Here is a 57671-nt window from a genome sequence, read left to right on the forward strand (position 1 = left end):
GTAGAAGGAGCCTAGAAACAGGTGGCGCTGAAGTCGAATATTCGGGGGCGCTCACGACGCCGGTCGACACCCAAGACAGGTGGCGCTCAAAGACGAGCGCAGTGGCGCCCAAGAAGCCGAATATTCAACCATGTCCAACAACCATGCCGGGCCCGTTCGTTCACTGATGTGGGGGTGGAGGCCGATGATTACGATATCGCGACCAGTCCCATGGCCACCACACCGTCGGCACCAGTCATCAGCGGTGTTGGGGCGATATTCCAGAAGGGCATTGTGCCCGGTGATGTGTTGGCCGGCGCAGCTCAGATCGCGGTGATTGAGTCTGCAGAATCTCGTGAGATCAGCCATCGAGTAAGTGGACTTGGCCACGTCGAGGTCTTTCGGATGGACGGTGAAGGTCGTTCCATCGGCGGAAGGCTTCGAGGCTTATCCGGGCAGCGACTCGCCGTGTCTGACAATCCCTGACCCACACTTTCGACGATAACCTGCCCGTAATCTCCGAGCTCGGAGCGCCACGTGAAAGTCTGTCAATCGTCGAGGACGGGCCCTTAACTACTTTGACGCTCTTCGTGAACGCCAGAGATGGAATACGGATCCGACGATCAATGCAGCAATATAGAAGAGAGACGAATGGATCAGCTGGACGCTGACCACGAGCGTGGTCGGGGAATCGCTTCCGGCTGCCCCGAACGTGAAAGCGTAGAGCGCTGAAAACCCCACAGCGACCGCTCCGATGAGCGCGAGCCAACCGAACGCAAGCAGTTCGCTGACGCTTTGACGAGAGCGAACTGCGACCAAACCCAGAACACACAGCGCAATCGCTGCGGCCATGAGGTAGATCGCTCCGAACCAGCCCATGACTGTCGCATAGGCAGGCATCCCGACTGCCGATACAAGGACCAGCACGGCAAAACTGACCAGCAGTACAACACCTTCGGTTCGAACGTAGTCCCAGTATCTCCCACGAATCAACGGCGAAGACGATGTGCTTCCGCTCTCCACGCTGCTGGTTGACACCTCCATTGCTCCTCCTGACACCTCGCACTTCAGAGTGTATGCGAAGTCCTGCCATATGGTCAGCAGGAGCATCACGCTGCCGGCGAAGCCGACGAGATGTGTGCTTCGTACTCGATCGGTGCCGATCGACTGGCGGGCGAGTGTGAATGAGCCGAGGGGCCCAGCAATGTGAATTGCTGGGCCCCTCGGCTATCGTGAACCTGACCGGTCAGTGGCCGAGCTGGTTGTTGCTCGAACCCTCGACCGAGTCGTGGCTGTGGTGAGAAGCTTCGAGTTCCTGCTTCGTCACCGGTGCCACGCGATCTTCGAAGAAGAATCGCGACAGACGTGCACGCAGCTTCTCCATACCCGTCACCTTGCCCTCGGCATTCGGCTGGGCCGGAATGTACTCCGGCGACTCGAATGCGGTGATCTTCCACAGCTTGTGCGGGGGAAGAGCCTCGTGGCGTTCGAGGAATTCACCGTGGGGGAGACGGATGATGTGTGCGGTCTCGCGACCGTGCAATGCGATCTCGCGGTCCTTGCGCTGGAGTGCGATGCACATGCGCTTCGTGATGATATATCCGATGATCGGTCCGAAGAAGAACAGGAATCGGAAGATATAGATCATATCGTTGAGCGACATCTGGAAGAACACCGCGACGATATCGCCCGAAGCGGCCGCCCACATGTTGCAGTAGAAGATGATTCCTGCAACACCGATTGCGGTACGAGTCGGATTGTTGCGCGGGCGATCGAGGATGTGGTGTTCCCGATGGTCCTTCATCAGCCACGCTTCGAAGAACGGGTAGATGAACATCACCGCGAAGAGACCGCCCATGACGATGACAGCACTGTTGATGTTGAACGAGATCGGCCATCCGAAGATATAGAACTCGAACCAGCCCGGAACGATGCGCAGGAATCCGTCCGCCCAACCGATGTACCAGTCCGGCTGCGTACCGGCAGACACCGGCGACGGGTCGTAAGGACCGTAGTTCCAGATCGGGTTGATCGTGAACAGTGCCGAGATCAGAGAGAGGAGACCGAAGATGAGGAAGAAGAATCCTCCGCCCTTGGCCGCGAACGTCGGGAGCACCGGCTCGCCGACCACGTTCTTCTCGGTGTTGCCGGCACCCGGGTACTGGGTGTGCTTGTGCACGACGACGAACATCAGGTGGATGCCGATGAGCGCGATGAGCAGTGCCGGCACGATCATGATGTGCAGGGTGTACAGGCGCGCCACGATGTCGATTCCCGGGAACTCGCCTCCGAAGAGGAAGAACGAGATGTAGGTGCCGACGAGGGGGAGCGACTTGAGGATGCCGTCGATGATTCGCAGACCGTTGCCCGACAGCAGATCATCGGGCAGCGAGTAGCCGGTGAATCCGGCAGCCATGCCCATGATGACCAGCAGGACACCGACGACCCAGTTGAGTTCACGCGGCCGGCGGAATGCACCGGTGAAGAAGACACGGAGCATGTGCACGCTCAGAGCGGCAACGAACAGCAGCGCGCCCCAGTGGTGCATCTGACGGATGAACAGACCGCCGCGGATCTCCAGGGAGATCGCCAGGGTGGAGTTGTAGGCCTCGGAGATCTCGACGCCGCGCAGCGGCAGCCACGGGCCCTCGTAGTGCATCTCGCCCATGGCGGGCTGGAAGAAGAACGTGAGGAACGTTCCGGACAGAACGACGATGATGAAGCTGTAGAGAGCAACCTCGCCGAGCATGAACGACCAGTGCGAAGGGAAGATCTTGCGACCGAACTCGCGCACGAGGGCCGATGCCCCGACGCGGGTTTCGGCGAAGTTCGCCGCCTTCCCGATGGTGGTGGTTGGCTGTGTAGTACTCATGGGTGGTTGATCTCCCAGAACGTAGGTCCGACAGGCTCAGGGAAGTCCGACTGGGCAACCAGGTAGCCTTCGCTGTCCACGGTGATGGGCAGCTGAGGAAGCGGTCGTTTGGCCGGGCCGAAGATGACCTTGCAGTGCTCAGTCACGTCGAAGGTCGACTGGTGGCAGGGGCACAGCAGGTGGTGGGTCTGGTGCTCGTACAGAGCGACCGGGCAGCCGACGTGGGTGCAGATCTTCGAGTACGCGACGATGCCGTCGTGCGACCAGTCCTTGCGATCCGGATCCTCTTTGAGTTCCTTGGGATCGATGCGCATGAGCAGCACGGCTGCCTTGGCCTTCTCGTTGATCGGGTGATCGCTGGCTTCACGGTCGCCGATGCCCGAGGGCAGGACGTGGTAAGCCGAGCCGATCGTGATTTCGTCAGCCTTGATCGGACGTTCGGAATCCATCGAAGGGATGCCGCCCGGGTCACGGATGAGGCGGGTGCCCTTCTCCCACAGCGTGTTGAAGAGTTTGTTGCCGGGCAGCGGTCCCAGATCGCGGAAGACGAGGACCGCGGGCAGGGGAGCGATCGCCAGCGCCGCGATGAGCGTGTTGCGCAGAAGCGGACGACGGGCGATGCCCGACTCTTCCTTGGCCTGGTGGAGGATCTCGAGCGCAACGGCCTGATCCTCGTCGCTGCCGTTGATGTCGTGACGTTCGTCGATGCCCTCATGATCGCTCATGAGGTTCTTGGCCCAGAGCACGGCGCCGAAGCCGATGGAGAACATCGCAACGGCGGCGCCGAGGCCGACGAACATGTTGTGAAGGCGGATGCTCTGCATCGACTCACCGGGGGTGAACAGGAAGTAGGCGACGATGAACCAGATGGTTCCGATCATCGACAGGACGAACCATCCCGCCACCTGTCGCTCGGCGACCTTCTCAGCACGCGGATCCGCGTCGGTCAGTCGCGGCGTGTGCTCGGGCAGGCCTGGGTTCGTGAACCCGTTCAACTCCTCGAGCTGGCTGCCGCCGCCGGAGTGCTCTTTCGAGGTCATTGAATTCCCCGTCTATTCTCGTAATTGATGGTGAACGACACTGTCGGACTCACTTGGACCTGGATGACAGCCACACTGTCAAACCGATGACTGCTGCCAGTCCGAAGAACCAGATGAACAGACCCTCTGCCACTGGCCCCAGGGATCCGAGTTTGAATCCGCCGGGGGAGGGGTTGTCCGAGACTTCCTTGACGTAGGCGATGACATCGCGCTTGTCGTCGGGAGTCAGGTTCGCGTCGTTGAAGATCGGCATGTTCTGCGGTCCGGTCTGCATCGCTTCGTAGAGGTGCTTCTCCGAGACATCGGCGAGGTTCGGCGCATACTTACCGCGAGTCAGTGCACCACCGGAGCCGACCACGTTGTGGCACATGGCGCAGTTGGTGCGGAAAAGGCCACCGCCGGCTGCGGGGTCGCCCTTCGACGCATCGAGGTACTCGTCTTCGGGAACTGCCGGTCCAGGACCGAGCGAAGCAACGTAGGCAGAGAGCTGAGCGGTCTGCTCTTCATCGAACTGCGGTTCCTTGACACGCGCCTGCGGGCCGTTGGCCTGCAACGGCATACGACCGGTGCCGACCTGGAAGTCGACAGCAGCGGCGCCGACACCGATGAGGCCGGGGCCGGCCTTCGAACCTTCGGCGTTGAGTCCGTGGCAGGTAGCGCAGTTGGCCGCGAAGAGTTTCTTGCCTTCTTCGATGTCAGAGGCGCTGGCTGTGTCTGCCTTGGCGCTCGAAGTCTGCGTGAAGAGTGCATAGGCTCCGCCGGTCAGCAGCAGTCCCACGAGAAGCAGCGCGACCAGCGCCATGGGATGTCTGCGGCGATCTGCTAGAAGCTTCACTTGATCGTCCTTTGCTTGAAGTGTTGTGAGTCCTGGGGGCCGAGCATCTCTGGCCGTTTACTGAAGCAGGTAGATGACGCCGAACAGACCGATCCAGACGACATCGACGAAGTGCCAGTAGTAGGACACGCAGATTGCGAATGTGGCCTCGTGATGACCGAACTTCTTCGCTCCGTAGGCACGTCCGATGACGAGGAGGAAGCAGATAAGCCCGATGGTCACGTGAATGCCGTGGAACCCTGTCGTCAAGTAGAAGACGGAACCGTATCCGTCGGAGTTGATCGCGATTCCCTCGCTGACGAGAGTCGCGTACTCCATGACCTGACCGGAGACGAAGATCGCGCCGAGGAGGAAGGTCAGGTAGAACCACTCGACCATTCCCCATTTGGCGATGTTGAACAGGGAACCGGTCCGCCGGGGGCGGAACCGTTCGGCTGCGAACACACCGATCTGGCAGGTGAACGAAGACGACACCAGGATCAACGTGTTGCCGAGAGCGTAGGGGATGTCGAGGATCTGGGTCCTCGCTTCCCATAGCTCCGGAACAACGGACCGGATGGTGAAGTACATGGCGAAGAGCGCGGCAAAGAACATCAGGTCGCTCGCGAGGAACACGATGAAGCCCACCGTGGTCACATTCGGACGATTGACAACCGGATGCGTTGGCGCTGTTTGAGATGCAGTGGCAGTTGACACAACCCCATTATTACCCGTCTCGGGGTGAGTTTTCATCTTTTACCCAGGTTTCGAGAAAGAAATTTCTACACGATGTAGCGAAAAGCCCGATTTGGTGCCGAAGTCTCGATCCGGAAGCTGCTTCTGTCAGCGTGTCGAACTCAGGATAGGATGCCGCAGGTAAGGTCCGTTCCGTGTTCCGGGACGGCGGCAAAGCCTAGTGAGAGTTCAAACGGATGACCGATTCCAAGCCCCTGACCGCCCCGGCAGCGCACGTGTCCGAGGCCCGCAGCGAGGTCGAGGCAGTCCCGCAGAACTGGCCCGATCTGCTCATGGCGCTCATGCACCAACAGGACCTCGAGGGGGATCAGGCCGCTTGGGCGATGGACCAGATCATGTCCGGCAAGACTCCCGATGTGACAATGGCCGCATTCCTTGCCGCACATCACACTAAAGGTGAAACGGTCGAAGAGATCGCCGGTCTGGTCGCCGCGATGATGGACCATGCGGTGCCCCTGCCCGGTCTCGAGGACTCCGTCGACATCGTCGGCACCGGAGGCGACCGCGCGAAGACCGCGAACATCTCCTCGACGGCGGCCATGATCATCTCGGCCGCCGGCCAGCGCGTGGTCAAGCACGGCAACCGCGCGACATCCTCGGCGTCGGGCTCTGCCGATGTCCTCGAAGCACTCGGCGTCCGATTCGACATCACTCCGGAACAGACCGGGCAGATCGCACACGAGGTCGGTCTGGCCTTCTGCTTCGCCAACGTCTTCCATCCCTCGATGCAGTTCATCGCGGCTGTGCGCCGTCAGATCAGCGTTCCCACGGCGTTCAACATCCTCGGCCCGCTGACCAACCCGGCACGTGCTCGTCACACCGCGATCGGAGTTGCTGACGCCCAGATGGCACCGCTCGTCGTCGGGACGCTGGCCAAACGCGGTCACCAGGCCGTGGTGTTCCGTTCCCGCGACGGGCTCGACGAGCTGAGCAACACCGACGTCAACGATGTCTGGGAAGTCCGCCACGGAGAGATCGAACACACGACCTTCGATGCGCTCGACCTGGGCATCGCACGCGCGACGAAAGACGATCTGCGCGGTGGCGGGCCGGAGGAGAACGCGGGCATCACTCGTGCCGTGCTCGCCGGCGAACGGTCCGCGGTCCGTGACATCGTCGCCATCAACGCCGCCGCCGCGCTGGTCGCGGCCGACGAATCGGCGGTCGGCAGTTTCACCGAACGTCTCGCCGCCAAACTCGACACTGCCATCGCCACGATCGACAACGGCGGCGGGGCCGCGAAGCTCGATCAGCTCATCGAGGTCTCACACCGACTGGCCGAGGCGAACCGCTCCTGAGGATCGTGCGTGGCTGGTCGCTCCGCTTCGGGGCAGCGACCAGCCCGCCCCGCCCCGAACGGACGCGGAGAGCAGCTCTGCGGTCTCCAGCCAGCCTGCAAGCAGGCGTGTCTCCTCCGGCAGAGAATCGGTGTCACGGGGCAGCGGTCCCGGCTCGGGCACCCATTCGGCGGTGGACTGCAGAGCTGCTATGGACTCCGACAATCCCTGCCTGCTCGTGACATGACCGGCGTTGGCGAGTCTGCCGTGGCGGATGACGGCGAGGTCCCATCCCGAGTCGAATCCGGGAGCCGCAGCCACAAGCTCCGGGACTGCGCGCAGAGCCGCCACCTCTTCTGCTCGGGACGCGGTTGCCACAGCTGATCGCATGGCATCACGGACCTCTGCTGCCGTCTCGTACCGGGACTCATCGGCCAATCGCCGCATCCGTGCGGCGGCCAAGCGCTGCAGAGACCCCAGATCTCCGTCGAGGAGGTCGCGGAGTTCAGAGATGCTGTCTCGATAGGCCGCAGCATCGGTGATGCCCGCGCACGGTCCTCCGCATTGGCCGACCTGAGCACTCACACAGGGCCGATGCTCACCGAGGTTGCGCTGCGTGACTTTCGCCGTGCACCGCTTGACGGGGTAGAGGGTGTCGAGGAGCTCTTTGACTGCTTGGGCGCTCTTCCGCGACCGGAACGGCCCCAGCGGCGGGGCGGGTGACCGTTCGATCGCCGAATTCGCGCGCACCACCGACAAGCGCCCGAAGAGCTCGTCGCTGAGTACGATCCACGAGTTCCGTTCGGGGTTCTTCGAGCGCCTGTTGTAGGGCGGGGCCAGCTCACCGATGAGCCTGATCTCTCGGACCTCGGCCTCAAGGGCGTGTGCACAGGGCAGGCAGCTGATCTCCTGCGCTGCCGTGATCATCTCGGCCATCCGACCGCGGTTCTCCGAAGCAGTGAAGTATGCGCGCACGCGGCGAGCCATATTGCCGGACTTGCCGATGTAGAGCACGCGGCGGGTCCCATCGAGGAACATATACACTCCCGGCTCGGCCGGCACGCCCTTGGCCAGATGGGATTTCGCCTGCCGCTTGGCCCACCCCGCCTGCCGGACGGTCGAGAGCTCCTCGAGGGTGGTCACTCCGTAACCGCCGAAACGTTCGAACAGGTGATGGAGCAGCTCACCGGTCGCGCGGGCATCGGAGAGCGCACGGTGGTCGGGGGCCACCTCGGTGCCGAAATGCGCGGCCAGGGTCGCAAGCTTGTGGTTGCGCACCTCATCGCGTCCGACGACGCGGCGGGCCAAGGTGACGGTGTCGAGCACCGTGGGTGCCGGCCAGTGGTAGTCGAGCCTCTCGCAGGCCGAGCGGAGGAATCCGATGTCGAAGGGCGCATTGTGGGCGACGAGCACAGCGCCGAGGGAGAACTCGAGGAAGCTGGGCAGCACCGAGCGGATCGAGGGAGCATCGTCGACCATGGCGTGGGTGATTCCGGTGAGCCGGGCGACGAACGGGCTGATCACGGACTGTTCGGGTTTGACCAGTGACTGGAATTCCCCGATGACCTCACCTCCGCGGGTCTTGACCGCACCGATCTCGGTGATCTCCGACTGGCCGGCGCGCGTTCCCGTGGTCTCGAGGTCGACGATGACGAAGGTGACAGCGGACAGGTCAGTGCCGAGGCTGTCGAAGGACAGCTGAGTGTTCTCCAGGGCGGTCGGAGCCCGATCGAATGGGACGGTCATGGTGCCCAGTGTGTCAGGCACAGGTGACACGGGAGGGTCGGACTGTCCCGTCGGGCGAATGCGGACATCGCCGCTCAGACGGAGGAGCCGTCGCCGTCATCGACGGAACGGTGGGAGGGCAGATGGAAGAACAGGCCCACGGCTCCGCCGACTCCGACGGCGAGGCCGATGAGCAGGTACCAGCCGGGCAGCGGGCGGAAGAAGACGACTCCGATGAGCAGGAGCACCACCGCGCTGAGGGCCGCAGCCCAAGAGAGCACGAGCGTGGGCGAGGCAGTGCGCCAACCGATCGGCTCGGCAGGTTCGGGATGCCAGTGCTCGGTGTCGGCGAGCGCCTCACGGACGTCCTCGACGGGCATATCGCCCATCGTCGCCGCCGGTTCGGAGATCTGCTGGATGAGGTCGTCCCACTCTTCATCGCTGATGCGCGAACGGTCATTGCCGATCCGCTCCGGATCGGGAACGTCCTGCCGCCAATCGTCCCGGCCCTCTTCGCCGGAATTCGAAGCGCTGCCCTCGTCGTCCATATCTGTCACAGCAATTCTGCGGTCACGGCTATTCCCCGGCAGTGTCTGACGGGGCCGACTCGGCGGCACCGCTGCGCGCCTTGGCCAGGACCGCCTCGGCGATGGTTCGGGCATCGAAGTCGAGAGTCGCCACGTGACGCGACTGCCGCAGCGCCACGATCCGGGCCGGGTTCGGCAGATCGGACCGCAGGACACGCAGGGTGCGAGGCCCGACGACGTTGTCCTCACCGGAGATCATCGCGGTCACCGGGGACTCGATCTTCCACAGATCCTCGCGGAGAATCTTCAGCGCTCGGTGGAACGAGGCCAAGGGGGCCAGCGGGGTCCGATGGTAGGCGTATTCATCGCGTTCGGGGTGGGCGATGTCCCCGCCGATCGCTGGAATCGTGCGGACCACGTGGCGGAGCACGGGCAGGAGAGGTGCGAAAGGGGAGTCGACGTAGAGTGCCGGATTGACGGCGACGATCTCATCGGGGGCCGCCCCAGCCGTGCCCAGGGCCAATGCCAGAGATCCGCCCATTGACAGACCGGCGACGACCACGCGTTCGTGGTCGGCCTGCAGCCGACTCAGCTCCAGGCGTGCCGCGCCGAGCCAGTCGGACCAGCCGGTGCGAGCCATGTCCTGCCATGTCGTGCCGTGCCCGGGCAGGCAGGGCACAGCGACATCGATGCCCTCGGCCGCGAGCGCGCGGGCGATCGGCACCCAGACCACGGGAGAACCGGTGAGTCCGTGCAGAAAGAGGACCGCGGTCGATGATCCGGCACTGAGACTGCGGTAGGCAGATCTCGGCTCGGACCGCACAGTGAAATCGATCTCCATGCAACCAGCATGGCACGGATGAGATGATCCCGGCATGGCTTTTCACAGTTGGTGACGATATATGATTGCCGAGGACGACAAAGGGTCGTACATGGAAGGGTGCGCGTGTTCTACTGGTTTCTCAAGCGAGTCCTCGCTGGACCCATCCTGCGGATCCTGTTCCGTCCATGGGTGCGCGGCCTGGACAATCTTCCGGCGGACGGCCCAGCGATCATCGCGGGAAACCACAACCACTTCATGGATTCGATCTTCGTCCCGCTGCTCGCACCGCGGCCCGTCGTCTACCTGGCGAAGAAGGACTACTTCACCGGGCGCGGCATCAAAGGGGCTGTGACCCGATGGTTCTTCAAACTCAACAATCAGCTGCCCATGGACCGCGGCGGCGGCTCAGGGTCCCAGGCCTCACTCGAATCGGGGCTGAAGGTCCTGGGAGAAGGCAACTCCCTGGGCATCTACCCGGAGGGAACGCGCTCACCTGACGGCAAGCTCTACCGGGGCCGGACCGGAATCGCCCGGCTGGTCCTCGAATCGGGAGCACCGGTGATCCCGGTGGCGATCATCGGCACGGACAAACTCCAACCTGCCGGTCGCCTCGTGCCGAAGCTGCGCCGAGTGGGAGTCGTCTTCGGAACTCCCATGGACTTCTCGAAGTACTCGAGCCTGCCCACCGACCGTTTCCTCCTGCGTTCGGTGACCGACGAGATCATGTACGAGATCATGCGGCTGTCGGGCCAGGAATACGTCGACACCTACGCCTCGACCGTCAAGACCAAGCTGCTGACGAGTGCGAAGCCGAAGAAGGCTGAGTCGGCGAAGGACACGGCGAAGAAGTCCGGCTCCGGCAGAAAGGCCGATTCGCCGAAGAAGGCCAAGGACTCCGACCGGACGTCATCCGATCCGGACAGCCAGCCGGAGGGCCGCTCTGACGCGGCCGAATGAGCTGTCGGTTCCGGCCCCATGGCGGCTGGATGACATGTTCGAATACTGCGATAACGGCGACACGCAGAAATTGTTACCTTGGGGTGTTTGTCCAGACCGGCCCGGCAGAATAGCTTGGAGTTGTTGAATCCCACTGTAGGTTCGCTGGGAAGAGGGCTAGAATGACTATGTTCTCGGTCCTTCCAAGCGACCTTCGCTTCCCCCAGGGACTTTAAGGAGGAGTCGGTGTGAACCGCTCAAGTCACGAAAGCGTCGACATGACGCCGATGCCGTCAGCGGCCCAAGGGCTGCTGTTCGATGATGATCTGCCCGTTCTCGACGAAGAGGCCGGCTACCGCGGTCCCACCGTCTGCAAGGTCGTCGGCATCAGCTACCGTCGTCTCGACTACTGGGCGCGCACCGACCTGGTGACCCCGTCGATCCGCAATGCCACCGGGTCCGGCAGCCAGCGGCTCTACAGCTTCCGCGACATCCTCGTCCTCAAGATCGTCAAACGGCTCCTCGACACCGGCGTCGGGCTGCAGTCGATCCGCACCGCGGTCGAGCACCTGCGTTCCCGCGGCGTCGAAGATCTCTCTCAGATCACGCTGATGTCCGACGGCGCCAGCGTCTTCGAATGCACCTCACCCGACGAAGTCGTCGACCTCCTCCAGGGAGGACAGGGCGTGTTCGGAATCGCCGTCGGTCGGGTCTGGAACGAAGTCGAAGGCACGTTGTCAGAGCTGCCGAGCGAGCGCATCCCCGAAGACGATGCGGCCATCGAAGCGATGGACGAGCTCGCGGCCCGTCGCGCCCGTAAGAGCGGCTGACCTCCGCAGCGCTCCACTGCACCTGATTCGCCGAGGCGGTCCATCCGGAAAGGATGGGCCGCCTTAGTCGTTCACCGCCGGCCCGGTGTGTGGCCGCGGCATGTCACCTGAAGTGCTGCGCAGATACAGAAGTGAGTGCTTGGCAGATACAGAAGTGCCGCCCGAACGGAAGCTCGGGCGGCACTTCTGAGATCTCTGATCTGGGGGAGTGGCTACTTCTTCTCCGACGCCGTCCTGGTCGGCTTCGCATCGCCTCCGCGGCGTCCCCGGATGTTCTCCGAACGCAGTGCTCGTTCGAGAAGGGCATCGAAGGAGCCGGCGACCTCTTCTGCGGGCTTGCCGGGCCAGGAGTGGATCGGACGCGCCGAACCCTGGGCCTGCTGCATGACGGCACGTTCGGCCAGCGGCGGGTTGAGAACGAGGGGACCGAACATCTCACGCATCTCTTGGATGCGGTAGTCGTGTTCGGTCGAACCGGCCCGAACGCGGTTGACGACGAGGCCGAGAGGCTGCAGATCGCTGGCGCCGCGCTGGCGCAGCTCGTCCGTGGCGCGCAGGGCTCGATCGGCGGCCGCCACGGAGAACAGGCTCGGCTCGGTGACGACGGCAACCCGGTTGCTCGCCGTCCAGGCCGTCCGGGTCAGCCCGTTGAGGCTCGGCGGGCAGTCGATGAGGACGAGCCGGTAGCCTTTGGCAATCCGTGCCAGGGCATCCTCGAGGCGACGCAGGTAGCGTTCGGACAAGGACGGGCGATCGAACTCCGCGGCCCGAGGCGAACCGGAGATCACATCGAGATGACCGAGCCTGTCACCGACCCACCCCGAGGGGATGATGGCCTCGGACAGGATCTTCTGGGACTTCGGGGCAGCGAGGACGTCGGCGATGTCGACGCGCGTCGAGGTCGGCACATCGAGCCCCGTCGACGAGTCCGCTTGCGGATCCATGTCGACGACCAAGGTCGGAATTCCCCTGTTGTAGGCCGCCGAAGCTAGACCGAGCGTCACGGACGTCTTACCGACTCCGCCTTTGAGGCTGCTGATACTGAGGACAAGCACTCTCCTACGGTAACGTATCGGGGCCTGCGGGGCTGAGCCGACCACGCCGAGACTCACGTCTCAGTCCGAAGTCGACCCCCGCCCGCGAAGGTGTCTCAGGTCACTGAGTAGAGTATGTTCCCGACAGCTTGTCGACCAGTCGCCCAGTGCGGCCGTTACAGAAGTGAGAGACACCTATGTTCTCTAAAGTTCTCGTGGCCAACCGCGGAGAGATCGCCGTTCGTGCGTTCCGTGCCGCTTATGAGCTCGGAGCCTCCACCGTCGCGGTCTTCCCGTATGAGGACCGCAATTCCGAGCACCGAATGAAGGCCGACGAAGCCTACATGATCGGTGAGGAGGGCCATCCCGTCCGCGCCTACCTCAGCATCGAAGAGATGCTGCGGGTGGCCAAGGAGAGCGGTGCCGACGCGATCTACCCCGGTTACGGCTTCCTCTCGGAGAACCCCGACCTGGCGCGCGCCTGCGCCGAGGCGGGAATCACCTTCATCGGCCCGCAGGCCGATGTCCTCGAACTCGCCGGAAACAAGGTCCAGGCCCTGGCCGCAGCCCGCAACGCCGGCATTCCCGTGCTCGACTCGACACGTCCCTCGGCCGATATCGCGCAGCTGCTCGCCGATGCCGAATCGATGGAGTATCCCCTGTTCGTCAAGGCCGTCGCCGGCGGCGGCGGTCGCGGCATGCGCCGTGTCGCCGACCCGACCGACCTCGAAGATGCTCTCAAGGCCGCCATGCGTGAGGCCGAAGGCGCCTTCGGCGACCCGACGGTGTTCATCGAGCAGGCCGTGCAGCGTCCGCGCCACATCGAGGTCCAGGTGCTGGCCGACAACGACTCGAACGCCATCCACCTGTTCGAACGTGACTGCTCGGTCCAGCGTCGTCACCAGAAGGTCGTCGAAATCGCACCGGCACCGAACCTCGATCCCGCGATCGCGGCCGAGCTGCACGCCGATGCCCTGAAGTTCGCGAAGGCACTGGGCTACCAGAACGCGGGAACCGTCGAGTTCCTGCTCGAAACCGACGGCCCGCGCGCCGGCAAACACGTGTTCATCGAAATGAACCCGCGCATCCAGGTCGAGCACACGGTGACCGAAGAGATCACCGACATCGACCTCGTCGCCTCGCAGATGCGCGTCGCCGCCGGTGCCACCCTCGACGAGATCGGCCTGCACCAGGAGGACATGCGCATCAAGGGCGCCGCCCTGCAGTGCCGGATCACCACCGAGGATCCCGCGAACTCCTTCCGGCCCGACACCGGCACGATCACCGCCTACCGGTCCGCCGGCGGTGCGGGTGTCCGCCTCGACGGTGGCACCGTCCACGCCGGGGCCGCCGTCAGCCCCCACTTCGACTCGATGCTCGTCAAACTCTCCTGCCGCGGGCGTGACTTCCCGCAGGCCGTCGGCCGCGCCAAGCGGGCCCTCGCCGAGTTCCGCATCCGCGGTGTGTCATCGAACATCGGGTTCCTCCAGGCCGTCCTCGACGATCCCTCGTTCGTCGCCGGCGACCTGTCCACCTCGTTCATCGAAGAGCGCCCGCAGCTGCTCGACGCTCGTGTCAGCGCCGACCGCGGTTCGAAGCTGCTCGACTACCTCGCCGACGTCACGGTCAATCGCCCGAACGGCGAGCCCGGGCTGCGCATCCGCCCCGGCGACAAGCTTCCCGACATCGACCTGTCGGCGACTCCCGCACCCGGCAGCCGCGACCGCCTCGCCGAGCTCGGCCCCGAGGGATTCGCCCGCGCCCTGCGTGAGCAGACCGCACTGGCAGTGACCGACACGACGTTCCGCGACGCCCACCAGTCCCTGCTCGCCACCCGTGTGCGCACCCGCGACCTGCTGGCCGTGGCCGGACACGTGTCGCGGATGACCCCTGAGCTGCTGAGCATCGAGGCCTGGGGCGGAGCCACTTATGATGTGGCCCTGCGCTTCCTCGGCGAAGACCCCTGGGAGCGTCTCGAATCTCTGCGTGCGGCGGTGCCCAACATCAACCTCCAGATGCTGCTGCGCGGGCGCAACACCGTCGGCTACACCCCGTACCCGACCGAGGTCACCGACGCCTTCGTCGACGAAGCCGCCCGCACCGGCATCGACATCTTCCGCATCTTCGACGCACTCAACGACGTCGAACAGATGCGTCCGGCGATCGAAGCGGTGCGTGCGACGAATTCCTCGCTCGCCGAGGTGGCCCTGTGCTACACCTCGGACATCCTCGATCCGCGTGAGGAGCTCTACACCCTCGACTACTACCTGCGTCTGGCGGGCCAGATCGTCGAGGCCGGTGCCCACGTGCTCGCGATCAAGGATATGGCCGGACTGCTGCGTCCGGCGGCGGCGGTGAAGCTCGTGACCGCACTGCGCGAGAACTTCGACCTGCCCGTCCACGTCCATACACACGACACCGCGGGCGGACAGCTGGCCACTCTGTACGCGGCAGCCGCTGCCGGCGCCGATGCCGTCGACGCCGCCTCGGCGGCCATGGCCGGCACGACCAGCCAGCCGAGCCTCTCGGCCCTCGTCGCCGGTTTCGAGCACACCGAACGCGACACGGGTATCAGCCTCGACGCCGTCAGCGACCTCGAACCCTACTGGGAGTCCGTGCGCAAACTCTACGCACCCTTCGAGTCCGGTCTCGCCGGACCCACCGGTCGCGTCTACCGCCACGAGATCCCCGGCGGACAGCTGTCGAACCTGCGTCAGCAGGCCGTCGCCCTCGGTCTGGGGGAGCGGTTCGAAGACATCGAGCACATGTACGCTGCCGCCGATTCGATCCTCGGCCACCTCGTCAAGGTCACCCCCTCGTCGAAGGTCGTCGGCGACCTCGCGCTCCACCTCGTCGGAGCCGGTGTCTCACCGGAGGAGTTCGCGGAGAACCCGGATAAATTCGACATCCCGGACTCGGTCATCGGCTTCCTGAGCGGCGACCTCGGTGACCCTCCGGGCGGATGGCCCGAGCCGTTCCGGACCAAGGCCCTGGCCGGACGCTCGCCCAAACCGCTGACCGAACACCTCGAACCCGAGGACGCGGCCGCACTGGAGACCCCGGGCCGGGAGCGCAAGGACAAGCTCAACGAGCTTCTGTTCCCCGGACCGACGAAGGAATTCGAGTCGATGCGCTCGAACTACGGAGACCTCTCCGTGGTCGAGACCTCCGAATACCTCTACGGCCTCACCGCCGGAGAGGAACACGCGGTCGAACTGTCCAAGGGCAAGAACCTGCTCATCGGAGTCCAAGCCGTCGGCGGCACCGACGAACGCGGCATGCGTTCGGTGATGTTCACCCTCAACGGACAGCTGCGCCCGCTGCAGGTGCGCGACCGCTCCGTCGAGAGCGAAGTCAAGACCGCAGAGAAGGCCGATCCGAACAACCGCGGCCATGTCGGCAGTCCCTTCGCCGGCGTCGTGACCATGCAGGTCCATGAGGGGGACAGGGTCGCGGCCGGCGACACCGTCGCCACGATCGAAGCGATGAAGATGGAAGCGACGATCACCACGCAGACGGCCGGCACCGTGTCCCGGGTGGCCATCTCCGATGTCCAGCAGCTCGAAGGCGGCGACCTCGTCGTGGTGATCGATGCCTGAGCGCGATATCCGGCTGTGGGGCGATCCCGTCCTCCGCAGCCGCTGCGAAGCGGTGACGGTCTTCGACGACAGCGTCGAAGCTCTCGCGGTCGACCTCGTCGACACGGCACGGCCGGAGGGCCGTGCCGCCGTCGCGGCCCCACAGATCGGTGTGGGGCTGCGCGCCTTCGGCTACGACCTCGACGGACGCACCGGTTATGTCATCAACCCGGAGATCGTCGAAGTCGGGGGAGAGCTGCGCGACATCGAAGAGGGCTGCCTGTCGGTCCCCGGACTGTTCTTCCCCACCCCACGCTACGAATTCGCCAGAGTGCGCGGGGTGGATGCGCAGAACCGTCCGGTCGAGATCGAGGGCCGCGAGGTGTTCGCCCAGATGCTCCAGCACGAAGTCGGCCACCTCGACGGCCAGGTCTACATCCAGACCCTGCCCACCGAGCGCCGCCGCGAGGCGATGAAGGCGATCCGGTCGGCCGATTGGTTCCTCAGCCGCAACGCCTGATCGACGCATCGTCCCGACCGCACCTCGAACGGTCCCCGATCATCAACTATGAACAAAGAAGGAGACGCCAGTGAATATTCAGCGCACAGCAGTCATCGGCAGCGGGCTCATGGGAGCAGGTATCGCCGAGGTGCTCGCGAAGTCCGGGCTCGACGTGATCGTCCGTGAGATCAACGAAGAGGCGTCCGCCGCAGGACGCGCCCGGATCGAGAAGTCGCTCGGCCGTGCCGTGGAGAAGGGCAAGCTCGACGAGAAGGCCCGAGACGAAGCCCTGGGCCGTCTGCGGTTCACCACTGACATCGCCGAACTCGCCGATCGTCAGCTCGTCATCGAAGCCGCCAGCGAGAACGAGGAGATCAAGAAGTCGATCTTCGCCGAACTCGATGGAGTCGTCACCGACCCCGAGGCGATTCTCGCCTCGAACACATCCTCGATGCCGATCGTCCGCTTCGCCCAGTCGACCGCGCGTCCCGAACGCGTGCTCGGTGTGCACTTCTTCAACCCGGCTCCCGTGCAGCCGCTGGTTGAGATCGTGTCCTCCGTGCTCACCGCCGATGATGTCCGTGACACCGTGACCTCGTTCGTCGCCGATGTGCTCGGGAAGAACCCGATCCAGGCCGAGGACCGTCCCGGCTTCATCGTCAACGCGCTGCTCATCCCGTACCTCTTGGGCGCCATCCGGATGCTCGAGTCCGGGTTCGCGACGAAGGAGGACATCGACGCGGGGATGGTCGGCGGCTGCGCCCACCCGATGGGTCCGATCAAGCTCACCGACCTCGTCGGGCTCGATACGTGCCTGTACGCGGCGCAGAGCATCTTCGAAGAGACCGGTGACCCGGCGGCGAAGCCGCCCGTGCTGCTCTCACGCATGGTCGACGCCGGTCTGCTCGGTGTGAAGTCCGGACGCGGCTTCTACGAATACTGAGCCTGCGCGGCCGTGGAGGCGCCTGCACCGAGCTTCTCGGTTCGGGCCTCGCGCACAGAGACTCGCACACAGAGAAGGAGGGCCGCTGCGAACCGATGGGTTCGCAGCGGCCCTCCTCTCTGCTCGTCCGAGCCCGTGGTGTGCGTCGGACTCCGATCGAATGGGCTCAGCCGACCTTGAGCTTCTCGAAACTCGCCAGGCGCACGCAGGCGACGAGACCCTGGGCGGCGAGCTCCACCTCCTCGAGGGTCGGCATCGTCGGGGCGATGCGGATGATGCTGTTGCTCGGATCCAGCCCATAGGGGTGGGTGGCCCCGGCCGGAGTCAGCTTCACTCCGGCCTCGGCGGCGAGCTTGACGACCCGGTCGGCGATGCCGTCCATCGTCGTCAGCGTGATGAAGTACCCGCCCTCGGGGGAGGTCCACCGAGCGAGGTCATCGGGTCCGAGCCCGTCTCCGAGGGCCTTGAGCACGGCGTCGAACTTCGGTGCGATGATCTCAGCGTGTCTGCGCATATGCGCCTCGACACCGGCGGAGTCGGTGAAGAAGCGGACGTGGCGCAGCTGGTTGATCTTGTCCGGGCCGATCGCGACCTTGCCGAGGTTCGCGGTCATCCAGCCGACGGTGGCGGGTCCTCCGCCGAAGAACGAGACACCGGCACCGGCATGGGTGACCTTCGAGGTGGAGGCGAAGATCCACGCACGTTCGGGGTGTCCGGTCTCGGCGCACAGGCTGAGGATGTCGACGTTGTCCGGATGGTCCTCCCGCAGATGGTGCAGCGCATAGGCGTTGTCCCACAGCAGCGCGAAATCCGGGGCAGCGGCCGGCATCTGCGCCAGCTCGCGGGCGCGTTTGTCCGTGATGGTGATTCCGGTGGGGTTCGAATACATCGGCACCACCCACATCCCCTTGACTGCGGGGTCCTCGGCCAGACGCTGTGCCTCGGCGAGGTCAGGACCCTCATCGTCCATGGGAATCGACAGCAGCTCGAATCCGAGTGATTCGGCCAGCGTGAAGTGCCGGTCATAGCCGGGCACGGGACACAGCAGCTTATGCGGTCCCTGACCCCATGGACGATCGTCGACGGCGGTTCCGTGCAGGAGCGCGAACGTCAGGGCCTGGGTCATGAACGTCAGCGAGGCATTGCCGCCGGCCAGCAGCTGAGCGGCCGGGACTTTGAGCAGCGGTGCGAAGATCTCGCGCAGTTCGATGAGCCCCTCCGCGCCGCCGTAGTTGCGGGTGTCGACCCCGCTGGGCGTGAACACATCGTCACCGGAGACCATGGTGAGCAGATCGGCTGCGAGATCGAGCTGTGCGGGAGCGGGCTTGCCGCGGGTGATGTCGAGCTTGAGTCCACGGGAAGCGAATTCCTCGTACGCGGCGGACGCCTCATCGAGGCGTGATTGCAGATCGGACGGTGAGGACATGAGGGCTCCTTCGAGCTGGGATCGGGCCGGTGCCTCCATCCTAACGACCCCGCCCGGCGCGGTGGACTATCGACCCAGTTCTGAGCGGCAAGGATAGAGTTGTGCACAGCGGTGACGTCGAGCGCCGAAACCGATGAGTCGAAAGGCGGACACGATGGTGCGACCACGGGCGCGGGCCTCACACGGGCGCGGTTTCGGTGCCCAGGCCGAGATCTACGAGGAGGTCCGTCCCGGCTATCCCGGGTCCGCTGTCGATCTCGCCCTCACCGGCCGGACACACGGCTGGGCCGGTCTGCGGGTGTGCGATCTCGGCGCGGGAACGGGAATTCTCAGCCGAGAGCTGCTCGAACGCGGAAGCGAGGTCACTGCCGTCGACCCCGACACGGTGGCACTCGAGAGCAATCGAGCACCCAGTCGGGTCGGTACGGCCGAAGCGACGGGACTGGAAGCAGGCAGCGTCGACCTCGTCACCGTCGCGCAGGCCTGGCATTGGTTCGACGAGGCGGCCGCGGCCGCCGAGATCGCTCGGATCCTCGTGCCCGGCGGCAGGCTGCTCATCCTCATCAACCAGCTCGACGTGCGCGTCGACTGGGTGCTTCGTCTGAGCCGGATCATGCATGCCGGTGACGTCTACCGTCCGCAGTATCGTCCGCAGCCGGGTGCTGGGCTCGAACTCATCGCCGATCGGCTCGTCGAGTTCACGACCCCACTCGACGTCGACGGCATCGTCGACCTCGCTCGCACCCGCTCCTATTGGCTGCGATCGAACGAAGCGACCCGCACCCGGGTGGAGACGAATCTGCGCGGATACTTCCGCGACGAACATCCGGTCTCAGGCACCGTGGATGTCCCGTACATGTGTCTGGCCTACCTGCTCGAGCTGTCATGAGCGCGGTGCTGTCTGGAAGGGCAGGAGTGTCCGACAACGACGAACGGCGGGCCGCACCCGAGGTGCGGCCCGCCGTGTCGGATCTGCCGGTCGATCAGTCGGCAGAGCCGCCGGTCGCGGTGTCAGCGGCCGGTCCGCCGTCGGTCGATGTCGATTCGACGACCTCGGCGCTGCCGGACGCGGAGGTGTGGGACACGGTGATCTTCCGGGGGCGGGCCTCCTCGGCGACGGGGATCGTCAGGGTGAGCACGCCGTCGCTGTAGTCGGCGCGGATGCGGTCGAGTGCCACGCGGTTGCCGAGCGTGAGCTGGCGCGCGTAGGTGCCGTTCGTCCGTTCCCGGGTCAGCCACTTCACGTCCTTGTCCGCGACCTCGGATTCGCGGCGTGCGCGAACCGTGAGCGTGCGGTCCTCGACATCGACATCGATGCTGCTCGGGTCGACGCCGGGCATGTCGATGCGGGCGATGAAGACCTCGCCGTCGCGGTAGAGATCCATGGGCAGGGTCGTTGAGTTCGGGGTGCGAGTGACCTCGGAGAAGAAGCGGTCGAGGTCACGGATGGGATCGAATCGTGTAGCCATGTGCGTCCTTTCGTTCGGTTGCTCTATTGAGTCAAACACACTCAACTTTGAAATGATTCCGAACTCATGAAACTCACAGTTCTGCGAGTCCGGTTCGGGTGCTGCGTGACCGGCCCGCCGTCACCGTGCTCATCGCTGAGGCGGTCCTTCGCGGAGTCGTTCCTTCCGGTGCGCTGGCCAGCGAGCCGAGGGCTCTGGTTTCGTCTCCGACGATGACGAAGGGCGGCCGATTCACTGGGAATCGACCGCCCTTCGTCACTGCGGGCGCAGCGGGCTCAACCGTCGTGAGTTCCGATCACTCGCCGTCGGCGGTGATGTCGGGGTGACGCGATCCGAGTTCGGAATCGATGCGCAGCACGCCCGAGCCGTCTTCGCCGACGCGCTCGAGGCGGCCGATGATCTCGGAGATGCTCGACTCCTCCTCGACCTGCTCGTCGATGAACCAGTGCAGCAGCGGCAGGACGTCGAGGTCGGTTTCGGCCTGAGCGGTGCGGTAGAGGTTGCGGATGGATTCGGAGACCTTCTCCTCATGGGCCAGTGCGGCCTTGAAGAAGTCGATCGGCTGCGAGCCGGAGACCTTCGGAGCAGCGATATCGCCGATCTGAGGAGCGAATCCGCGGTCGAGGCAGTGCTGAGTGAACTTGGCGGCGTGAACCTGCTCTTCCTCGGACTGGGCGCGCATCCAGCGAGTCATTCCGGGGAGGTCGAGGTCGTCGAGCTGAATCGACAGCTGCAGGTAGACCAGCGAGGCCTCGAGTTCGAGGGTGACCTGCTCGTTGAGGACCTTCTGCATGGCGGGGCTCAGGTGCATCTGTTACTCCTTTGCGATTCTCAAGCGGATCGATTCCGCCTGTACAAGAATATAGTGACACCTTTTCTAGAACCGTTCCAGTGTGGAAAGGCTCGGCAAACTCCACGCAGGTTTGCCAAACCTCTCCGCACTCGCCCTCAGAGCCGCGGATGTGAAGCGTGGTGCCCGGTGGCGACTTCGAAGGCGTGGGCGATGCGCAGCAGATCGACATCGGCGCCCGGCCTGGCGACGATCTGCACGCCCACCGGCAGTCCCGAAGCGGAGAAGCCCGCAGGGACGGAGATCGCCGGACAGCCCGTGGCCGAGATGAGGCACAGGGACCGCATCCAGTCGAGGTAGTTCTCCAGCTGCACGCCATTGATCTCGGTCGGGTATTCGATGCCCGCGTCGAAGGGCAGCACCTGAGAGGTTGTGAGCACGAGCACGTCATGGTCGGCGAAGTATCGTTCGACTTCGCTGTGCAGACGCGCACGGGCCGCCTCCGCCGAGGCCACCTCGGCGCCGGTGAGATCGAGCCCCATGCGGATGTTCCAGCGGACCGAGGCCTTGACCTGGTCGGTATGGGCCGCAGCCAGCCGCCCCCAGGATCCGACGAAGTCCAGCGCGCGGCGGACACCGAAGACTTCATCGGCGTCGCGCAGGTCGGGAATCGTGTCGTCGACGTCCGCACCGAGATCGGTGAAGACGCCGGCACTGTCAGCAACGATCCGGGCCACCTCCTCGGCGACCGGGAAGAGCCCGCCGAGATCCGGGGAGAACCCGACCCTGACTCCGGTGAGGTCGGGGGAGTGGGAAGCGCCGAGAGCGAACTGAGGAAGGTCGAACACGCTGCCGGGCTCCGGACAGGACCGAGGGCACAGCGGATCGGGGCCGGCGGCCACGGACATGAGCAGAGCGACGTCGGAGACCGTGCGGGCCATGAAGCCGCCCTGAGCCAGCCACGCATACGGATCGGCCGGAGGTATGTGCGGGATGCGACCGTTGCTCGGCCTCATCCCCACGACATTGTTGAACGAGGCCGGGGAGCGCAGCGAACCGCCCATGTCCGAACCGTCGCCGGACGCTTGGATGCCGGCGGCCAGCACCGCTCCCACCCCTCCGGAGGACCCTGACGCCGACTTCGTCGGATCATAGGGATTCACGGTCGTACCGAACACCGGGTTGAACGTGTGCGAACCGGCGGCGAACTCAGGCACATTCGTCTTGCCCGTCGTTGTGATCCCTGCCCGCTTGAGCCGGGCGATGATGAGCGAGTCGGACTCGGGCACACGGGCGGCCATGAGCGGTGAGCCCCAGGTCGTGCGCATCCCGGCCGTGTCATGCGTGTCCTTGTGCGTCATCGGCACCCCGTGAAGGGCCCCGAGACTCTCCCCACGCGCCGCAGCCGCATCCGCCGCCTCCGCCTGGATGAGAGCCGCCTCGTCATCGCGGGTGACGACCGCGTTGAGGATCGGATTGACCGCATCGATGCGCTCAAGGTGGGCCTCCAGCGCCTCGCGAGCCGAGATCTCCTTGGCAGCGATCCGGGCGGCGAGCTCCCGGGTCGACCACCACAGCGATTCCTCACTCATCGGATCACCGTCCGACCTTGCTCAGCACCGCCGACAGCGCGGCGCGGATGCCCGTTTCCAATGTGGTCTCGACGTCGTCGGGGGCGAAGAACGGGGAGTGGTTGCCGGCCGGGGCTTCGGAGCCGGAGAACTTGGCGGGGGAGTAGCCGCCGAAGAACCAATACACGTACGGGACTCCGATGTCGTCGCCGAAGGCACCGACATCCTCGCTGCCGGTGGCCGGCTTCTGGAGGTGGATCTGTTCGGCTCCCAGCTCGGCACCGACATGCTCGAGGAAGCCTGCCGTCTCCTCCGGGTCGTTGAAGCAGCGGGGGAACCCGTACATCTCCTCGATCTCGGGCTCCGGAGCACCGGATGCCAGCGCCTCGGCGAGGATGATGCGTCGGACTCGGTCGAGGACGACCTCACGGACCTCCTCGGTGAAGGTGCGGATATTGAGTTTGAACTCCGCGGAATCCGGAATGATGTTCTCCTTGAGCCCGCCGTGGAACGTGCCGACGGTCACGACCGCCATGTCGTTGCCGGCGATCTCACGGGAGACGACCGACTGCAGACGGGTGATCATGTAGGCGCCGAGCACGATGGGATCGATGGCGCTCTCCGGCTGTGAGCCGTGGGCCTGCTTGCCCTTGACCGTCACGCGCAGACAGTCGGACATCGCCATCGCGGTGCCCTTGCTGACGTAGATGTGTCCGGCAGGAACGGGCCACACGTGCTGACCGTAGATGACCTCGGGGCGCACGATCCGGTCCCAAAGTCCGTCGTCGAGCATGGCGCGGGCCCCCTGACCGGTCTCCTCACCGGGCTGGAAGAGCATGACCACACTGCCGGACCACAGATCCTTGTGCTCAACGAGGTATTTCGCGAGGTAGAGCCCGACGGTGATGTGGGTGTCATGGCCGCAGCCGTGCATGACCTGCGTCGTCGTGCCGTCGGGCAGGGTGCCTTCGGCGGTGGAGGCGTAGTCGAGTCCGGTGTCCTCGGCGATCGGCAGTCCGTCGGTGTCCGCACGGTAGCCGACCACCGGTCCGCTGCCGTTCTCGATGACGGCGACGACTCCTGTGCCGCCGAAGCGGTGCGTGGTCAGTCCCATCGCCGTGAGTCGGGAGTCGATCTCTGCTGCGGTGCGGGTCTCCTGCATCGACAGTTCGGGGGTGCGGTGGAAGTCCTTGTAGTCCGCGACGATCTGGCCGAGGTCGGCCGTGAGTGACTGGCGGAGTACGGGGTTGAGAGACATGGTGTCCTTTCTGAACCGGTCTTCTGCCATCTTGGCAGGTGTCTGCGGTTTCGTCTTCGGTGTTCGGGGTCCGGACCTCAGTTGATGCCCACGGTGTCTCCACCGCTTCTCGTGTCCGTGACCTTCTTGTTGCGTGTGAACCACGTGATGAGGATGGTGAGGAAGACGACGATGGCGACGTCGCCGGGAGCCAGCACCGGCACCAGCGGTATGAGCACGAGGATGACCAGAGCCGCCAATCCGAGGGCGATGAGCGTCGATTTCACCTGCCGGAGGGAGGCGATGAGCTGAACGGTGACGCCGCCGAGGATGGCCGGGAGGATATAGAGCTTGGCCACGAGCGTGATCGGTGCGGGAATGAGGGCGACGAGCCAGGTTCCGAGGATGCCGACGAAGATGACCATCGAGGCCACGTGGATGATCGCGGCACCGCAGATGGCCATGGTGGCCGCGTACTCGCCCTTGCGGGTGCCCGGCTTCGCGCCGATCGTGTCCTGCGCGACGATGGCCGAGGGCAGCAGCTTGTTCGACACGTTGCCGATCATGAAGGCCTGATACATACCGGCCGGGCCGAGGATGGGGAAGTAGGTGAGCGGTTCCACGATGTAGAAGACACCGTAGACGGCGAAGACCGCGAGGAATCCCTTGAGGATGTTTCCGAAGTCGACGTTCGCGTCGGCGACGAAGAGGAGATAGAACGGCACCGAGGTGGCGATGAGGAAGCCGATGAAGAGCGTGATCGAGCCCCAGCGAGTCGTGGTGCGTTCGAAGGCCGCGTGCGAAGGCGAAGTGATGATCGATGACATGATGTGCTCCTCAGGCTTCGGGCAGGCCGAGACCGGCATAGTGGGCGAAGTAGGCGGCGACGAGGCCGACGAGCAGGGAGATTCCCAGCCCCCATTCCTTGAGCCAGTTCGCTTTGAGCACCTTGGCCAGGAACAGGCAGATGCTCATCACGACGGCCGAGACGATGACGGCGATGACATGAGTGGGCGATTTCGGGATCTCGCGGAAGGTCAGTGCCGCGAAGGCCGCGAGCAGTGCGGCACCGGGGATGATCGACATCAGCGCCGGGTTGACCTTCTCGAGCTTGTGGGTGCTGCGCTTGAAGATCGGAGTGAGGATGAGGGTGGAGATCATCCATCCGGCACCCGAGAGGCTCATCGCCATGAGCGCGACGATGAAGACACCGCGAGTGAAGGTTTCGTCACCGAGGTTCGCGCCCATCGTGCCGGCGGCCAGCGAGGCCGACGCCACCTCGGTGGCCGCCGAGCCGATGAGGCCGACGCGGACGATGACCGGGGGAGTGCCGAACAGCGGCAGAAGGGCGATGGCCACAAGCACCACGGACAGGGACGGGCCGATCGCGGCCACACCTCCGGCACGGAAGGCAGTGCGCACTTCCCGTTGGCTCATCCCAGCCGATTCCGCGTTCTTCTTCACCGCGGTCATATAGATGAGTGACTGCACGACGACGACTCCCATCACCGCCATCGCCAGGATCCAGAGAATCGGGGCATTCGCAAGGCCGATGTAGTCGGCCGAACCGCTGGCCAGGTGCATGGTCAGCTCCTCACATCATTGTCGAGTTGCAGGGACGCACGACGGCAAGCCTCAGTGGTATACCAAAACGCGTGCGTGGTTTCAACATAACCTGACCGGTTGGTCAGGCACCACAGTTCTGTCGAAAGTTCCCATTAGTCGAGATTGATGTCATCGGTCAGTCTCATCGATTGAATCGATAAGGCCTCAGCGACGGTCAGTGCCTCAGCAACGGAGACGCAGAAGTGCGAGCGACGGGGGAGTGCGGCCCGGAGTTCACCGCTTCTTCTGCGAGATGTGCATCGTGATCTCGGCTGTGACGAACACGGTGCCGTGGGCGTCGATGACGTCGACGGGCACAACGAGGTCGAACTTCTCCTCGCCGAATTCCGGGAGCTCATCGAGGCGCGCGAGGGCGGTGACGGTCGTTGTCGCCTTGGCCTTGTATTCGACGGTCATCCCGGCCGGAATCCATCGATGCGTGGACGGGACTGTCGCCTCGGTCATCATGCCGCCGGCGACCTCAGCCATATTGCAGGCCGCGATCGCGTGATAGGTGCCGAGGTGGTTGTGCACTCCGCGGCGGTTCGGTGCGCTGACCCGGCAGAATCCCGGTCGCAGCTCGTGGATGAGTGGATGGACCGAGCGGAAATAGGGAGCCTTGAAGCAGACGGCCTGAGTGAACAGACGTTTGCCCAGGGGCTTGTCCTGCATCTTCTTCCACAGCGCATAGATCTTCCCGGAGCCGGGAATCGCTGTGATCTGTGCCGAATCGACGGTCATCGTTGAGTCCTTCCGGGCGGCGGTCCAACGTCCAAGGCAAGGAATGGGACTGGTCGTCCGCTGCCGCTGTGAGCTAAGTTACTTTTCAGTAGACTCTAGCAGGCAGGCGGCCTTATGTGCAGTCGGACCATTCGGCCAGCGTGTGGTCGCGTGTGCGCTCGAGCAGTTCGCGGAGCACGACCCGGTCGATGCCTTCGAAGCGGGTGAGATACAGGCATGCCGTGCCGCTGCGGTAGCTGCCCAGACGTGCCATCAGATCAGCCCAGCGGCTATCGAAGTCACTCGTCAGGTAGATCGTGTGCTGGCGTGCGGCGGGGGAGAAGGCCAGTACCGGCATGACTCCGCTACGGCCCGACTCGTATGTGTACGTGACTTCGCCGAAGCCGATGATCCGAGAGGCCCAGACGACGGGCTGCTCACCGGAGACATCGCCGAGGAGGTTGATGAGCTCATCCCGATTGGTCGTCGGATGCTCGTCCATGTCGGCGGAATCGATTCGTCAGTGTCCACCATAGATGCGGACGCGGGGAGCGGTTCTCTGATCTTAACTTAACATAATGTATATTATCGGCGTTCTACGCAGAGGGCAGCACAACGCGGAACCGGCGTCCCATACCCGTGTACAGTGCGGGCGCCTCCGCAAAGACGTCGGAAACGACGACAATGGCCGCGAACGACCTGGCAGTCGTTCGCGGCCATGAGCGCTGATCCTCAGTATCGAGCACAGCGCTCAAGACGATTGGATCAGCTGATCTGTGGATGCTGTCAGCCGCCGACGGTGACGTTGCCGCCGAGTCCGACCTTGCCGCTGCCCTTCGAGCCGCCATCGTCCTTCTTGCCGCCTCCATCATCGGCGGCGCCGTTGGACTTCGTCAGCCCGGCCTTCTTGCCGCAGGTCGGCCATGCGCCCGGGCCCTGCTCCTTGAGGACCTTCTGGGCGATGCGGATCTGCTCCTTCTTGCTGTGCTGATCCGCAGTGCCGGAACCGCCGAAGCCGTTCCAGGTCTGCTTGGAGAACTGCAGCCCGCCGTAGTATCCGTTGCCGGTGTTGATGTGCCAATCACCGCCGGATTCGCATTCGGCGACCTTGTCCCAGACGCCCTTATCGGCTGCCTGGGCCGGCTGACCTGCGCTCATGCCGGTCATCCCGGCGGCTGCGACTGCGCCGGCACCGACGAGCAGGGCGACCTTGCGGAAGCTGGTGCTGTAGAGGTTCACTATGTCTTCTCCAAAGTACGACTGCATTTCGGTTTTGTAACCCGGCCGTTACCGAGCCGTTATACACCGTAACGAATGTGGCGGGCAGTGTGAACCCGAAAGCACCGAATCGCCATCCGAATCGCCTCATCAGAGGCTGAACGTGGCCTGAGGACCAGCGCTCCCTTCTGGCGCGCACCCGGGCGGCGGTGCCGCGACTCCCCCTTAATCCTCAATCCTCAGCCGCGGATATAGGCAGCCAGGTGCTGTGCGGTCAGACCCGCCGCGTCATCACCGGCGCCGGCGACGAGATCGGCGGGACTGCCGGTGGCCACGATGGAACCTCCGTCATGTCCCGCGCCGGGCCCCAGGTCGATGATGTGATCGGCATGAGCCATCACCGCTTGGTGGTGTTCGATGACGATGACCGTGCGACCGGAGTCGACGAGTCCGTCGAGAAGGCGGAGCAGTTTCTCCACATCGGCCAGATGCAGGCCCGTCGTCGGCTCATCGAGGACGATCACCTGAGCGGCGTCGGCGGCTTTCGCCGACAGGTGCACCGCCAGTTTGAGCCTTTGTCTCTCTCCCCCGGACAGAGTCGTCAGAGGCTGTCCGAGACTGACATAGCCCAGCCCCACCTCGGCGAGCTTGTCAAGGATCCGCACGACGGCGGGAATGCGCGACTCCCCCGCACCGAAATGCTCAAGCGCAGCGGTCACCGGCAGGTCGAGGACCTGCCGAATGTTGAGCCCGCCGAGTCGGTATTCGAGCACAGCGGCCTGGAACCCCTTGCCCTCGCACTCGTCGCAGGGAGCCGAGACCCCGCCCATGAGCGCCATGTCCGAGTAGATGATGCCGGCGCCGCTGCACACCGGGCACGCCCCTTCGGAGTTGGCACTGAACAGAGCCGGTTTGACGCCATTGGCCTTCGCGAAGGCTCTGCGGACAGGTTCGAGCATTCCCGTATAGGTGGCCGGATTGCTCCGCCGGGACCCCTTGATCGGTGCCTGGTCGATCATCACGACACTCTCACGGGTACGCACATATCCCTCGACGAGGCTGCTCTTGCCCGACCCGGCGACACCCGTGACCACAGTGAGCACCCCGAGCGGCACATCGACGTCGACGTCGCGGAGATTGTGCAGTGCCGCGGACCGGATCTCGAGGGCCCCGGTCGGCTTCCGCACCGTGTCCTTGAGCGCCACCGTATAGCCGAGGTGGCGACCGGTGAGCGTGTCGGACTCCCGCAGTCCCTCGACGGTGCCGGTGAAGGTGACCTCTCCCCCGGCGCTGCCCGCTCCGGGACCGAGGTCGACGATGTGATCGGCGATGCCGATGGTCTCGGGTTTGTGTTCGACGACGAGGACGGTATTGCCCTTGTCCCGCAGGGCCAGGAGGAGTTCGTTCATGGCCTGGATATCGTGCGGGTGCAGACCGATCGTCGGTTCGTCGAAGACATACGTGACATCGGTCAGAGCGGAGCCGAGATGGCGGACGAGCTTGATCCGCTGCGCCTCTCCCCCGGACAGTGACCCGGCCGAGCGCTCGAGCGAGAGATAGCCCAGGCCGATGTCGTCGAAGGCCTGCACATCGGCACGCAGCGAGTCGAGCAGCGCGAAGGCGGGACCGGCCTCGACGCGAGCGAGCCACGCGGTGATATCCGAGATCTGCATGGCACAGACCTCGGCGATGGACTTCCCCGCCAGCTTCGATGACCGGGCCGCGGCGTTGAGTCGGGTGCCCGCACATTCGGGGCACACCGTGAACACGACGGCACGGTCGACGAATTCGCGGATGTGCTTCTGCATGGCATCGCGGTCCTTGGACAGGAACGACCGGCGGATGCGCGGAATGAGCCCGTCGAAGGTGAAGTTCGTGCCGTTGATCCTCACCTTCTCGCCTTCAGCGTGAAGGAGGTGGTGCCGTTCCCTTTCGTCGTAGTCGGCGACCGGCTTCTTCGGGTCGAAGAACCCGGATTCGGAGAACATCCTCACCGACCATCCTCCGGGTTTGTATCCCGGGATCGTGATGGCTCCGTCGTCGAGCGATCGAGTCTCATCGACGACCTCGGCGATGGCGATGTCCGTGGCGGTGCCCATGCCTTCGCAGTGCGGACACATTCCACCGTTGACGGAGAACGACTTCCTCTCGACCTGTGTGCCCTCGCCTCTGTCGATCGTCACCGCGCCCTTGCCGCTGACGGTGGCGACGTTGAAGGAATAGGCATTCATCGATCCGAGGTTCGGTTCGGCGAGTCTGGCGAAGAGAGTGCGCAGCTTCGCGTTGATGTCCGAGACAGTGCCCACCGTCGAGCGCGGGTTCGCTCCGATCCGTTCCTGGTCGACGAGGATGGCCGTCGTCAGTCCTTCGAGCATGTCGACCTCGGGGCGGACCATCGCCGGCATGAACCCCTGAACGAACGCCGAATAGGTTTCGTTGATCATCCGCTGGGACTCCGCGGCGATGGTGTGGAAGACCAGCGAGCTCTTGCCCGAGCCCGAGACTCCGGTGAACACCGTGAGCCGGCGTTTGGGGATGTCGACGGAGACGTTCTTCAGCGTGTTCTCCCGGGCTCCGCGGACGCGGATGAGGTCATGGCCGTCGGCTGGGTGCATCCGCGTCAGCCTCTCTGCTGGATGCGGATCATGTTCCCGGCCGGATCGCGCACGGCGCAGTCGCGCAGACCATAGGGCTGGTCCATCGGCTCCTGCACGATATCGGCGCCCTTCGCCTCGACCTCGGCGAAGACTGCGTCGACGTCGGCAGCGGCGAGCACGATGGCCGCGTAGCTGCCCTTGGCCATGAGCGCCTCGATGGTCTCGCGTTCGGCTGCGCTGATCGTCGGGTCGGTCACCGGCGGGGTGAGCACGATCGAGGTGTCCGGTTGGTTCTGCGGTCCGACGGTCAGCCATCGCATGCGACCGGAACCGACGTCGAGACGGAGTTCGAACCCGAGCACCTCGCGATAGAAGCGAAGGGATTCCTCGGCGTCGAGGTGTGGAAGGAAACTGGCGTTGATCGAGATATTCATGACAGCAATCGTAGACCGCTCAGCGTGGTCGGACTTCTCGATTCCTGACCGGTCTCAGAGCGTTCTTCACCACGATCGTCGGCAATCGGTGCTCACCGGCGGCGACTCCGTTGCGGTACTGGCTCGGTGAGAGCCCGACGAGTTCGCTGAACCGGGTGCTGAAGGTGCCCAGAGAGGAGAAGCCGACGGTGAAGCAGATATCCGTGATCGACAGGTCCTCGCGGCGGATGAGTGCCATGGCTCTTTCGATCCTGCGCGTCATGAGATACGAATACGGGGATTCACCGTAGGCGGCTTTGAACTGGCGACTGAGATGCCCGGCCGACATGTGTTCCCCCAGTGCGAGGGCCTCGACGCTCAAGGGGCGGTCGAATTCGCGGTCGATGCGGTCGCGGACTCGCCGCAGCGCCACAAGCTGCTCGTTCACCCGGTCTCGACTCCCTGCCGCAGCGTGCGCCCGCGGAAGAAGTCCGGATGTCGCAGCGACTGGATGATCATGATGACCACGCCGAGAGCCAGCACCCCGATCCCGAGGACGAAGACGAGCCCGATGCCGAACACCGAGGAGCCCGAGCCGTAGTCGGGGTCGAGCGAATCGACCGCGGTGGTGACGAAGATGACGAGCAGGGTCACTCCCCCGATGAGTGGGAACAGGAACCTGAAGAACACGGTGCGCACCGAGTCGAACAGGGTCCGCCGGAAGTACCAGATGCAGGCCAGTCCGGTGATGCCGTAGTAGAAGCAGACCATGAGGCCCAGCGCCGTGATCGTATCCCACAGGGCGTTCTCCGACAGCAGACGCATGACGACGTAGAAGAGGATCGCCGCTCCCGCCGAGGTGACGGTGGCGACCGATGGCGACTTGTACCGGGGCGACACGCGACCGTACTTCTCCGGCAGCGCCCCGTAGTGGCCCATCGCCAGAATCGTGCGTGAGGGCGAGACCATCGTCGCCTGCAGGGAGGACAGGGAACTCGAGAGCACGGCGATCGACACGAGCACCGCGAAGGGTCCCATGACGGGACCGGCGAGAGAGGCGAAGATCGATTCCTGGTTGGCCGGGTTGCCCGCGCCGAGTCCCTCGGTTCCGACTCCAGCGAAGGAGATCACGGCGATGGTGCAGGCGAGGTAGATGATGACGATCGCGATGATCGTGAGCATCGCGGCCCTCCCGGGAGTCTTCTCCGGGTCCTTGGCCTCCTCGTTCATCGTGATCACCGTGTCCCAACCCCAGAACAGGAAGATCGACAGGGACACAGCCGCAGCGACGGTGGAGAAGTCACCGGCCGAGAGCGGATTGAACCAGTCGAGCGAGACGGGGGTCGGGTCGAAGGCCGTGCCGCCGGAGACCTGGACAAGCGCGGCGACGACGAACCAGCCGAGCGCCAGCACCTGGAAGGCCACGAGCCACACCTGCAGCTTCTCGGTGGCCTCGACTCCGCGATAGGACACCCACGCCGCGGCGGCGGTGAGCACGATCGTCACCGGAATGTTAATCCACAGCACGCGGGTGAGATCGGCGATCTGCGGATCGGAGAAGATCTGCGACAGCAGCAGGAACAGGAAGTCGACGGCGACCGCTGCGAGATTCGAGAGCACGAGCACGGTCGCCGCGACGAGTCCCCACCCGCCCATCCAGCCCAGCCAGGGGCCGAAAGCGCGTGTTGCCCAGGTGAAGGTCGTTCCCGAATCGGGCATCGCGGTGTTGAGCTCGCGATAGCCGAAGACGACGAGGAGCATCGGCACGAAGCCGATGAGCAGAACGGCCGGGGTGTGGACGCCGACTTCGGAGATCGTCGGGCCCAGCCCGGAGGTCAGCGTATAGGCGGGGGCGATGCACGAGATGCCGATGACGGCACCCCCGATGGCTCCGACCTTTCCGGCAGACAGGCCCTTCGAACTCAGTCCGCTCGAGTCCGTCGACGGTGACGATTGTGAAGTGCTCATCGGTTCAGGAGATCTCGCCGAGGATCCTCTCGGCGGTGGCGGTGCCGATCCTCACCGCCCCATCGACGTGCTGGTAGCCTTCGGCGGCGATGTCGGAGCTGGCGAAGTGCAGCGGCCCGACGGGATCGTTCTGGAACCGTCCCCAGCGGTGCAGCCCGCCGAGGTCGTAGCTCGTGGCATAGGCTCCGCGGGTCCACTCTTCGGCGCCGAAGTCAGAAAGGTAGAACACGCTCGGGCTCAGTGCTTTCGGCCCGAGGAAATCGGCGAGGGATTCGAGGATGCGGGTGCGTCGGGTCTCCTCGTCGAGGGCCCACATCTCATCGGCGTTGACATCGGAGATGAAGCCGACGAGAGTACCCTGTTCCTCCCCGTGGTTCGTGTTGTCGTAGACCTCCTGGACGAGCTGGGAGGCTCCGAATCCGGTACCGCACAGTCCGGCTTCGCGCCAGAACGGAGTCTCGTAGGTGGCATGGACCTTGATGACGAGCCCCATAGACTGATGCTGGTGGAAGATCTGCTGCAGCCGAGGCAGCGGCGGGTCGTAGCTGATGCGCGAGTACAGGTTCGGCGGGACGGCGACGATCGCCCGAGCGGCTCGGACGTTGAGCTCGTCGGTGGAGACGCGCACGGAGTTCTGCGACCACTCGATGCTGCGTACCGGTTGGTCGAGGCGCACGGTCTCGGCACCGAGTTCGGCAGCGATCTGCACCGACACTGACTGCATGCCGCCGACGACGCGCCTGTCGAGGATGAAATGGTCATCGACGAGGTTCGAGAACGATCCCGCCGAGGCGGCCATGAGGACCGCTTGCAGTGTGGAGAAGGTCGTGGCCGGCTTCGTGAGCATTCCGCCGGCGATGAACAGTCCGATGTTCTCGCAGGCGAGTTCGTCGTCGGACTGCTGCCGCAGCCAATGGTGGAAGGAGATCGAGTCGAGTGCGGCTGCGTCTTCGGCATCCCACGGGGCCTGCGGTCCGATTCGAGCAGCGAGTTCGTCGAGGATGCCGGTGAGGCGTTCCATCTCCGCCTGCGTCGACTCCCCCACCGGGAACATCTCACCGCTGTAGACCGTGCGGGTTCCGTCCGGGGAGATGTAGACGCTGTCGCCCTCCCGGTACCGGGGATAGGTGTCCTTGCCGAGTTCGTCGACGAGGGTGAGCAGAGCGGTCTGGTCCGGTGAGATCCACTGTCCACCGAGTTCGTACATCTGGCCGTCGATGTGCTCGGTCCACGTGCGGCCGCCGACGCGGTCGCGGGCTTCGAGGACGATGACGCTGCGGCCCGCCCTGTGCAGGCGGCGGGCGGCGCTCAGGCCGGAAGGGCCCGCTCCGATGATGACGACGTCACAGGACTCTTCCGACATGGCGATCTCCTCCGAGGGGCTGGGTTGGTCTCAGACTAACCAGCCTCCACCCCGATTCCAAAGCGGATGAGAGCCGGTGCGGATTCCGCATGGCCGGACGAGTGACGGCCGGAACGGGCGAGGACGCGGGACGCGGCGCCGAGGCGGACGGAGCTCGACGGTCGCAGAGTTTTTCGGTCGCGCATGCGGTCACGGATTCCGCAGAATTCGCGGATTCTGCAGATTCGTCACCGCCGCGGTCCCGGAGACCGGGCCGCGGCGGTGACGAATCTCAGCTGATGCTGGGCGCCTGGGTCACTGGACTTCGTACTTGCCGTTGATCTGTCCTGCACCGACGCCGCCGACGGCTTCCATCGCGGCCTTCGACAGGTCGAAGCAGCGGTTGCCGTGATAGGGGCCGCGGTCATTGACGCGCACGGTCACGGACTTGCCGTTGGCCGTGTTCGTGATCTTCACCTTCGAACCGAAGGGCAGGGACTTGTGAGCGGCGGTGAGCTTGTTCGTATCGAAGCTCTCGCCGTTGGCTGTCTGCTTGCCGTCGAAGCCGTCGCCGCCGCCGTAATAGGACATCGGGCAGCTTCCGGACTGGCCGCCCGACTTGCCGGACGTCGACGGCCCGTCGTTCTCGTCGGACGCGGTCCCGCCTGCCGAACCCGAAGACTTCTCGTCGGACTTCTCGCCCCCAGTCGAGGAAGGTGCGGGGCTGGGAATCTCGACCTTCGTTTCGATCGTGACCTCTGAGGGCTTCTCCTTGGCCTGTTTCTTCGCCTTGGCGAGGGATTCGTCTGTCGCCTGCGTCGGCTCGGCGGCGGAGACGGCAGGGGCTTCGGCGACGACCTGATCATTCGGCGCCGTGTCCTCGGGAACCATGGCCAGGCTCGAAGCCACGACCGCGGCCGTCGCCGCGGTGGGAACGATGAACGCTGACAGCACAGGGCGAGTGCGCACGGCGGCAAGCACGCCTCCGGCGGTGTTCTCGCTGCGTGTCGGCGCATGGCGGCCGGCCTTCTTCTTCGCCGTCAGTGCAGAGAAGAGCGAGCCGCTCGCCTTGGTGCTTGGTGCTGAGTGTCTGCCCACAGTGATGTTCCTCGTCGTCAGAGAGTTTCTCGGCAACTCGGAGATATGCAGGGGGAAGTCCTCGTCGCAGCGGTGCACGCGAGGAAAGACTCCAAGTTATCGGATTGTTACCTGAGGCTCAGTCTAATTAAGGAACTGTTACAAATGCAATGTGGCACGCCCGAACGGCGTGCCACACAGGTGAGAGTCTGCCCACCCGATGAATCACTCGGACTTGCGGGTCACGAACTTGCGAGCTCCTGCCGCCCCCAAAGTCACTCTCTCCTGTGCCTTGTCGAAAGCCTGTTCGACCTTCCCGCTGCGCACTGCATCGTCAATGGCGTGCGACAGCGATCCGAGGGCCTTGTTGACGCCGTTCTCGGTGGCTTCGATGAGGCGTGAGGTCGATGCGGCTTCGCGCACGGTCTTCACTCCGCTGCTCGCCGCGGTGTAGGCACGACCCGCGGCACGGCGGGCCCGTTCGCTCGGTGTCTTCGCGGTGGAGTCGATGACGAAGTCGGGTTCGATGGGTTCGCGGTGTGAGCTCATGTCTCCATCCTTGATGACGCTCGGGCCGAAATCAACACCGGACTAGGATTGGACCATGAATTCTCAGCCCGAGGCCACCGCAGGCCCAGAGATCATCGCGCACCGAGGCGGCCTGTGGCCGGGAATGAGCGAGAACACCCTCGAGGCGTTCACGGCTGCGGCGGACGCGGGAGTGCATTGGATGGAGACCGACGTCCACGCATCGGCCGACGGGGTCCTCTTCGCCGCACACGACGCCGACCTGACGCGCATCGCCGGTCGCCCTCAGGCCATCCGCGAACTCAACGCGGCCGAGCTCGATGCGATCGAACTCAGCGCCGGCGGCCGCCTCCCCCGCCTCGATGCACTGCTGCAGGCGCTGCCGACCGTCGAATGGAACATCGATGTCAAAGCCGAACACAGCATCGGACCGATGATCCGCTTCGTCCACAATCTCGGTGCCTCAGAACAGATCCGGCTCGCCTCCTTCGACTCCGGCACCCTGCGACGGCTGCGCACCGCCATGCCCGGAGTGCGCACTTCGACGGGGACGACCGAGACGGCGCTCTTCGCCCTCGGTCGTCTGCCGGGGCTGCCCGCTCGCGGTCTGCTGCCCTCGGTGCCGGAGATCGACGCCCTCCAGGTGCCCGAACGGTTCAGGGGTGTGCCCGTGGTCACCGCGGACTTCGTCGACCGTGCTCATCGTGAGGGCCTGCTCGTCCACGTGTGGACAGTGAATGAGGCGGAGAGGATGCAGGCGCTGTTCGACCTCGGAGTCGACGGCATCGTCACCGATGACGTCGCCACGGGCCTTGACGTGCTCAACCGTCAGCGGCCCCGGAGGCACAGGGGCATGGGGGAATAGACGGACACGGTAGACTGTTACATTGCGTCCAAGGTGAGCACCCGAGTCGGAAGGTCTTAGATATGAGCGAACGCAGTCTCCGCGGAACCCAGTTGGGCTCGCGCAGCCTCGAAACCGAAGAAGGCGTCGAGCCGGCACCGCGTCAGATGGTCGAGTTCGAATGCGAGGACGGAACCCGTTTCAAGGTGCCCTTCTCAATCGAAGCCGAAGTCCCGTCGACATGGGACTCGGGAATCCACGGCATCGGCGTGCGGGTCGGAGTCAATGAGCCCGACGGTGAGCCGGTCAAGCACGTGCGCTCCCACTGGGACATGCTGCTCGAGCGTCGGTCGTTCGACGAACTCCAGCTGCTCCTCGACGAGCGTCTGGCGATCCGTCGCGGAGAGGTTCCGGCGCAGAGCTGAGTCCTCTCTGCGGAGGCAGAACTCGTAGAACAGACACCTGAAGGGGGTGCAGGCCGAGGCCTGCACCCCCTTCAGGCATTTCCCCTCACTGCGCGCGAAGGAGCGATGTGCTCAGGCCGGCTCGGCGCGTTGTGACCTGTCGCCGCCCAGCAGCCGGCGCAGCTGCCTGCGGCGTCGATCCAGGCCCCATCCTGCGACCTTCGTGAAGGCCTCGGAGATGATCGAGCCGCTCATCTTCGACTCACCGAGCTCGCGCTCGACGAAGACGATGGGAACTTCGGCGACCCGGAAGCCGGCTTCGACGGTGCGATAGGTCATGTCGATCTGGAAGCAGTATCCCTGTGATTGCACGCCCGAGAGATCGAGCGCTTCGAGCACTTCGCGAGAGTAGGCGCGGAAGCCTGCGGTCGCATCCTTCACGCCCAGCCCGATGACGGCATTGACGTAGACGTTGGCTCCGCGAGACAGGAAGTATCGCGACTTCGGCCAGTCGACGATCGCGCCTCCTGGCACCCACCGGGATCCGATGACGAGATCGGCCGCTCCCGAACGCGCGACGGAGAGCAGCTGTTCGAGGTCGAGAGGACGGTGCGAGCCGTCGGCGTCGAATTCGCAGATGATGTCGTAATCGCGCTCCAGAGCCCATTCGAATCCGGCGATATAGGCCATGCCGAGCCCGGCCTTCTCGCTGCGGTGCAGGACATTGATGCGCGGGTCCGACGCTGCCTGCTCTGCGGCCCACTCCCCCGTGCCGTCGGGTGAACCGTCATCGACGATGAGGACATCGATCTGTGGCTGCTGTTCGAACAGTCCGGAGAGAGTCACCGGCAGGGCGAGACGTTCGTTGAAGGTCGGAATGACGACGAGAATCTTAGAAGGCACGGACTCCACGATACGCGTTCGGCATCGGCGACAATGAGTCGACACCCCCGCCTTCGGACCACGCCGCTGCTGCGGCGAGTTATCTAATGACGGGAGTGCCGACTCCATCCCGCATGCGGCGGAATGTTCATCACGAATCTAGTTGTCGGCGCTGACTTTGCAAAATCGATCTGACCAGGGCCGATGACTGAAACCCCAGGTCAAAGGGGTGAAGCAGGGTGAAAAAGTCTCGATTCCTCGGCGTGTCGACTCGACACGCCGACCCCGGCGCCGGTTCAGAGGGCGACTCGTGTGGGTAGAGCCACGTCCGGGGCCAGCTCCGGCAGACCCGGAGTTCCCGACCGCGGGTCGGTGCTCCAGGCCGCGACACGCGGGTCGGCGACCTGCACGACGAGACGCTCGACCTGCCACCGTACGATATCGGCATCGGCTCCCGGGGCGAGCACGCCTCCTTCGGGGTTGCCAGCGGCCCGATGAGCGAATCGGGTGGCGGCGTTGAACGCGGCGCGGGCGCCGATGCCGTTGTCGCCGACGACGGCATCGCGCACACCTGCCCATGGAGAGATCTGCGAATGGCAGAACGAGATCTGCGCACCGGCGGCGAGCAGCTGGGCCAGGGGCTGCTCCCGCACGGGATCGACGGTGATGGCGACTCCGCAGCGGCCCAGGGCTTCGACCTGCGCCTCGGACACGGAGAAGTCGAGCCGCAGGCGGTACCCGTACCGCTGTGCGTGTGCCGGGTCGGCCCGCAGCGCCGCGAGCACCTCGCCGAGGCGGTCGTTCGAGTCGATGAGGATGTAGAGGCTGAGCTCCGGCAGGCCCTCCAGGGTGAGGAGCCGTTCGGCGTCGATCGAGGCCCGACCGGCGTCGGCCGCGGTCTCGGTGCCGTCTCCGGTCAGCGTCGGGTAGGCCACGACCGACAGGCCGTCCGGTGCACCGGCGTCGAAGCCGGCGGTCGCCTCGGCGCTGCCGATGGCATGCACATGCGTGAATCCCTGGGTATAGAGCTGTTCGGCGCTCGGCGCCGCCTCGTCGAGGATGAGCCCGGCATGGACGAACCCGGGTGTGAGGAAATCCTCGTTGAGGTCGATCGCCTCGGGGTCCAGAGCCTTGGCCGCCTCATCGGAGCCGATGAACGAGACCTTGCCGTCGGCGCATCCCAGCGCCGTGGCGAACGGGTCGATACTGCTGTAGACATCTCCACCAAAGTACATAGTCACAGCCGACAGGCTACACCGTCGGGGCTGGCGGCTACACCTGTGTCAGGAGCGTCGGGTATCGTCATCGATTGTGAAGCCATTGGTTCTGCTCGATACGCCTGCACTGTACTACCGCGCCTTCTACTCGGTGCCGGACTCGATCGTCAATGACGACGGTCAGCCGGTCAACGCCGTTCGCGGGGTGCTCGACACCGTCGCACAGATGATCCGCCGCTTCGGCTCCGCCCGTGTGGTGGCGACGATGGACGCGGATTGGCGCCCGGCCTTCCGCACCGCGATCATGCCCGAGTACAAGGCGGCGCGGGTCAAGGACGAAGCGGCCGGTACGGAGATTCCGGCGGAACTGGCCGGGCAGCTGCCGATCATGACACGCGTGCTCACGGCTGCCGGAATCCCCATCGCCGAGGTGGACGGGACCGAAGCCGATGATGTCATTGCGACGATGGCGGCCCAGTCGACGACCCCCGTCGTCATCGTCTCTCCCGACCGGGATCTGCTCGCACTGCTCGATGCCGAGACCGAGGTGAGCGTCCTGCGTCCGCGCAAGGGCGGGGAATGGGAAGCCCTCACCCAGGCCGATCTGCCGCATGCCTACGGCGTGCCCGACGGGACTCGCTACCGAGAGCTCGCGGCTCTGCGCGGGGATCCCTCGGACGGGCTGCCCGGCGCCCCGGGCATCGGGGAGAAGACCGCGGCCACGCTGCTGGACAACTTCGGCTCGCTCGACTCGATCGTCAGAGCCGCGAAGGCCGGAGTGAAGACCGGGGGCCTGAGCCCGAAGCGGGCCGCGACCATCATCGAGGTCGAGGACAGTCTGTATAAGACGCTCGAGGTCATGCGCTGCCTCACCGACGTCGATCACGGCATCGACCTGTCCGCGGTGCCGAATCGCTTCGATCGGGCCGGAGTCCTCGCCGCAGCGACAGGACAGAACATCCGCCGTTCCGTGGACAACCTCGTCGCCGCGCTCGAATCCGTCGCCGGCGCCTCCACTGCAGGTGAGGGCGGCACTCCCCCGGTCCCCCTGGCTGTGACTCCCCCGGTCCCCCAGGCTGCGACCGCCCCGGCGCCTGCTCGTGCGACCGGATCGTGGCTGGACTGCCGGCTCGTCGGCTTCGACCTCGAAACGACCGGTGTCGACCCGGCGACGGCCCGCATCGTCACCGCCGCATTCGTCGACTCGGCGACGCAGACGCGCACCTGGTTGGCCGACCCCGGCATGGAGATCCCCGAATCGGCACGCGCCGTCCACGGCATCACCACCGAATACGCCCAGGCCAACGGTGCGCCCGCAGCCCAAGTCGTGACGGAACTGTGCGAGCAGTTCGCTGCCCTCAAGGACGAAGGTGCGGTCGTCGTCGGCCACAACGTCGTCTACGATCTCAGCGTGATGGCCGCCGAGGTGGCCCGGCATCGCCCGGACATCGACTTCGCCGGGATCATCCCGACGATCGTCGACACCTTCGTCGTCGACAAGTACATCGACCCCTACCGCAAGGGCAAACGGACGCTGATCGACACCGCGAGAACCTATCGTGTTCAACTCCTCGACGCGCACGATGCGGCCGCCGACGCGCTGGCAGCACTGGACATTTCCCGAGCATTGGCCGAAAAGTCCACGGAAATCGCGGGGCTGAGCAGCCACGCGATCATGAGCGCACAGGCCGAGTGGAAGCGCTCACAGGCCGCAGGACTCCAGGCCTGGCTGCGGAAGAAGGGCAACGCCGAAGCCGTCGTCGACGGTTCGTGGCCGATGTCCTGAACGTTAGACTCGACACCGACGCACTTTTCGACGAAGGACGACCATGGGATTCTTTGCACGCCTGCTCAACCGACCCGGCGCTCAAGCCGAGAAGGCAACGGGCTGGTTCGAACGAGCAGCCGACGAACTCGCCGCGGCCGGACGCGAATTCTCCGATCTCAGCGATGCAGAGCTCACCGAGGCCGCGGGCGAGGTCTTCGCTTCGGGAACTCAGCAGCAGACGCTGACCCGCTACTGTGCCCTCGCCCGGGAAGCCGGTGAACGTGCCCTGGACGAAACCGCCTATGACACGCAGCTGCGCGGCCTCATCGGCCTCCTGCAGGGCAGCATCGTGCAGATGGCCACGGGCGAAGGCAAGACCCTCGTCGGCGCTTTGGCGACTGCCGGCTACGCCCTGCAGGGACGCCGGGTCCACGTCGTCAGCGTCAACGACTACTTGGCCGTGCGCGACCGGCAGTGGATGAAGCCGCTCTTCGATCTCCTCGGTGTGCGTTCGGCGGCGATCTCCGGGTCGCAGAGCGAAGACGAACGGCGTGAAGCCTACCGGGCAGAGGTCGTCTACGCTTCGGTGACCGAAGTCGGCTTCGACGTCCTCCGTGATCGCTTCCTCACCGATGACGCGGATCTGCGCGTCCCCGAACGCGACGTCGTCATCGTCGATGAAGCCGATTCCGTACTCATCGATGAGGCCCGAGTTCCCCTCGTCCTGGCCGGATCGGCCAGCGTCGAGGACGCCGATACGGCGATCGCGGCTCTCGTGGCCAAGCTCAGCCCCGACACCGATTTCGAGATCAGCCCGGACCGTCACGCGGTCTCACTGACCGATGCCGGAGTCGACCGGGTCGAAGAGGAACTCGATGTCGAACTCTTCGGCGAGGACTCCGAGACTCTGGCCGCCGTCAACCTCGCCCTCCACGCCCGTTCCCTGGTCAAACGCGATGTCGACTATCTCGTCGTCGATGGCCGGATCAAACTCATCTCCTCCTCCCGCGGGCGAGTGGCCGAGCTGCAGCGGTGGCCCGACGGACTCCAGGCCGCCGTCGAGGCCAAGGAGAGTCTCGGCACCACCGACAGCGGCGAGATCCTCGACCAGATGACCGTCGAGGAGCTCATCCACGGCTATGAGACGGTGTGCGGGATGACCGGCACGGCCCTGGCCGTCGGCGACGATCTGCGCGAATTCTACGGGCTGGAGATCGTGCCCATCGATACGCACCTGCCGGTCATCCGCATCGACGAACCCGACCGTCTCTTCACCTATCAGGAGTCGAAGGAACGCGCGATCGTCGAGGAGGTTGCGGACAGTCATGCCCGCAACCGTCCCGTGCTCATCGGTACTTCCTCGGTGGCCGAAAGCGAATCCTTGGCCCAGCGTCTCAGCGAACGTGGAATCGACGCCGCGGTGCTCAATGCGAAGGACGACACCCATGAGGCCGAGATCATCGCCGGAGCCGGTGCCCCCGGCGCGGTGACGGTGTCCACACAGATGGCCGGCCGCGGCACCGACATCCGCCTCGCCGATGACGAGGTCGCCGAGGCCGGTGGCCTGCTCGTCATCGGTGCCGGCCGCTATCCGTCATCCCGACTCGATGATCAGCTGCGCGGTCGTGCCGGTCGGCAGGGTGATCCGGGCACCTCGGTCTTCTTCACCAGTCTCGAGGACGAACTGCTCACCCGCGTGCCGGAGATCCAGCGTTTCGTCACCGAGGGCGACGAGACCGGACTCATCGACTCCAAACGCGCCCTCGCCCTCGTCGAACACGCCCAGCGCATCGCCGAGGGCCAGAACACGGCTCTCCACCGCGACACGTGGCGGTTCAACGAGCTCATGGCCAAGCAGCGGGAGCTCGTCCTCGAACGCCGCGTGCAGATCCGCAAGGAGGACGAACCGGTCGAGCAGCTGCGCCGCGAACTCGGCGACCGAGCCGAGGACATCGTCACGGAGCATTCGGAGGCACTTCTCGTCCAGGTGCTGCGCGATGTCATGCTCTTCCACCTCGACGCTCGTTGGGTCGACCATCTCGCGTTTCTCAACGACCTGCGCGAGGGCATCCATCTGCGCACCTTCGCCCGCGAGAAGCCGCATGAGGCGTTCAATGCGGAGTCGATCCGCATCTTCTCCTCGTTCTGGTCCGATGTCATCGAGGACTCGAAGGCCACTGTCGAGAAGGCCGAGATCACCGCTGAGGGCATCGATCTCGAATCGCACGGACTCAAACGTCCGTCCTCGACGTGGACCTACCTGACCACGGAGAACGCCTTCGGTTCGGACATCGAGAACATCGTCAAGAAGGTTCGCCGCTGAGACGACGTCCGCGTCCGGCCCGTGAGTTGCCGGACGCGGCCCGTGAGCTGCCGGAGGCGGCTCGGGTCAGGAGTCGGCGACGACACCCCGGCGGATGGCGTTGACCGTCCGCCGGATCCTCACCGCGGTGTCATCGTCGATGACTTCGGCGACCTGACCGAGCAGATCGAGGCTCTGCTTCGCCCAGCGGACGAAGTCACCGGCGGCGATATCGCTGCCCCGCAGCGACTCCGAGAGGGTCTTGCCCTCCGTCCACCGATACATCGGCTTGATGAGCCCGCGGTCCGGTTCCTCGGTTGTGTCGAGAGCGTGCTGTTCCTCGAGGTGGAAGAGCCGGCGCCAGGTCGTCTCCGCCTCATCGCAGACGACCTTGAGATCAGCGCTCGGCGCCCGATGCGCGTGCAGGGTGTCCCGGCGCGACTGGAAGACGAAGATCGATGCGAAGGCCGCGAGTTCGGGCTCATTGAGCTTCTCCCACAGACCGGCACGGATCGTCAGTGCCACCAGCAGATCCCGTTCACCGTAGATGCGGCGCAGCATCGTTGACTCGGCGGGATCGAAGCCGAGGCCGCGCAGCACGTCCTGAACGCGTTCGAACACCAGCGCGATCGACGTGGTGCGCCCCTCGATGCGAGCGATGAGGGAATCGTTCTCCCGGATGAGCTTGTCGGCGCGATTGGCCCATCGGGCATGCACCTCCCGATCCGGGCAGTCGTGACACGGATGCGCCCGCATCTGTGCCTGCAGCTCGGCCACGGTGGTGTTCTCACCCTCGCGGTCCCGCTTCGACTCCCAGTGCGCATCCGGGTCGACGCGACCATCGGCGACGGCGGATTCGAGGATCGACAGCAGCTGTCTGCGGTCGCCGGCCTGCCGATGGTTGAACTTCTTGGGCACCCGAATACGTCCTTGAGAGGCCACCGGTGCGGTGACCTCATGCGGGCGCAGGTGCCACACCTTGCCCTGCTCGGTGAGCACGGTCGGCAGCCGGGAGACTCCGTCACGGCTGCTCATCGGGGCGATGATCACGGCCCGACCGCCGACCCGCTTGGCCGGCATCGTCACCACATCACCGATCTTGAGGGCAGTGAGGGATTCGACGATATCGCGCTGCCTGTTCCGCGATTTCGTCCGGGTCTCCTGCTTCTGGGTGTCCGAGATCGCCCGGCGCAGACCCGCGTATTCGGAGAAGTCACCGAGATCGCAGTGCATGGACTTCTCGTAGGCTGCGATCGTCGTTTCGTTCTTGCGGACTTTCCGCGCCAGACCGACGACGGCCTTATCGGCCTGGAACTGCGCGAACGAGGTCTCGAGCACCTTCGCAGCCTCCGCCGAGCTCATCCGTGAGAGCAGATTCGCGGTCATATTGTAGGTCGGTCCGAACGCCGAGTTCAGTGCATATGACCGGTTCGACGCGAGTGCGGCGAGCTCGCTGACCTCGATGGTCGGATGCCAGACGACGACGGAATGCCCGATGCGGTCGATGCCGCGACGTCCGGCGCGACCGGTCAGCTGCGTGTACTCCCCCGGAGTGATCATGACATGGGCTTCGCCGTTGAACTTCACGAGCTTCTCGAGCACCACCGTGCGCGCCGGCATGTTGATGCCCAGGGCAAGGGTCTCCGTGGCGAAGACGACCTTGATGATCCCCTGTGAGAACAGTTCCTCGACGAGCTGTTTGAACTGCGGGATCATGCCCGCATGATGAGCGGCCACGCCGAGCAGCAGTCCTTCGCGGAAGGTGTGGTAGCCGAGGATGCCCAGGTCTTCGTCGGCCAGCTCTTCGCGCAGGGATTCGAGCGCGGCGTTGACGATCGTCTTCTCATCCCGCGAGTTCAGGTCGACCCCGGTGCTCAGATACTGTTCGACGGCTTCGTCGCAGCCGTTGCGGGAGAAGATGAACATGATCGCCGGCAGCATGGCCGCCTCGGCGAGGGACGCGACGACCTGGGTGTGGCTGGGACGGCGGAACCGGGCGCGGGTGGCGCGAGCACGCTTCGAACGCGGTCCACCGTGGGTGCGGGTGGCGTGATTGAGTGCGGGGTCGATCCGGTCCGAGTCGGCGTGTGTGAACAGGTCAAACATGCGGTGGCCGACGAGGACGTGGTTGACCAGAGGCACCGGGCGGTGGCTGGTCGACACGATCGTCGTGGGTCCCCTGACCTCACGCAGCCACGCTCCGAACTCCTCCACATTCGACACCGTCGCCGACAGCGACACCATCTGCACGCGGTCAGGCAGATGGATGATAACCTCTTCCCACACCGGTCCGCGGAACCTGTCGGCGAGGTAGTGGACTTCGTCGAGGACGACGAACCCGAGGTCGGACAGGCCCGCCACATCGTTGTAGAGCATGTTGCGCAGCACTTCGGTGGTCATCACGATGATCGGCGCGTCCCGACGGATGGTCGTGTCCCCCGTGAGCAGGCCCACGTTCTCCGGACCGTGGACGGCAGAGAGGTCGTTGAACTTCTGGTTGCTCAGCGCTTTGATCGGCGTCGTGTAGAAGATGCGTTTGCCCTGGCCGCGGGCGAGCTCGACGGCGAATTCGGCGATGAGCGTCTTCCCGGCTCCCGTCGGAGCGGTGACGAGGACGTCCTCACCTTCCTGCAGGTGGCTGCACGCTTCGATCTGGAAGTCGTCGAGTTCGAATTCGGTGCGCGACATGAACTGCCCCAAAGGGGTGCGCGCGAATTCGGAGCGAGCTCGGAATTCAGCGTAGGCGGCGGAGGGACTCAGCGTCTCTTCCGCGGCGGTCGGATCCGAGGGGTGAGTGGAATCAGTCATTCTTCTCTTCGTCAGTGAGTTCGTCCTCGTCGACCCACAGGCCCTGTTCGATGAGGCGCTTCTTGCGTCGGCGGTCGTTGAAGACACAGATCGCCCACGCCACGCAGAACAGCGTCATCATGGGGATGACGAGGAAGAACATGGACATGGCATCGGGGGTCGGGGTGGCGATCGCCGCGAACAGGAAGACGAGCATGACGATGATGCGCCAGGACTTCTTGATCCGGTCCGCCGAGAGGATTCCCAGCATGTTCAGTCCCACCATGAGCACCGGCAGGACGAAGGCGAGACCGAACACGACGATGATGATCATCACGAAGCTCAGATAGTCCTGAGCCGGGATGATGTTCGTCCCGCCTTCGGGTGTGAACGAGGTCAGTGCCTTGACGGCGTTGGGCAGGGCGAAGAACGCCATCGTCGACCCGGCCAGGAACAGTGGAATCGCGGCGCCGAGGAAGCCCAACGAATAGAACTTCTCCTTGCGCTTGAGCCCGGGCACGATGAACGCCCAGATCTCGTAGAGCCAGATGGGGCAGGAGATGAAGAGACCGATGAAGAACGAGAGTTTGATCTTCAGGTCGAAGGGGGACGCGACTCCGGCGAAATTGATCTCTGCCATCCGGCCCCCGTTGTCGCGGATGGTCCGTATCGGCTCCTGCAGGATGTCGAGCACAGGGTCGTAGAGGAACCAGCCGCCGACCGCACCCAGGACGATGGCGGCGGCTGCGATGATGACGCGGTTGCGCAACTCGACGAGGTGCCCGACGACGGGCATCTTCTTCTCAGGGTTCTTCTTCTGTGCTCGCGAGGCTTTCCGCTGACTGTTCTCTTTCACTTCTCGTGAGACTGCGGGTCCTGCTTCTCTCGACTCGACTCGTCGGAGCCGGTGGCCCCACCGGTGGCCTTGTCCGAGTCGGTCGAGGAGTTCTGGTTCAGGGCTCCCGGTTCGGTGGACTTCGTCGCCGAAGCGTCCTCATCGTCGCGCAGGTCCTTGACCTCGGACTTGAAGATCTTCATCGACTGTCCCAGGCTTCGAGCCAGCTGCGGCAGTTTGGGCGCGCCGAAGATGATCACGATGATGAGGATCACGATCGCGATCTGCACGAAACTTGGTTTCATTGGGAGCTCCTTGGTTTGTTGATGCTGTGACGATTCTACGCTGTGCGGCTGAGCCTTTCATCCTCATCCGCAGGCGGTTCACCGCTCAGCCGAGTCGTCGCAGTGCCTCCGCGACCGCATCGGTGTCGTCGATCTCGGTGATGACATCGGCGTGGCAGAGCAGGAACCGGCTCAGCCAGTCGACCGAGTGCACGAGCAGACGCACGCGCACACTCGTCTCACCGTTTTCGAAGTATTCACGTGTCGTCACGTCGAGTTCATCGGCCAGCCAGGCTCCCCTGCCGGAGAAGCCGAGGGTGACCTCGTGGGATCGAGTGGTCGATTCGCTCACCGACAGCGGCGGATGGGCCGTGAGCTCCCATGCTCTGATGCTGCCGAGTGCGAACCGGCGCGGTGCCCCGGCCGAGTAGCACCAGGCGTCGACGTACCAGTCGGAACCGGGCACCAGGTTCGTCGGAGCGATGATCCGGGTGGTCAGTTCGTCACGGGAGGCCACATAGTAGTCGATCTGCAGCGCCGTCTCTTCGTCAACGGCCTTCTGCAGCGCACTCAGCAGCTCTTCGTCGACGTCGATGGGGCTGACGTCGACGGCGGTGCGCAGGTTCTCGCCCGCCGCAAGCCGGAGCTTGTCCGCGGCCGAGGCCACGGCCTCGGAGTCCAGCCCTGGCAGCGAGGAGAGCAGTTCGAGGGCGAGCACGAGGACGCCGGCTTCCTCCGCGCTCAGACGCACCGGCACGGAGACCTCCTCGGCGTTGGAGACGAAGATCTGCCCGCCCTCCCAACTCGCGTCGATGAGGTCATCGGGCATGTGCCCGGGCCGTCCTGTGACGAAGAGGAGCTGAAGGTCGTCGATGAGGGTGTCGGAGTCGATGCCGAAATACGCGGCTGTGTCCTCGAGATCCGCGCCGGGATGGTCATCGAGGTAGGGCACGAGGCTGAGCAGCCTCGTCAGTCGCTCACGCGCTGAGGACACTGGCACCTCCGAGGCGGTTGAGGGATGCACGGATCTCATCGCGGCGCTGGTCCACGGCACGGACGAGTTCGGGCGGTGACACCGCTTCGACGGCGTCGCCGAAGCCGACGATCTCGGCCGCGAGCGTGTCGACATCGGAGAACTCGATGATCACCGCATCGTCATCGACGCGCACCTGCCGGCGTCGAAGCGGGTCGGCCCGGTGGGCGCGGATGTGCAGCTTCGCCTCGGCGACGACCGCCATCTCCGAACTCGACTGCAGAGCCAGTTGAGGTGAGAAGTCCTCGGGGATCGTGTAATCGCCGGGCTCACGTCCGCCGAGTTTCGCGATTCCGCCCTCGACGCGGGAGAGACGGAAGGTCCGACGTGCCTGCCGATCGAGGTCGAAACCGAAGAGGTAGACGCGATCGCCGCGGCTGAGCAGGGCGTAGGGTTCCAGACGCACCTTGCGCGCGGTCTGTCCGGGTTTGTGGTAGCGGAAGCCGATGGCTTCGCGGGCGTTGATGTGGTGGAGGGCGTCGGCGAAGTTCGCACTGGCGAGTCTGCGTGCGGCAGAGCCCGGATCCACCTGCGCACGCTCGGCACCCTGCTGGTCGAGGTCGATGCCCAAGGCCCGAAGCTTCGTCAGCGCCTGCGCACTGGAGTCGCCGAGTTCGGTCTCCGACCAGAAGGCGGCCGCGACCGTGACGGCAGCGGCCTCGGCCGGAGTGAGATCGACCTCGTCCATCGCATAGTCGGCGGTCGAGATCCGGTAACCGGTCTCTCCCGCGTCTCCGTACGCATCGTGTTCGGCACGGGTGGCGATCGTGATGCCCATATGCCGCAGCAGCTCTTTGTCGCGAGAGAACTTGCGGTCGAAGGCGACCTCGTCGAGCCCCGTGTAACCGTCGATGGCGCTCATCAGGGTCTTGCGAGAGACCCATCCGCGGGAGGCGCGCAGAGCGATGAGCAGGTTCATCAGCCGTTCCGTCTGCTGTCTCTGTCTGCTGGTGCGGGGTGTGTTCACGATTCCACCGTAACCTAGGCCGGGCGATAGTCTTGGCACCATGATTCATTGGCGCAAAGGAATCGCCGCAGCGATTCGCTCCACCCGGCCAGGATACACAGACGTCGCCGTCGAACTGGACCGGGCGCTGCCGGGCACAGATGTGACCTCCATCCGCGCGATCGCCTACACCGATGCTGTCGGCCATCCGCAGGTCGGAGACTCGGTGATCGTCAATGTCTCGGCATTGGCCAAGCGCTTGGGCACCGGAGGTTTCGGTCTCATCGTCGCACTGCCCGAGGCGCTTCCCGCCGACCCGCCCGAAGGCCCCGGACATCTGGTCAAGGACCGCTATTCGCCCCTGCAGACGATGGTGCTCGGCGTCGATGATCAGGAATCCGAACACCATGCCGTCCTCGCTGAGGCGGAGCACCTGGACGGCATGCCCGTCGTCGTGGCCGATCTGCATTCGGCGCTGCCGGCTGTGATCGCCGGCATCCGCGCCGTCGACCCCTCCCTGTCCGTGGCGTATGTGCTCAGCGACGGTGCCGCCTTGCCCGCCCCGTTCTCACAGGCGGTGGCCGGGCTCAAGGAAGCCGGATGGCTGACGGGATCGATCAGCACCGGGCAGTCCTGGGGAGGTGACCTCGAAGCGGTGACCGTCCACACCGGTCTGCTCGCCGCCCGACACGTGATGGGGGCCGACATCACCATCGTCGCGCAGGGGCCCGGGAACCTCGGCACCGGCACGAAGTACGGCTATTCGGGGCTCGTCACCGGGGACCATCTCAATGCCGCAGCCCTGCTCGGCGGGCGCCCGATCGGCCTGCTGCGGATGTCGAATGCCGATGCCCGCGGCCGCCACTTCGGCATCTCCCACCATTCGCTGACCCCGCTGACCGAGATCGCACGGCCGGGGATGACCGTGCCGGTGCCCGACTTCTCCACCCTCACCGAGGCGGAGCTGGCCGAGATGGATCCGGAGCCGACCGTCGTCGTCGACACCGTGGACCGACAGCTGGGCAGCCTGGTCATGCACGATCTCGTCGACGTCGACTTGAGCGGTCTGTGGGCGGAGCTGGGCTCCTCCCCCGTCGGACTGTCGACCATGGGGCGAAAGCTGCCGGCCGATGCGGCATCGTTCCTCGCCGCGGCCGCCGCGGGGCGCTTGGCCGCCGAACTCTGAATCCCGGCCTCGAGTTCCCGACCGAAATCTGTCTCCCGCATCGAATCGGACAGATCAGACACGTGTGGCCGGGCTCCGAAGAGCCCGGCCACAGTCGTCATGCGAACGGTCAGCGCACGTTCTCGAGATCGCAGACGAAGATGAGCGACTCCCCGGGCTGGATGACACCGCCGGCGCCCTGATCTCCGTACGCCAGGTGCGGTGGGATCTGCAGGGTGCGGCGGCCGCCGACCTTCATCCCCTGGATCCCCTGGTCCCAACCGGAGATGACCATTCCGGACCCGAGACGGAACTCCAACGGGGTGCCGCGGTTGTACGAGGCATCGAACTCTTCGCCGGTGGAATGGGCGACACCCACGTAGTGCACGCTCACGGTGTCGCCGGGCCCCGCCTCGGCGCCGGTGCCGATGACGTCATCGGTGATGATGAGCTCGGTCGGGGCCTCGCCGGGAAAGTCGACTTCTGGCTTCTGCTTGCTCATTTTCTTCCTCCTGGAGTAGTCGTGCTGTGTGTGGCGAAAAGTGCGTCTCAGCCTTGGGCGGAGAGGATGTCGATGACGAAGACCAGGGTCGCATCTGCCGGGATCGAAGGTTCTCTGCCCTGTTCGCCGTAGCCCTTCTCCGGGGGGACGACGAGGACGATCTGGCTGCCGACCTTCTGGCCGACGAGGCCTTCGTTCCACCCCTCGATGACCTGGGCCTCCCCGACGGGGTCGACGACGAACGGCTGTCCGCCCTTCTTCCAGTTCGAGTCGAAGGTCTTCGAGTTGTCGTCCCAGAGCCAACCGGAGTACTTCACGGCCACGCTCTGACCCTTCTCGACCTCGGGGCCTTCGCCTTCGATCGTCGTATAGGTCTTCAGATCCTCGGGCTCGTCACCCTTCGGCTTCGAGATCGACGGGGCACCGTCGTCGGCCCACTTGACCGTCACCGGGTTGCCCGACTGGTCGGCCTTCTTCCCCTCCGCGCGGGTCAGCGGTCGGGTGGTCTTCTCGACATCGATGATGTAGACGAGCGTCTGCGACGCCTCGCCCTGCTCGGCGGAGCCGTTGAGCGACATCATCACCCGGGAGCCGACCTTGACGTCGATGAGGGCGTTGTAGAGGTCTTCGGAGATCTGCGACTTGTCCATGGGGAAACCGGCGGGTGCCTGCGAATCGTAGCTGGATTCGACGATCTTGCCGTTCGTGCCCGACACAAGGGTCATCTGGGCGGTGACCTGCTCGCCGTCGGCGATCTTCTCCCCCGTGCCCTTCTCCAGCACCTTCTTCTCGGCCTTCTCGATCACCAGCGGAGAATCGAAGCTGACCTTGGGCTTCTTGCCCTTCTTGCCCTCGACGGTGATGTCGTCGAGGCTGGTCGACTTCGCATCCTGGGCGGACACCGAGGGCGGAGGTGTGGTCGAGTCCTGCGACTCCTCACCCTGCCCGCAGGCCGAGAGCAGCAGCAGGCCGGCCGCAATGGCGCTGAGCACTTTGGTGCGCACTGGTTTCCTTTCGTCACGGGTGGTCGTGCCCGAACGCTGTGGTGGGACCGACCGGATCACAGGGTGATCTTACAGGCCGGCGATGAGTGTTTCTGCCTGCGGGTGACTCGTGGCGAACGGGTCCTTGAGTGCGACGGCGCGACCGGATTCGTCGTTGAGCCGCAGGTGCACCCAGTCGACGGTGTAGTCGCGGCGGGCGGCATGGGCGACACGGACGAATTCGCCCCGGATGGCAGCCCGGGTGCTCGCCGGAGGCACGTCTTTGGCGCGGGTGGCCGCCTCGGCGGGGACGAGGTTCTTCGCCATTCCCGCCGCCTCCAGCTTCGGGAACAGGCCGGTCGCCGGCGTGATGTCGTGGTAGGCGATGTCGAGACGGTGGATGCGCGCATCGGTGATGTCGTCGATCCCCCGCTGCATGGACCGGCGGATGAGCGCGCGTTTCATCACCCAGTCGATCTCCGTGTCCACGGTCGAGAAGTCCTGGGATTCGACGGCGGTGAGCATCCGCGTCCACAGGTCGATGACATAGCCGGCGAGGCCTTCGTCGCCGAGACTGTGATCTCCCTTGTCAACGATCCGCTGTGCCCGCTCCCGGTAGTCCGAGAGCAGGCCCAGCGGGGTTGTCGTGGTGCCGTCGGTGCGCTCGAGCACGACGGAACCGGTGAGGTCGCGCGCGACGAGTCGGATGTCGCGCACAGGGTGGCGCAGCCCGTTCTCCGGGATCCGCGCTCCCTGTTCGATGAGGTCGAGCATGAGGATCGCCGATCCGAGCTTGAGCGCCGAGGTGGCCGTCGACATCGAGGAGTCACCGACGATGACGTGGAGACGACGGTACTTCTCCGCATCCGCATGGGGTTCGTCGCGGGCGTTGATGATCGGCCGGGACCGGGTCGTGGCCGAGGACAGTCCCTCCCACATGACATCGGAGCGGGCAGAGAGGCCGAACATCATCTCCGTGCGGTCCGATTCCTCATCGGGGTTCAACGCCGAGCGGCGCGGGATGATCGCGCCGGCGCCGACGAGCAGCTGTCGGGACACGAGGAACGGCAGCAGCACCGTGGTCAGTCGGTTGAAGTCGAGGGTGCGGCGGATGAGGAAGTTCTCGTGCGAACCGTAGGAGTTCCCGGCCGCGTCGGTGTTGTTCTTGACCATGTGCACCCGCCCGCCGACGCCTTCGGCCTCGAGTGCGGTCTGCGCCTGGTCGAGCAGGTCGATCATCAGCGCCTCGCCGGCCCGGTCCTGAGCGAGCAGATCGCCCAGGTCGTCGCATTCGGCGGTCGCATATTCGGGGTGCGAGCCGACGTCGAGGTAGAGGCGGGAGCCGTTGGGCAGGAACACGTTCGAGGACCGTCCCCATTCGACGATGGGCCGGAAGAGGTGCCGGGCGATCTCCTCGGGTCCGATCCGGCGTCCGTCCGCCGCGGCGGTGTGGGCGAGTCCGTATTCGGTCTCGATCCCGTAGATGCGTGCCATTCAGTCCTCCCGCAGCCGGTTCATCGCGGCATCGTCGAGACGTCGGAACGTCCTCTGCTTGGTGGTCGTTCGGTCGAGGATCGCCGCTTCGAGCGCGTCTGCGGCCGGTGTCGACTGGGTGGCGGCAGACAAAGCCTGCACACCATGGGCGAACACCTCATGCAGAGACATCTGTGAGGTGGCCAGTCCGGCTAAGGAATCGGTGATCGCGTCGGCTCGGCCTCCGATGGCAACATGCTCGGTCTCGTCGATGACAGAACCGTCATAGCTGAGCCGGTAGAGCTGGTCGTGTTCGGCTGTGTGACCGAGTTCGGCGACGACGAGCTCGACCTCGAAGGGCTTGGATTCGGTGGTGAAGACACCGGCCAGGGTCTGCGCATAGGCGTTCGTCAGCCCGCGGGCCGTGACATCGGTGCGGTCATAGGAGTAGCCGCGCAGATCGGCGTAGCGGACTCCGGCCTGGCGCAGCGTTTCGAACTCGTTGTATTTGCCGACGGCGGCGAAGCCGATCCGGTCGTAGATCTCGGCGATCTTGTGCAGCGTCGGCGAGGGGTTCTCCGCGAGCAGCAGAATGCCTTCGTCGAAGCGCATGACGACGACCGACCGGCCCCGGGCGATGCCCTTGCGGGCGAAGTCCGCCCGGTCCTTCATCAGCTGTTCCGGAGAGACGTAGAACGGCGCCTGACTCATGTCCGATCCTTTCGCGGTGACGATTCGACTTTGACGGTCCGACGCTCAGGCCCGCGCGCTGCGGGTGCGGCGGGCGACCACCTCGGTGGCGGTCTCCAGCACAGCGGCCGAATCGATCTCGGTGGCCCCGTGTTCCAGGTCGACGGTGAAGACCGTCGGCGCGATCTGACGCACGAAGTCCGGTCCCCCGGTCGCCGAATCATCATCGGAAGCGTCGAAGAGGGCCTCGACGGCCACTCCGATCGCCGCGGAGGTGTCGAGATCCGGCTGCCACAGCTTCTTCAGTGCCCCTCGGGCGAAGCCGGAGCCAGAGCCGATGGCGTGGAAGCGGTGTTCGACGTATCTGCCGCCGGTGACGTCGAAGCTGAATATCTGTCCCTGCGGCATCGACGCATCGACGCCGGCGAACAGGGGCACGACGCTGAGACCCTGCATGGCCAGTCCGAGGTTGCCGCGCAGCATCGCGGCCAGACGATTGGCCTTGCCGTTGAGGGACAGCCCGGCCCCTTCGATCTTCTCGTAGTGTTCGAGTTCGAGCCGGAAGAGGCGGATGAGGTCGAGTGCGACCCCGGCCGTTCCGGCAACGCCGATGACCGAGAAGTCGTCGGCGGCTTCGACCTTCTCCATCGAATGGGAGGCGATGAGGTTGCCGATCGTCGCTCTCCGGTCCCCGGCCATGAGGACACCGGTCGCGGTGCGGAAGCAGATGATCGTTGTGCCTTCCGGCGATTGCCCGGTCAGGTCCCGACCGCTGTTCTGCGGCAACGTCTCGGGAGCCAGGGAGCGGGCGAGCTCGACGAAGGAATTGCTCGTCGAGCTCAGAAATGCAGGAGAGAATCCTGACATCTCATTGGCCGCCCTTCTGCACGAAGTTCTTGACGAATTCCTCCGCGTTCGATTCCAGCACGCCGTCGATCTCATCGAGGATGGAGTCGACGTTCTGAGTGTTGATCTGACCCTGCACGGCTTCCGGCGGGTCGACGGGCGCGTCCGACCCGCCATTCGATTTGTCCCTCTGGACCTGTTCCTGCGAGCTCATCTCACACCTCTTCAGTCGTTCTTCGGTTTCAGTCTATCGACTCCGAGGGCCTTCAGCAGGGCCTCGGCGGTCTCGATTCCCTCGACCCGGTCCTCCAGCAGCTCGCGGGTACCTTTGAGCGGCTCCTGCATGGGCAGACGCACGATGCCCAAGTCGCCGGCGTTGAGCACCAGGGAGTCCCAGCTGGCAGCCACGAGAGCATCGCCGAGGCGGTTGACCGCGAACGAGCGGAGGAAGGCGCGGGTGCCCTCGGGCGCGTTGGTCACCGCCGCCTCGACCTCGGCGTCGGTCGTCATCCGTCGGATCCGTCCGGCCCTCTCGAGCTTGTGGAACAGACCCTTCTCCGGGCGCACATCGTGGTACTGGACATCGATGAGGGCGAGCTTCGGATGATCCCAGTCGATGCCCTCGCGCTCACGGTAGTTCTCCAGCAGCACCCACTTGGCGACCCAGTCGATGGAGTCGGCGAGACTGCGCGGGTCGGCGGCCAGCCCGTCGAGGAATCGCCGCCATTCGGCGAGCACCGCGGCGGTATCGGCATCCTCGGGATCGGCGTGTTCGGCACAGGCGGCGAAGAAGACCTCCTGGATCTCCAATGCCGTCATCGTGGTGCCGTCGCTCAGGCGCAGCGGGGCGCTGAGGCTGAGGTCGTGGCTGACGTCCCACAGCGACTGCAGGGCATCGTCGAGTTCGATTCTCGGGGCCAGGCCCGCTTCGATGAGTCCGAGGACGAGGGAGGTCGCGCCGAAGCGCACGTAGGTTGCGGGTTCGGCCAGGGTGGCGTCGCCGATGATCACATGCAGCCGTCGGTACTTCGCGGCGTCGGCGTGCGGTTCGTCTCGGGTGTTGACGATCGGTCGGCGCAGCGTCGTCTCGAGGCCGACCTCGGCTTCGAAGAAGTCCGCGCGCGAAGAGATCTGGAAGCCCTTGCCCTCGCCCTCACGGCCGATCCCGACCCGACCGGAGCCGCACAGGATCTGCCGGGTCACGAAGAACGGGACGAGGCCGGCGACGATGTCATCGAAGTCGGTGCCGCGATCGACGAGGTAGTTCTCGTGCGTGCCGTACGACGAGCCCTTCGAATCCGTGTTGTTCTTGTACAGGTTGACCGGTTCCTCGGTCTTCTCCAAGGCCCGCACCGAGGCCAGCCCCACCAGGTCGCCGGCCCGGTCGAAGGTGACGATATCGCGTGGAGTCAGCACCTCCGGAGAGGAGTATTCGGGGTGGGCGTGGTCGACGTAGTAGCGCGCGCCGTTCTCCGTGACCACGTTCGCGAGGTATTGGGCTTCGACGTCGTCCTGCGGAATATGGGTCAGCTGGGAGGAGTCGGCGTCGGCGAGGTTCATGATGAAGCCGCGAGCATCGGCCAGCGGCGACTCGGTGGCGAAGTCCCAGAAGCTCTGGGACGACTTCAGGCCGCGCGGTCCCGCATAGGCATCGACGACACGCGCCGAGTCCCGCATCGGATTCGCGCGCGGGTTGCCGGGCTGGCTGAGGCCGAACTCGGTTTCGGATCCCATGACGCGCCTGACTCTGAGCATCTGTACTTCCTCCAAGGATTAGACTCGGGGACGTGGCAACGAAGAAATCTCATCTCCCCATCGCACTGATCGTCGACCTCATCCTCGTGGTTCTGTTCACGATCGTCGGTCACTACACACATTCTCACAATTTCGACCCGCAGGGGCTGATGACCACGGCGTGGCCGTTCCTCGCAGCTCTCGTGCTGGCCTGGCTGCTCACCGCGGTCTGGGATCGTCCGATCTCGCCCCTGGCCACCGGCACCGGGGTGTGGGCGGTGACCGTGCTCGTCGGTCTCGTGCTGCGCGGAGTCACCGGGGCCAGCGGAGAGCCCGGTACGGTGCCCGTGAGCTTCATGATCGTGGCGACCTCGCTCAATCTCGTCACCCTGGTCGGCTGGCGGATCATCGCCACTGCGGTCTCCGGCGGCTCCAGCCGTCGCGGACGCAGCCGCTGACAGCCGAGAACGCCCCTGCCCCATTGATGGGCCCGCCTGCAGGTGCAGGCGGGCCCATCTGTCTTCTCAGACCAGGTCGGAGTTCGGTCGCACTTCGGAGATCTCGGTCTCATAGGGAACGGTCGGGGCACCTCTGGTCGTGTCGAGGTGCATCATCCGCAGATGCGTGACCCGCTCGCCCTTGCGCCCGGAGATGCGCGCCCACTCATCGGGATTCGTCGTGTTCGGCAGGTCCTCGTGTTCGCTGAACTCCTCGGCGATGGCGGCATCGAAGTGTGCCGGCTGCAGACCCCTCTCGCCGGTCTCGAGCAGCGACTTGATCGCGGACTTCTTCGCCCGGTCGACGATGTTGTGGATCATCGCGCCGGAGGCGAATGCCGAGAAGTGGAGGACTTCCTTCGAACCGTCGGCATAACTGACCTCGACGAACTCGTTGTCCGCGCTCTCCGCGTACATCCGCTCCACACAGTGGTCGATGACGGTGGCCACCGCCTCGGCGGGCGTCTCATGACCGGAGAGCACGCTCGAATGCAGCGGCAGGTCGGCCGTGAGGTACTTCTCGAAGATGTCACGAGCGGCATCGGCATCGGGGCGTTCGATGCGGATCTTCACATCGAGGCGGCCCGGACGCAGGATCGCCGGGTCGATGAGGTCCTCACGGTTCGAAGCACCGATGACGATGACGTTGTCGAGCTGTTCCACGCCGTCGATCTCCGTGAGCAGCTGCGGGACGATCGTCGTCTCCACATCCGAGGACTTGCCCGTGCCGCGGGTGCGGAAGAGCGATTCCATCTCGTCGAAGAAGACGACGACGGGGAAGCCCGCCGATGCCTTCTCCCTGGCACGGGCGAAGATGAGGCGGAGCTGACGTTCGGTCTCGCCGACGTACTTGTCGAGCAGCTCCGGGCCCTTGATGTTGAG

General features: G+C 65.0%; 54 protein-coding genes and 1 pseudogene (1 of these 55 running past the window's edge). 13 read left to right on the forward strand and 42 right to left on the reverse strand.

The window, feature by feature from the left end:
• Positions 1–186 precede the first annotated feature (186 nt).
• From EB836_RS18500 to EB836_RS12260, 6 genes and pseudogenes are all read right to left on the reverse strand, one after another.
• Positions 187–348, reverse strand: a pseudogene (locus EB836_RS18500) (ISL3 family transposase); the annotation flags it as partial.
• Positions 349–552: 204 nt separating this feature from the next.
• Complete coding sequence (locus EB836_RS12240; RefSeq protein ID WP_135540798.1) at positions 553–1017, reverse strand: hypothetical protein; 465 nt, start codon at positions 1015–1017, stop codon at positions 553–555.
• Between the two features lie 208 nt (positions 1018–1225).
• On the reverse strand, positions 1226–2851 hold the full coding sequence (locus tag EB836_RS12245) for a cytochrome bc complex cytochrome b subunit (protein WP_135540800.1): 1626 nt from the start codon (positions 2849–2851) through the stop codon (positions 1226–1228).
• A complete protein-coding gene (locus EB836_RS12250) occupies positions 2848–3891 on the reverse strand; it encodes a Rieske 2Fe-2S domain-containing protein (RefSeq protein WP_135540802.1) in 1044 nt (347 codons plus the stop codon). Before EB836_RS12250 ends, EB836_RS12245 begins: the two co-directional genes overlap by 4 nt.
• Before the next feature lie 49 nt (positions 3892–3940).
• Positions 3941–4726, reverse strand: coding sequence for a cytochrome c (locus EB836_RS12255; RefSeq protein ID WP_135540804.1), 786 nt, complete (start codon positions 4724–4726; stop codon positions 3941–3943).
• Positions 4727–4783: 57 nt separating this feature from the next.
• Positions 4784–5353 (reverse strand): heme-copper oxidase subunit III, encoded by a 570-nt coding sequence (locus tag EB836_RS12260; protein WP_135541115.1) that lies wholly within the window; start codon positions 5351–5353, stop codon positions 4784–4786.
• A gap of 380 nt (positions 5354–5733) precedes the next feature.
• Here EB836_RS12260 and trpD point away from each other — a divergent pair, with 380 nt between their 5' ends.
• Entirely contained in the window at positions 5734–6759 is a 1026-nt protein-coding gene (trpD, locus tag EB836_RS12265) for an anthranilate phosphoribosyltransferase (RefSeq protein WP_240689958.1), read from the forward strand.
• Here trpD and EB836_RS12270 read toward each other — a convergent pair.
• From EB836_RS12270 to EB836_RS12280, 3 genes are all read right to left on the reverse strand, one after another.
• Complete coding sequence (locus tag EB836_RS12270) at positions 6727–8484, reverse strand: DEDD exonuclease domain-containing protein (RefSeq protein ID WP_135540808.1); 1758 nt, start codon at positions 8482–8484, stop codon at positions 6727–6729. The two genes, trpD and EB836_RS12270, sit on opposite strands and share 33 nt — an antisense overlap.
• 74 nt (positions 8485–8558) lie before the next feature.
• Positions 8559–9011, reverse strand: coding sequence for a hypothetical protein (locus EB836_RS12275; protein WP_135541117.1), 453 nt, complete (start codon positions 9009–9011; stop codon positions 8559–8561).
• Positions 9012–9039: 28 nt separating this feature from the next.
• Positions 9040–9831, reverse strand: a complete 792-nt coding sequence (locus EB836_RS12280; protein WP_135540810.1) for an alpha/beta fold hydrolase — start codon at positions 9829–9831, stop codon at positions 9040–9042.
• 105 nt (positions 9832–9936) lie between these two features.
• On the opposite strand from EB836_RS12280, the gene EB836_RS12285 reads away from it, so the two are divergent.
• Together EB836_RS12285 and EB836_RS12290 are read left to right on the forward strand one after the other, a co-directional pair.
• Positions 9937–10770 (forward strand): lysophospholipid acyltransferase family protein, encoded by an 834-nt coding sequence (locus tag EB836_RS12285; protein WP_135540812.1) that lies wholly within the window; start codon positions 9937–9939, stop codon positions 10768–10770.
• Positions 10771–10997: 227 nt separating this feature from the next.
• Positions 10998–11579 (forward strand): MerR family transcriptional regulator, encoded by a 582-nt coding sequence (locus tag EB836_RS12290; RefSeq protein WP_135540813.1) that lies wholly within the window; start codon positions 10998–11000, stop codon positions 11577–11579.
• A 212-nt stretch (positions 11580–11791) separates the two neighbouring features.
• On the opposite strand, the gene EB836_RS12295 is transcribed toward EB836_RS12290, so the two are convergent.
• Positions 11792–12634, reverse strand: coding sequence for a ParA family protein (locus EB836_RS12295; RefSeq protein ID WP_135540815.1), 843 nt, complete (start codon positions 12632–12634; stop codon positions 11792–11794).
• A 176-nt stretch (positions 12635–12810) separates the two neighbouring features.
• On the opposite strand from EB836_RS12295, the gene EB836_RS12300 reads away from it, so the two are divergent.
• The 3 genes from EB836_RS12300 (at position 12811) to EB836_RS12310 (ending at position 17636) form a co-directional block, all read left to right on the forward strand.
• Positions 12811–16212 (forward strand): pyruvate carboxylase, encoded by a 3402-nt coding sequence (locus tag EB836_RS12300; RefSeq protein WP_135540817.1) that lies wholly within the window; start codon positions 12811–12813, stop codon positions 16210–16212.
• Complete coding sequence (locus tag EB836_RS12305; protein ID WP_135540819.1) at positions 16205–16711, forward strand: peptide deformylase; 507 nt, start codon at positions 16205–16207, stop codon at positions 16709–16711. Before EB836_RS12300 ends, EB836_RS12305 begins: the two co-directional genes overlap by 8 nt.
• A 70-nt stretch (positions 16712–16781) precedes the next feature.
• Positions 16782–17636 carry a 3-hydroxybutyryl-CoA dehydrogenase gene (locus EB836_RS12310; RefSeq protein WP_135540821.1) on the forward strand — a complete coding sequence of 285 codons (855 nt, stop codon included), beginning with the start codon at positions 16782–16784 and terminating at the stop codon, positions 17634–17636.
• Between the two features lie 166 nt (positions 17637–17802).
• Here EB836_RS12310 and EB836_RS12315 read toward each other — a convergent pair whose 3' ends face one another.
• On the reverse strand, positions 17803–19062 hold the full coding sequence (locus EB836_RS12315) for an aminotransferase class I/II-fold pyridoxal phosphate-dependent enzyme (RefSeq protein WP_135540823.1): 1260 nt from the start codon (positions 19060–19062) through the stop codon (positions 17803–17805).
• 154 nt (positions 19063–19216) lie between these two features.
• Here EB836_RS12315 and EB836_RS12320 point away from each other — a divergent pair, with 154 nt between their 5' ends.
• A complete protein-coding gene (locus EB836_RS12320; RefSeq protein WP_135540824.1) occupies positions 19217–19951 on the forward strand; it encodes a class I SAM-dependent methyltransferase in 735 nt (244 codons plus the stop codon).
• A gap of 94 nt (positions 19952–20045) precedes the next feature.
• Here the strand turns inward: EB836_RS12320 and EB836_RS12325 are convergent, their stop codons facing one another.
• The 16 genes from EB836_RS12325 to EB836_RS12400 form a co-directional block, all read right to left on the reverse strand.
• A complete protein-coding gene (locus EB836_RS12325) occupies positions 20046–20531 on the reverse strand; it encodes an Hsp20/alpha crystallin family protein (protein WP_135540826.1) in 486 nt (161 codons plus the stop codon).
• Between the two features lie 295 nt (positions 20532–20826).
• Positions 20827–21342, reverse strand: coding sequence for a ferritin (locus EB836_RS12330; protein WP_135540827.1), 516 nt, complete (start codon positions 21340–21342; stop codon positions 20827–20829).
• A gap of 137 nt (positions 21343–21479) precedes the next feature.
• Positions 21480–22913 carry an amidase family protein gene (locus EB836_RS12335; protein WP_135540829.1) on the reverse strand — a complete coding sequence of 478 codons (1434 nt, stop codon included), beginning with the start codon at positions 22911–22913 and terminating at the stop codon, positions 21480–21482.
• A gap of 4 nt (positions 22914–22917) precedes the next feature.
• Positions 22918–24150, reverse strand: coding sequence for an amidohydrolase (locus tag EB836_RS12340; protein WP_135540831.1), 1233 nt, complete (start codon positions 24148–24150; stop codon positions 22918–22920).
• 77 nt (positions 24151–24227) lie between these two features.
• A complete protein-coding gene (locus EB836_RS12345) occupies positions 24228–24956 on the reverse strand; it encodes a hypothetical protein (protein ID WP_135540833.1) in 729 nt (242 codons plus the stop codon).
• 10 nt (positions 24957–24966) lie between these two features.
• On the reverse strand, positions 24967–25713 hold the full coding sequence (locus EB836_RS12350) for a DUF5058 family protein (protein WP_135540835.1): 747 nt from the start codon (positions 25711–25713) through the stop codon (positions 24967–24969).
• A gap of 255 nt (positions 25714–25968) precedes the next feature.
• Positions 25969–26475: a hotdog fold domain-containing protein gene (locus EB836_RS12355; protein ID WP_167854451.1), complete on the reverse strand. Its 507-nt coding sequence runs from the start codon at positions 26473–26475 to the stop codon at positions 25969–25971.
• Positions 26476–26587: 112 nt separating this feature from the next.
• The gene (locus EB836_RS12360) at positions 26588–26956 is read right to left on the reverse strand and encodes a DUF1801 domain-containing protein (protein ID WP_135540837.1); all 369 of its coding nucleotides are present in this window, start codon (positions 26954–26956) and stop codon (positions 26588–26590) included.
• A 284-nt stretch (positions 26957–27240) separates the two neighbouring features.
• Positions 27241–27693, reverse strand: coding sequence for a transglycosylase family protein (locus tag EB836_RS12365; protein WP_276606437.1), 453 nt, complete (start codon positions 27691–27693; stop codon positions 27241–27243).
• Between the two features lie 218 nt (positions 27694–27911).
• A complete protein-coding gene (locus EB836_RS12370) occupies positions 27912–30287 on the reverse strand; it encodes an excinuclease ABC subunit UvrA (RefSeq protein ID WP_135540841.1) in 2376 nt (791 codons plus the stop codon).
• A 5-nt stretch (positions 30288–30292) separates the two neighbouring features.
• The gene (locus EB836_RS12375) at positions 30293–30703 is read right to left on the reverse strand and encodes a VOC family protein (RefSeq protein ID WP_135540843.1); all 411 of its coding nucleotides are present in this window, start codon (positions 30701–30703) and stop codon (positions 30293–30295) included.
• A gap of 19 nt (positions 30704–30722) precedes the next feature.
• Positions 30723–31130, reverse strand: coding sequence for a helix-turn-helix transcriptional regulator (locus EB836_RS12380; protein ID WP_135540845.1), 408 nt, complete (start codon positions 31128–31130; stop codon positions 30723–30725).
• A complete protein-coding gene (locus tag EB836_RS12385) occupies positions 31127–32650 on the reverse strand; it encodes an APC family permease (RefSeq protein WP_135540847.1) in 1524 nt (507 codons plus the stop codon). The genes EB836_RS12380 and EB836_RS12385 overlap by 4 nt, the downstream gene beginning before the upstream one ends.
• A gap of 4 nt (positions 32651–32654) precedes the next feature.
• On the reverse strand, positions 32655–34013 hold the full coding sequence (locus tag EB836_RS12390) for an NAD(P)/FAD-dependent oxidoreductase (RefSeq protein ID WP_135540849.1): 1359 nt from the start codon (positions 34011–34013) through the stop codon (positions 32655–32657).
• Between the two features lie 294 nt (positions 34014–34307).
• Entirely contained in the window at positions 34308–35090 is a 783-nt protein-coding gene (locus tag EB836_RS12395; RefSeq protein ID WP_135540851.1) for a septal ring lytic transglycosylase RlpA family protein, read from the reverse strand.
• Positions 35091–35294: 204 nt separating this feature from the next.
• Positions 35295–35618 carry a hypothetical protein gene (locus EB836_RS12400; protein ID WP_135540853.1) on the reverse strand — a complete coding sequence of 108 codons (324 nt, stop codon included), beginning with the start codon at positions 35616–35618 and terminating at the stop codon, positions 35295–35297.
• 55 nt (positions 35619–35673) lie between these two features.
• On the opposite strand from EB836_RS12400, the gene EB836_RS12405 reads away from it, so the two are divergent.
• Positions 35674–36462, forward strand: coding sequence for a glycerophosphodiester phosphodiesterase family protein (locus EB836_RS12405; RefSeq protein WP_135540855.1), 789 nt, complete (start codon positions 35674–35676; stop codon positions 36460–36462).
• Between the two features lie 62 nt (positions 36463–36524).
• Positions 36525–36866, forward strand: a complete 342-nt coding sequence (locus EB836_RS12410) for an RNA polymerase-binding protein RbpA (protein WP_135540857.1) — start codon at positions 36525–36527, stop codon at positions 36864–36866.
• 111 nt (positions 36867–36977) lie between these two features.
• Here EB836_RS12410 and EB836_RS12415 read toward each other — a convergent pair whose 3' ends face one another.
• On the reverse strand, positions 36978–37748 hold the full coding sequence (locus EB836_RS12415; RefSeq protein ID WP_240689943.1) for a polyprenol monophosphomannose synthase: 771 nt from the start codon (positions 37746–37748) through the stop codon (positions 36978–36980).
• A gap of 275 nt (positions 37749–38023) precedes the next feature.
• Positions 38024–38962, reverse strand: coding sequence for a metal-dependent hydrolase (locus EB836_RS12420; protein WP_135541121.1), 939 nt, complete (start codon positions 38960–38962; stop codon positions 38024–38026).
• 76 nt (positions 38963–39038) lie between these two features.
• On the opposite strand from EB836_RS12420, the gene EB836_RS12425 reads away from it, so the two are divergent.
• Both EB836_RS12425 and secA2 read left to right on the forward strand, forming a co-directional pair.
• Entirely contained in the window at positions 39039–40730 is a 1692-nt protein-coding gene (locus tag EB836_RS12425) for a 5'-3' exonuclease H3TH domain-containing protein (RefSeq protein WP_240689944.1), read from the forward strand.
• Positions 40731–40773: 43 nt separating this feature from the next.
• Entirely contained in the window at positions 40774–43035 is a 2262-nt protein-coding gene (gene secA2 / locus EB836_RS12430; protein ID WP_135540861.1) for an accessory Sec system translocase SecA2, read from the forward strand.
• Between the two features lie 66 nt (positions 43036–43101).
• Here the strand turns inward: secA2 and EB836_RS12435 are convergent, their stop codons facing one another.
• The 5 genes from EB836_RS12435 to EB836_RS12455 form a co-directional block, all read right to left on the reverse strand.
• Positions 43102–45822, reverse strand: coding sequence for a DEAD/DEAH box helicase (locus EB836_RS12435; protein WP_135540863.1), 2721 nt, complete (start codon positions 45820–45822; stop codon positions 43102–43104).
• Positions 45815–46657: a twin-arginine translocase subunit TatC gene (tatC, locus tag EB836_RS12440; protein WP_346763090.1), complete on the reverse strand. Its 843-nt coding sequence runs from the start codon at positions 46655–46657 to the stop codon at positions 45815–45817. Before tatC ends, EB836_RS12435 begins: the two co-directional genes overlap by 8 nt.
• Positions 46654–46941, reverse strand: a complete 288-nt coding sequence (gene tatA / locus EB836_RS12445; RefSeq protein WP_135540864.1) for a Sec-independent protein translocase subunit TatA — start codon at positions 46939–46941, stop codon at positions 46654–46656. The genes tatC and tatA overlap by 4 nt, the downstream gene beginning before the upstream one ends.
• An 85-nt stretch (positions 46942–47026) precedes the next feature.
• The gene (locus EB836_RS12450) at positions 47027–47914 is read right to left on the reverse strand and encodes a WYL domain-containing protein (RefSeq protein ID WP_135540866.1); all 888 of its coding nucleotides are present in this window, start codon (positions 47912–47914) and stop codon (positions 47027–47029) included.
• Positions 47898–48920 carry a WYL domain-containing protein gene (locus tag EB836_RS12455; RefSeq protein ID WP_240689945.1) on the reverse strand — a complete coding sequence of 341 codons (1023 nt, stop codon included), beginning with the start codon at positions 48918–48920 and terminating at the stop codon, positions 47898–47900. Before EB836_RS12455 ends, EB836_RS12450 begins: the two co-directional genes overlap by 17 nt.
• 40 nt (positions 48921–48960) lie before the next feature.
• Here EB836_RS12455 and EB836_RS12460 point away from each other — a divergent pair, with 40 nt between their 5' ends.
• Positions 48961–50085 carry a DUF3866 family protein gene (locus EB836_RS12460; protein WP_135540868.1) on the forward strand — a complete coding sequence of 375 codons (1125 nt, stop codon included), beginning with the start codon at positions 48961–48963 and terminating at the stop codon, positions 50083–50085.
• Positions 50086–50194: 109 nt separating this feature from the next.
• Here the strand turns inward: EB836_RS12460 and EB836_RS12465 are convergent, their stop codons facing one another.
• The 7 genes from EB836_RS12465 to dop all read right to left on the reverse strand — a co-directional run bounded on the left by EB836_RS12465 (position 50195) and on the right by dop (position 56313).
• On the reverse strand, positions 50195–50566 hold the full coding sequence (locus EB836_RS12465; protein WP_135540870.1) for an FKBP-type peptidyl-prolyl cis-trans isomerase: 372 nt from the start codon (positions 50564–50566) through the stop codon (positions 50195–50197).
• A gap of 47 nt (positions 50567–50613) precedes the next feature.
• On the reverse strand, positions 50614–51570 hold the full coding sequence (locus tag EB836_RS12470; RefSeq protein ID WP_240689946.1) for an FKBP-type peptidyl-prolyl cis-trans isomerase: 957 nt from the start codon (positions 51568–51570) through the stop codon (positions 50614–50616).
• 69 nt (positions 51571–51639) lie between these two features.
• Positions 51640–53043 carry a Pup--protein ligase gene (gene pafA, locus EB836_RS12475; protein ID WP_135540872.1) on the reverse strand — a complete coding sequence of 468 codons (1404 nt, stop codon included), beginning with the start codon at positions 53041–53043 and terminating at the stop codon, positions 51640–51642.
• Positions 53044–53733 (reverse strand): proteasome subunit alpha, encoded by a 690-nt coding sequence (prcA, locus tag EB836_RS12480; RefSeq protein ID WP_135540874.1) that lies wholly within the window; start codon positions 53731–53733, stop codon positions 53044–53046.
• Positions 53734–53778: 45 nt separating this feature from the next.
• Positions 53779–54579 carry a proteasome subunit beta gene (gene prcB / locus EB836_RS12485; RefSeq protein WP_135540876.1) on the reverse strand — a complete coding sequence of 267 codons (801 nt, stop codon included), beginning with the start codon at positions 54577–54579 and terminating at the stop codon, positions 53779–53781.
• A 1-nt stretch (position 54580) separates the two neighbouring features.
• On the reverse strand, positions 54581–54772 hold the full coding sequence (locus tag EB836_RS12490; RefSeq protein WP_135540878.1) for a ubiquitin-like protein Pup: 192 nt from the start codon (positions 54770–54772) through the stop codon (positions 54581–54583).
• 11 nt (positions 54773–54783) lie between these two features.
• On the reverse strand, positions 54784–56313 hold the full coding sequence (dop, locus tag EB836_RS12495) for a depupylase/deamidase Dop (RefSeq protein WP_135540880.1): 1530 nt from the start codon (positions 56311–56313) through the stop codon (positions 54784–54786).
• A 32-nt stretch (positions 56314–56345) separates the two neighbouring features.
• On the opposite strand from dop, the gene EB836_RS12500 reads away from it, so the two are divergent.
• Complete coding sequence (locus EB836_RS12500) at positions 56346–56750, forward strand: DUF3054 domain-containing protein (RefSeq protein WP_135540882.1); 405 nt, start codon at positions 56346–56348, stop codon at positions 56748–56750.
• A 66-nt stretch (positions 56751–56816) separates the two neighbouring features.
• On the opposite strand, the gene arc is transcribed toward EB836_RS12500, so the two are convergent.
• Positions 56817–57671, reverse strand: partial view of a proteasome ATPase gene (gene arc, locus EB836_RS12505; RefSeq protein ID WP_135540884.1) — the 3' portion only. The gene runs 798 nt beyond the window's last position; only the last 855 of its 1653 coding nucleotides appear in the window; its start codon lies beyond the right edge, outside the window; it ends in the stop codon at positions 56817–56819.

Source organism: Brevibacterium sp. S111 (genome assembly GCF_004745075.1).
Classification (GTDB): Bacteria; Actinomycetota; Actinomycetes; order Actinomycetales; family Brevibacteriaceae; genus Brevibacterium.

Excerpts from the sequence above, each read along its gene's own strand:
- EB836_RS12245 (WP_135540800.1), bottom strand. The coding sequence starts at position 2,851 with ATGAGTACTACACAGCCAACCACCACCATCGGGAAGGCGGCGAACTTC.
- EB836_RS12250 (WP_135540802.1), bottom strand. The coding sequence starts at position 3,891 with ATGACCTCGAAAGAGCACTCCGGCGGCGGCAGCCAGCTCGAGGAGTTG.
- trpD (WP_240689958.1), top strand. The coding sequence starts at position 5,734 with ATGGCGCTCATGCACCAACAGGACCTCGAGGGGGATCAGGCCGCTTGG.
- EB836_RS12270 (WP_135540808.1), bottom strand. The coding sequence starts at position 8,484 with ATGACCGTCCCATTCGATCGGGCTCCGACCGCCCTGGAGAACACTCAG.
- EB836_RS12275 (WP_135541117.1), bottom strand. The coding sequence starts at position 9,011 with ATGGACGACGAGGGCAGCGCTTCGAATTCCGGCGAAGAGGGCCGGGAC.
- EB836_RS12280 (WP_135540810.1), bottom strand. The coding sequence starts at position 9,831 with ATGGAGATCGATTTCACTGTGCGGTCCGAGCCGAGATCTGCCTACCGC.
- EB836_RS12300 (WP_135540817.1), top strand. The coding sequence starts at position 12,811 with ATGTTCTCTAAAGTTCTCGTGGCCAACCGCGGAGAGATCGCCGTTCGT.
- EB836_RS12305 (WP_135540819.1), top strand. The coding sequence starts at position 16,205 with ATGCCTGAGCGCGATATCCGGCTGTGGGGCGATCCCGTCCTCCGCAGC.
- EB836_RS12315 (WP_135540823.1), bottom strand. The coding sequence starts at position 19,062 with ATGTCCTCACCGTCCGATCTGCAATCACGCCTCGATGAGGCGTCCGCC.
- EB836_RS12320 (WP_135540824.1), top strand. The coding sequence starts at position 19,217 with ATGGTGCGACCACGGGCGCGGGCCTCACACGGGCGCGGTTTCGGTGCC.
- EB836_RS12325 (WP_135540826.1), bottom strand. The coding sequence starts at position 20,531 with ATGGCTACACGATTCGATCCCATCCGTGACCTCGACCGCTTCTTCTCC.
- EB836_RS12330 (WP_135540827.1), bottom strand. The coding sequence starts at position 21,342 with ATGCACCTGAGCCCCGCCATGCAGAAGGTCCTCAACGAGCAGGTCACC.
- EB836_RS12335 (WP_135540829.1), bottom strand. The coding sequence starts at position 22,913 with ATGAGTGAGGAATCGCTGTGGTGGTCGACCCGGGAGCTCGCCGCCCGG.
- EB836_RS12340 (WP_135540831.1), bottom strand. The coding sequence starts at position 24,150 with ATGTCTCTCAACCCCGTACTCCGCCAGTCACTCACGGCCGACCTCGGC.
- EB836_RS12345 (WP_135540833.1), bottom strand. The coding sequence starts at position 24,956 with ATGTCATCGATCATCACTTCGCCTTCGCACGCGGCCTTCGAACGCACC.
- EB836_RS12350 (WP_135540835.1), bottom strand. The coding sequence starts at position 25,713 with ATGCACCTGGCCAGCGGTTCGGCCGACTACATCGGCCTTGCGAATGCC.
- EB836_RS12355 (WP_167854451.1), bottom strand. The coding sequence starts at position 26,475 with ATGACCGTCGATTCGGCACAGATCACAGCGATTCCCGGCTCCGGGAAG.
- EB836_RS12360 (WP_135540837.1), bottom strand. The coding sequence starts at position 26,956 with ATGGACGAGCATCCGACGACCAATCGGGATGAGCTCATCAACCTCCTC.
- EB836_RS12370 (WP_135540841.1), bottom strand. The coding sequence starts at position 30,287 with ATGCACCCAGCCGACGGCCATGACCTCATCCGCGTCCGCGGAGCCCGG.
- EB836_RS12375 (WP_135540843.1), bottom strand. The coding sequence starts at position 30,703 with ATGAATATCTCGATCAACGCCAGTTTCCTTCCACACCTCGACGCCGAG.
- EB836_RS12385 (WP_135540847.1), bottom strand. The coding sequence starts at position 32,650 with ATGAGCACTTCACAATCGTCACCGTCGACGGACTCGAGCGGACTGAGT.
- EB836_RS12390 (WP_135540849.1), bottom strand. The coding sequence starts at position 34,013 with ATGTCGGAAGAGTCCTGTGACGTCGTCATCATCGGAGCGGGCCCTTCC.
- EB836_RS12400 (WP_135540853.1), bottom strand. The coding sequence starts at position 35,618 with ATGAGCTCACACCGCGAACCCATCGAACCCGACTTCGTCATCGACTCC.
- EB836_RS12405 (WP_135540855.1), top strand. The coding sequence starts at position 35,674 with ATGAATTCTCAGCCCGAGGCCACCGCAGGCCCAGAGATCATCGCGCAC.
- EB836_RS12410 (WP_135540857.1), top strand. The coding sequence starts at position 36,525 with ATGAGCGAACGCAGTCTCCGCGGAACCCAGTTGGGCTCGCGCAGCCTC.
- EB836_RS12420 (WP_135541121.1), bottom strand. The coding sequence starts at position 38,962 with ATGTACTTTGGTGGAGATGTCTACAGCAGTATCGACCCGTTCGCCACG.
- secA2 (WP_135540861.1), top strand. The coding sequence starts at position 40,774 with ATGGGATTCTTTGCACGCCTGCTCAACCGACCCGGCGCTCAAGCCGAG.
- EB836_RS12435 (WP_135540863.1), bottom strand. The coding sequence starts at position 45,822 with ATGACTGATTCCACTCACCCCTCGGATCCGACCGCCGCGGAAGAGACG.
- tatA (WP_135540864.1), bottom strand. The coding sequence starts at position 46,941 with ATGAAACCAAGTTTCGTGCAGATCGCGATCGTGATCCTCATCATCGTG.
- EB836_RS12460 (WP_135540868.1), top strand. The coding sequence starts at position 48,961 with ATGATTCATTGGCGCAAAGGAATCGCCGCAGCGATTCGCTCCACCCGG.
- EB836_RS12465 (WP_135540870.1), bottom strand. The coding sequence starts at position 50,566 with ATGAGCAAGCAGAAGCCAGAAGTCGACTTTCCCGGCGAGGCCCCGACC.
- pafA (WP_135540872.1), bottom strand. The coding sequence starts at position 53,043 with ATGGCACGCATCTACGGGATCGAGACCGAATACGGACTCGCCCACACC.
- prcA (WP_135540874.1), bottom strand. The coding sequence starts at position 53,733 with ATGAGTCAGGCGCCGTTCTACGTCTCTCCGGAACAGCTGATGAAGGAC.
- prcB (WP_135540876.1), bottom strand. The coding sequence starts at position 54,579 with ATGTCAGGATTCTCTCCTGCATTTCTGAGCTCGACGAGCAATTCCTTC.
- EB836_RS12490 (WP_135540878.1), bottom strand. The coding sequence starts at position 54,772 with ATGAGCTCGCAGGAACAGGTCCAGAGGGACAAATCGAATGGCGGGTCG.
- dop (WP_135540880.1), bottom strand. The coding sequence starts at position 56,313 with ATGCTCAGAGTCAGGCGCGTCATGGGATCCGAAACCGAGTTCGGCCTC.